This window comes from Aliihoeflea sp. PC F10.4, assembly GCF_054612275.1.
In genome coordinates this window covers 175327-232038 of record NZ_JBTSWH010000001.1, presented here as the reverse complement: position 1 = coordinate 232038, position 56712 = coordinate 175327, and the positions used below count along the sequence as shown (strand labels likewise).

At 60.4% G+C, this 56712-nt stretch carries 56 protein-coding genes (2 of these 56 cut by a window edge); 38 read left to right on the top strand and 18 right to left on the bottom strand.

Annotated elements, in window-relative coordinates; genetic code table 11:
* From ACX82Z_RS01055 to ACX82Z_RS01040, 4 genes are all read left to right on the top strand, one after another.
* On the top strand, window positions 1-72 hold the 3' end of the coding sequence (locus ACX82Z_RS01055) for a GntR family transcriptional regulator (protein ID WP_459586303.1). Its footprint begins 603 nt before the window's first position; 72 of the gene's 675 nt are visible here — the last part of the coding sequence; the start codon falls outside the window, past its left edge; its stop codon occupies window positions 70-72.
* Entirely contained in the window at window positions 69-791 is a 723-nt protein-coding gene (locus ACX82Z_RS01050; RefSeq protein ID WP_459586302.1) for a GntR family transcriptional regulator, read from the top strand. The genes ACX82Z_RS01055 and ACX82Z_RS01050 overlap by 4 nt, the downstream gene beginning before the upstream one ends.
* Before the next feature lie 90 nt (window positions 792-881).
* A complete protein-coding gene (locus tag ACX82Z_RS01045) occupies window positions 882-1730 on the top strand; it encodes a shikimate dehydrogenase family protein (RefSeq protein WP_459586301.1) in 849 nt (282 codons plus the stop codon).
* Window positions 1727-3619: a bifunctional sugar phosphate isomerase/epimerase/4-hydroxyphenylpyruvate dioxygenase family protein gene (locus ACX82Z_RS01040; protein ID WP_459586300.1), complete on the top strand. Its 1893-nt coding sequence runs from the start codon at window positions 1727-1729 to the stop codon at window positions 3617-3619. Before ACX82Z_RS01045 ends, ACX82Z_RS01040 begins: the two co-directional genes overlap by 4 nt.
* Here ACX82Z_RS01040 and ACX82Z_RS01035 read toward each other — a convergent pair.
* Complete coding sequence (locus ACX82Z_RS01035) at window positions 3616-4557, bottom strand: sugar-binding transcriptional regulator (protein WP_459591206.1); 942 nt, start codon at window positions 4555-4557, stop codon at window positions 3616-3618. The two genes, ACX82Z_RS01040 and ACX82Z_RS01035, sit on opposite strands and share 4 nt — an antisense overlap.
* 145 nt (window positions 4558-4702) lie before the next feature.
* Here ACX82Z_RS01035 and ACX82Z_RS01030 point away from each other — a divergent pair, with 145 nt between their 5' ends.
* From ACX82Z_RS01030 to ACX82Z_RS00960, 15 genes are all read left to right on the top strand, one after another.
* Window positions 4703-5428, top strand: coding sequence for an HAD family hydrolase (locus tag ACX82Z_RS01030; protein ID WP_459586299.1), 726 nt, complete (start codon window positions 4703-4705; stop codon window positions 5426-5428).
* A gap of 121 nt (window positions 5429-5549) precedes the next feature.
* Window positions 5550-7184 (top strand): ABC transporter substrate-binding protein, encoded by a 1635-nt coding sequence (locus tag ACX82Z_RS01025; protein WP_459586298.1) that lies wholly within the window; start codon window positions 5550-5552, stop codon window positions 7182-7184.
* Window positions 7185-7260: 76 nt separating this feature from the next.
* The gene (locus ACX82Z_RS01020) at window positions 7261-8262 is read left to right on the top strand and encodes an ABC transporter ATP-binding protein (RefSeq protein WP_459586297.1); all 1002 of its coding nucleotides are present in this window, start codon (window positions 7261-7263) and stop codon (window positions 8260-8262) included.
* On the top strand, window positions 8259-9245 hold the full coding sequence (locus ACX82Z_RS01015; RefSeq protein WP_459586296.1) for an ABC transporter ATP-binding protein: 987 nt from the start codon (window positions 8259-8261) through the stop codon (window positions 9243-9245). The genes ACX82Z_RS01020 and ACX82Z_RS01015 overlap by 4 nt, the downstream gene beginning before the upstream one ends.
* Before the next feature lie 9 nt (window positions 9246-9254).
* Window positions 9255-10181, top strand: a complete 927-nt coding sequence (locus ACX82Z_RS01010) for an ABC transporter permease (RefSeq protein WP_459586295.1) — start codon at window positions 9255-9257, stop codon at window positions 10179-10181.
* A gap of 10 nt (window positions 10182-10191) precedes the next feature.
* Window positions 10192-11070: an ABC transporter permease gene (locus ACX82Z_RS01005; RefSeq protein WP_459586294.1), complete on the top strand. Its 879-nt coding sequence runs from the start codon at window positions 10192-10194 to the stop codon at window positions 11068-11070.
* A gap of 16 nt (window positions 11071-11086) precedes the next feature.
* The gene (locus tag ACX82Z_RS01000) at window positions 11087-11836 is read left to right on the top strand and encodes a glycerophosphodiester phosphodiesterase family protein (RefSeq protein WP_459586293.1); all 750 of its coding nucleotides are present in this window, start codon (window positions 11087-11089) and stop codon (window positions 11834-11836) included.
* Between the two features lie 27 nt (window positions 11837-11863).
* Complete coding sequence (locus ACX82Z_RS00995) at window positions 11864-12772, top strand: TIM barrel protein (protein ID WP_459586292.1); 909 nt, start codon at window positions 11864-11866, stop codon at window positions 12770-12772.
* A gap of 173 nt (window positions 12773-12945) precedes the next feature.
* Window positions 12946-13872, top strand: coding sequence for a LysR family transcriptional regulator (locus ACX82Z_RS00990; RefSeq protein WP_459586291.1), 927 nt, complete (start codon window positions 12946-12948; stop codon window positions 13870-13872).
* Window positions 13873-13977: 105 nt separating this feature from the next.
* A complete protein-coding gene (locus ACX82Z_RS00985; RefSeq protein WP_459586290.1) occupies window positions 13978-14778 on the top strand; it encodes a carbon-nitrogen hydrolase family protein in 801 nt (266 codons plus the stop codon).
* Window positions 14779-14792: 14 nt separating this feature from the next.
* Complete coding sequence (locus ACX82Z_RS00980) at window positions 14793-15464, top strand: RraA family protein (RefSeq protein ID WP_459586289.1); 672 nt, start codon at window positions 14793-14795, stop codon at window positions 15462-15464.
* Between the two features lie 112 nt (window positions 15465-15576).
* Window positions 15577-16632: an ABC transporter substrate-binding protein gene (locus ACX82Z_RS00975; protein ID WP_459586288.1), complete on the top strand. Its 1056-nt coding sequence runs from the start codon at window positions 15577-15579 to the stop codon at window positions 16630-16632.
* 153 nt (window positions 16633-16785) lie between these two features.
* On the top strand, window positions 16786-17901 hold the full coding sequence (locus ACX82Z_RS00970) for an ABC transporter ATP-binding protein (protein WP_459586287.1): 1116 nt from the start codon (window positions 16786-16788) through the stop codon (window positions 17899-17901).
* A complete protein-coding gene (locus tag ACX82Z_RS00965) occupies window positions 17898-18779 on the top strand; it encodes an ABC transporter permease (RefSeq protein ID WP_459586286.1) in 882 nt (293 codons plus the stop codon). The genes ACX82Z_RS00970 and ACX82Z_RS00965 overlap by 4 nt, the downstream gene beginning before the upstream one ends.
* Window positions 18780-18782: 3 nt before the next feature.
* Window positions 18783-19577, top strand: coding sequence for an ABC transporter permease (locus ACX82Z_RS00960; RefSeq protein ID WP_459586285.1), 795 nt, complete (start codon window positions 18783-18785; stop codon window positions 19575-19577).
* Window positions 19578-19666: 89 nt separating this feature from the next.
* Here the strand turns inward: ACX82Z_RS00960 and iolB are convergent, their stop codons facing one another.
* From iolB to ACX82Z_RS00920, 8 genes are all read right to left on the bottom strand, one after another.
* Window positions 19667-20458 carry a 5-deoxy-glucuronate isomerase gene (gene iolB, locus ACX82Z_RS00955; protein ID WP_459586284.1) on the bottom strand — a complete coding sequence of 264 codons (792 nt, stop codon included), beginning with the start codon at window positions 20456-20458 and terminating at the stop codon, window positions 19667-19669.
* Window positions 20455-21366: a myo-inosose-2 dehydratase gene (gene iolE, locus ACX82Z_RS00950; RefSeq protein ID WP_459586283.1), complete on the bottom strand. Its 912-nt coding sequence runs from the start codon at window positions 21364-21366 to the stop codon at window positions 20455-20457. Before iolE ends, iolB begins: the two co-directional genes overlap by 4 nt.
* Window positions 21363-23189, bottom strand: coding sequence for a 3D-(3,5/4)-trihydroxycyclohexane-1,2-dione acylhydrolase (decyclizing) (gene iolD, locus ACX82Z_RS00945; RefSeq protein ID WP_459586282.1), 1827 nt, complete (start codon window positions 23187-23189; stop codon window positions 21363-21365). Before iolD ends, iolE begins: the two co-directional genes overlap by 4 nt.
* Window positions 23186-25099: a bifunctional 5-dehydro-2-deoxygluconokinase/5-dehydro-2-deoxyphosphogluconate aldolase gene (locus tag ACX82Z_RS00940; protein WP_459586281.1), complete on the bottom strand. Its 1914-nt coding sequence runs from the start codon at window positions 25097-25099 to the stop codon at window positions 23186-23188. The genes iolD and ACX82Z_RS00940 overlap by 4 nt, the downstream gene beginning before the upstream one ends.
* Window positions 25096-25854 carry an ATP-binding cassette domain-containing protein gene (locus ACX82Z_RS00935; protein WP_459591205.1) on the bottom strand — a complete coding sequence of 253 codons (759 nt, stop codon included), beginning with the start codon at window positions 25852-25854 and terminating at the stop codon, window positions 25096-25098. The genes ACX82Z_RS00940 and ACX82Z_RS00935 overlap by 4 nt, the downstream gene beginning before the upstream one ends.
* A gap of 35 nt (window positions 25855-25889) precedes the next feature.
* Window positions 25890-26996, bottom strand: coding sequence for an ABC transporter permease (locus ACX82Z_RS00930; RefSeq protein ID WP_459586280.1), 1107 nt, complete (start codon window positions 26994-26996; stop codon window positions 25890-25892).
* A gap of 77 nt (window positions 26997-27073) precedes the next feature.
* Window positions 27074-28027 (bottom strand): sugar ABC transporter substrate-binding protein, encoded by a 954-nt coding sequence (locus ACX82Z_RS00925; RefSeq protein WP_459586279.1) that lies wholly within the window; start codon window positions 28025-28027, stop codon window positions 27074-27076.
* Window positions 28028-28144: 117 nt separating this feature from the next.
* Complete coding sequence (locus ACX82Z_RS00920; protein ID WP_459586278.1) at window positions 28145-28981, bottom strand: MurR/RpiR family transcriptional regulator; 837 nt, start codon at window positions 28979-28981, stop codon at window positions 28145-28147.
* Between the two features lie 119 nt (window positions 28982-29100).
* Here ACX82Z_RS00920 and ACX82Z_RS00915 point away from each other — a divergent pair, with 119 nt between their 5' ends.
* Window positions 29101-30228, top strand: coding sequence for a Gfo/Idh/MocA family protein (locus tag ACX82Z_RS00915; RefSeq protein ID WP_459586277.1), 1128 nt, complete (start codon window positions 29101-29103; stop codon window positions 30226-30228).
* 32 nt (window positions 30229-30260) lie between these two features.
* The gene (gene iolG, locus ACX82Z_RS00910) at window positions 30261-31265 is read left to right on the top strand and encodes an inositol 2-dehydrogenase (protein ID WP_459586276.1); all 1005 of its coding nucleotides are present in this window, start codon (window positions 30261-30263) and stop codon (window positions 31263-31265) included.
* An 88-nt stretch (window positions 31266-31353) separates the two neighbouring features.
* On the opposite strand, the gene ACX82Z_RS00905 is transcribed toward iolG, so the two are convergent.
* Both ACX82Z_RS00905 and ACX82Z_RS00900 read right to left on the bottom strand, forming a co-directional pair.
* Window positions 31354-33000 carry an MFS transporter gene (locus tag ACX82Z_RS00905; RefSeq protein WP_459586275.1) on the bottom strand — a complete coding sequence of 549 codons (1647 nt, stop codon included), beginning with the start codon at window positions 32998-33000 and terminating at the stop codon, window positions 31354-31356.
* Between the two features lie 218 nt (window positions 33001-33218).
* Window positions 33219-34211, bottom strand: coding sequence for an ABC transporter substrate-binding protein (locus tag ACX82Z_RS00900; RefSeq protein WP_459591204.1), 993 nt, complete (start codon window positions 34209-34211; stop codon window positions 33219-33221).
* Between the two features lie 145 nt (window positions 34212-34356).
* Here ACX82Z_RS00900 and ACX82Z_RS00895 point away from each other — a divergent pair, with 145 nt between their 5' ends.
* The 6 genes from ACX82Z_RS00895 (at window position 34357) to ACX82Z_RS00870 (ending at window position 39644) form a co-directional block, all read left to right on the top strand.
* Complete coding sequence (locus tag ACX82Z_RS00895) at window positions 34357-35019, top strand: TetR family transcriptional regulator (RefSeq protein WP_459586274.1); 663 nt, start codon at window positions 34357-34359, stop codon at window positions 35017-35019.
* A gap of 144 nt (window positions 35020-35163) precedes the next feature.
* Window positions 35164-35907 (top strand): ABC transporter permease, encoded by a 744-nt coding sequence (locus ACX82Z_RS00890; RefSeq protein WP_459586273.1) that lies wholly within the window; start codon window positions 35164-35166, stop codon window positions 35905-35907.
* Window positions 35904-36971 carry an NAD-dependent epimerase/dehydratase family protein gene (locus ACX82Z_RS00885; RefSeq protein WP_459586272.1) on the top strand — a complete coding sequence of 356 codons (1068 nt, stop codon included), beginning with the start codon at window positions 35904-35906 and terminating at the stop codon, window positions 36969-36971. The genes ACX82Z_RS00890 and ACX82Z_RS00885 overlap by 4 nt, the downstream gene beginning before the upstream one ends.
* Entirely contained in the window at window positions 36958-37776 is an 819-nt protein-coding gene (locus tag ACX82Z_RS00880; protein WP_459586271.1) for a GNAT family N-acetyltransferase, read from the top strand. Before ACX82Z_RS00885 ends, ACX82Z_RS00880 begins: the two co-directional genes overlap by 14 nt.
* Before the next feature lie 9 nt (window positions 37777-37785).
* A complete protein-coding gene (locus ACX82Z_RS00875) occupies window positions 37786-38850 on the top strand; it encodes a dihydrodipicolinate synthase family protein (RefSeq protein WP_459586270.1) in 1065 nt (354 codons plus the stop codon).
* A complete protein-coding gene (locus ACX82Z_RS00870) occupies window positions 38847-39644 on the top strand; it encodes an ABC transporter ATP-binding protein (RefSeq protein ID WP_459586269.1) in 798 nt (265 codons plus the stop codon). The genes ACX82Z_RS00875 and ACX82Z_RS00870 overlap by 4 nt, the downstream gene beginning before the upstream one ends.
* Window positions 39645-39692: 48 nt before the next feature.
* Here the strand turns inward: ACX82Z_RS00870 and ACX82Z_RS00865 are convergent, their stop codons facing one another.
* Window positions 39693-40154 (bottom strand): TIGR02444 family protein, encoded by a 462-nt coding sequence (locus ACX82Z_RS00865; protein ID WP_459586268.1) that lies wholly within the window; start codon window positions 40152-40154, stop codon window positions 39693-39695.
* Window positions 40151-40963 carry a helix-turn-helix transcriptional regulator gene (locus ACX82Z_RS00860; RefSeq protein WP_459586267.1) on the bottom strand — a complete coding sequence of 271 codons (813 nt, stop codon included), beginning with the start codon at window positions 40961-40963 and terminating at the stop codon, window positions 40151-40153. Before ACX82Z_RS00860 ends, ACX82Z_RS00865 begins: the two co-directional genes overlap by 4 nt.
* A gap of 77 nt (window positions 40964-41040) precedes the next feature.
* Between ACX82Z_RS00860 and ACX82Z_RS00855 the strand changes: the two genes are divergently transcribed.
* Entirely contained in the window at window positions 41041-41595 is a 555-nt protein-coding gene (locus ACX82Z_RS00855; protein WP_459586266.1) for a VOC family protein, read from the top strand.
* Between the two features lie 80 nt (window positions 41596-41675).
* On the opposite strand, the gene ACX82Z_RS00850 is transcribed toward ACX82Z_RS00855, so the two are convergent.
* The 4 genes from ACX82Z_RS00850 to ACX82Z_RS00835 form a co-directional block, all read right to left on the bottom strand.
* The gene (locus tag ACX82Z_RS00850; RefSeq protein WP_459586265.1) at window positions 41676-42755 is read right to left on the bottom strand and encodes an alpha/beta hydrolase family protein; all 1080 of its coding nucleotides are present in this window, start codon (window positions 42753-42755) and stop codon (window positions 41676-41678) included.
* A gap of 107 nt (window positions 42756-42862) precedes the next feature.
* A complete protein-coding gene (locus tag ACX82Z_RS00845) occupies window positions 42863-43540 on the bottom strand; it encodes a dienelactone hydrolase family protein (protein ID WP_459586264.1) in 678 nt (225 codons plus the stop codon).
* A gap of 47 nt (window positions 43541-43587) precedes the next feature.
* The gene (locus ACX82Z_RS00840) at window positions 43588-44361 is read right to left on the bottom strand and encodes an IclR family transcriptional regulator (RefSeq protein ID WP_459586263.1); all 774 of its coding nucleotides are present in this window, start codon (window positions 44359-44361) and stop codon (window positions 43588-43590) included.
* 24 nt (window positions 44362-44385) lie between these two features.
* Window positions 44386-45582 carry an FAD-dependent monooxygenase gene (locus ACX82Z_RS00835; RefSeq protein ID WP_459586262.1) on the bottom strand — a complete coding sequence of 399 codons (1197 nt, stop codon included), beginning with the start codon at window positions 45580-45582 and terminating at the stop codon, window positions 44386-44388.
* Between the two features lie 187 nt (window positions 45583-45769).
* On the opposite strand from ACX82Z_RS00835, the gene ACX82Z_RS00830 reads away from it, so the two are divergent.
* The 10 genes from ACX82Z_RS00830 (at window position 45770) to ACX82Z_RS00785 (ending at window position 55742) form a co-directional block, all read left to right on the top strand.
* A complete protein-coding gene (locus ACX82Z_RS00830; protein WP_459586261.1) occupies window positions 45770-47305 on the top strand; it encodes a UbiD family decarboxylase in 1536 nt (511 codons plus the stop codon).
* A 9-nt stretch (window positions 47306-47314) separates the two neighbouring features.
* Window positions 47315-49678, top strand: a complete 2364-nt coding sequence (locus ACX82Z_RS00825) for a xanthine dehydrogenase family protein molybdopterin-binding subunit (RefSeq protein WP_459586260.1) — start codon at window positions 47315-47317, stop codon at window positions 49676-49678.
* Window positions 49675-50406, top strand: coding sequence for an enoyl-CoA hydratase/isomerase family protein (locus tag ACX82Z_RS00820; protein ID WP_459586259.1), 732 nt, complete (start codon window positions 49675-49677; stop codon window positions 50404-50406). Before ACX82Z_RS00825 ends, ACX82Z_RS00820 begins: the two co-directional genes overlap by 4 nt.
* A gap of 50 nt (window positions 50407-50456) precedes the next feature.
* Complete coding sequence (locus tag ACX82Z_RS00815; protein WP_459586258.1) at window positions 50457-50930, top strand: SRPBCC family protein; 474 nt, start codon at window positions 50457-50459, stop codon at window positions 50928-50930.
* Window positions 50931-50947: 17 nt separating this feature from the next.
* Complete coding sequence (locus ACX82Z_RS00810) at window positions 50948-51445, top strand: (2Fe-2S)-binding protein (protein ID WP_459586257.1); 498 nt, start codon at window positions 50948-50950, stop codon at window positions 51443-51445.
* Complete coding sequence (locus tag ACX82Z_RS00805) at window positions 51445-52263, top strand: FAD binding domain-containing protein (protein WP_459586256.1); 819 nt, start codon at window positions 51445-51447, stop codon at window positions 52261-52263. The genes ACX82Z_RS00810 and ACX82Z_RS00805 overlap by 1 nt, the downstream gene beginning before the upstream one ends.
* 87 nt (window positions 52264-52350) lie before the next feature.
* Window positions 52351-53382, top strand: a complete 1032-nt coding sequence (locus tag ACX82Z_RS00800) for an ABC transporter substrate-binding protein (protein WP_459586255.1) — start codon at window positions 52351-52353, stop codon at window positions 53380-53382.
* 86 nt (window positions 53383-53468) lie between these two features.
* Window positions 53469-54308 carry an ABC transporter ATP-binding protein gene (locus ACX82Z_RS00795; RefSeq protein ID WP_459586254.1) on the top strand — a complete coding sequence of 280 codons (840 nt, stop codon included), beginning with the start codon at window positions 53469-53471 and terminating at the stop codon, window positions 54306-54308.
* Window positions 54305-55114 carry an ABC transporter permease gene (locus tag ACX82Z_RS00790; RefSeq protein ID WP_459586253.1) on the top strand — a complete coding sequence of 270 codons (810 nt, stop codon included), beginning with the start codon at window positions 54305-54307 and terminating at the stop codon, window positions 55112-55114. The genes ACX82Z_RS00795 and ACX82Z_RS00790 overlap by 4 nt, the downstream gene beginning before the upstream one ends.
* Window positions 55115-55151: 37 nt before the next feature.
* Window positions 55152-55742, top strand: coding sequence for a UbiX family flavin prenyltransferase (locus ACX82Z_RS00785; protein ID WP_459586252.1), 591 nt, complete (start codon window positions 55152-55154; stop codon window positions 55740-55742).
* A 221-nt stretch (window positions 55743-55963) separates the two neighbouring features.
* On the opposite strand, the gene ACX82Z_RS00780 is transcribed toward ACX82Z_RS00785, so the two are convergent.
* On the bottom strand, window positions 55964-56712 hold the 3' portion of the coding sequence (locus ACX82Z_RS00780) for an amidohydrolase family protein (protein WP_459586251.1). Its footprint extends 241 nt past the window's final position; the window shows 749 of its 990 coding nt (coding positions 242-990); its start codon lies beyond the right edge, outside the window; it ends in the stop codon at window positions 55964-55966.

Here is a 56712-nt window from a genome sequence, read left to right as displayed (position 1 = left end):
GTCGCGCTCCTGCGCCAGCACATCTCGGCCTGCGTCGAGCACACGACACAAAACGGAATCCTCGTCGCATGAAGCAGCAAGCCCCTTCAACGCAAAAGGCCGCCAGACAGGCTCCCGTCCCAGAAAACGAAAGCGTCACGCAGCAGACGATCAGCGAGCAGGCCTATGAGCGCATCCGCTCCGACATCATTTTCGGACGGCTGCGCCCCACGCAGAAGCTGAAACTTGAAAAGCTCAAGGACACATATGGCGCAAGCGTCAGCACGCTGCGTGAAATCCTCAACCGCCTGTCGTCCGAAGGCCTCGTGGTCGCCGAAGGTCAGCGTGGTTTCGAGGTCGCGCCCGTTTCGGTCGGCAATCTCCGGGAAACGGCTGATCTGCGCCTCCTTCTGGAATCACACGCGATGGTGCAATCCTTCGAGGCTGGCGATGTCGAGTGGGAGGGCCGCGTCGTCGCCAGCCATTACAAGCTATCCACGCTGGAAAAACGGATGAGGGACGGCGACCTTTCGCAAACCGAGACATGGAAACGCTACGACTGGGAGTTTCATCAGGCGCTGATCTCGGCATGCGGCTCCAAGGTGCTGATGGATACGCATGCAGCCGTTTTCGACAAATATCTGCGCTATCAAATGATCGCGCTTTCGTTTCGCGGCGATATCGCAGCGCAGGAGCACGAAAAACTGCTCGATTGCGCGCTCGAGCGAAACGCAACCACCGCACGCGCAATTCTGGAAGCCCATGTCAGCGGCGGCGTCGAACACGCGCTGGCGACAGGCACCATCAAATAATAAACATTTTCATATGAGATAATCTGTTTTGCCATTTGAAATGGCATAAATCGGATGTATCTTTTCTTCATTTCGTTGGGAGGGAAAAAGATGATCAGGCTCGGGCTGATCGGGGACAATATCGCCCGATCGCAATCACCCCGACTGCACCGTCTGGCGGGCAGAATGTGCGGCCTCGAAATCAGCTACGAACCTCTGATACCGGCCGATCTCGGGCTGGATTTCGCGGATGTGTTCGAGAATTGCCGAACGGGCGGGTTTCAAGGCATCAATGTCACCTATCCCTATAAGGAAGTGGTGGTCGGGCGCCTGCGTATCGACGAGCCGCTCGCGAAGGCGCTCGGAGCTTGCAATACGGTTCTTTTCCAAGGTGGCGGTCCGCGCGGCTTCAATACAGACTGCACCGGCTTTGCCAGCGCCTTCGAAAACGCGTTCGGCAAGACATCGCCCGGTCGCGTGGCAATGGCCGGCGCAGGCGGTGTCGGCAAGGCGATCGCCTTCGCGCTCGGCAAGCTTGGCGCAACAAGTCTGGCGGTGTTCGATCCCGATCGCGCGAAGGCAGAAGCGCTCGCCGCGTCGTTGAAACCGCTTTTTCCGCAACTCTTCGTCACGCTTCCTCATACGCTCGCTGAAGCCGTCGAGAATGCCGACGGCGTCATCAATTCGACACCGCTCGGCATGGTCGGCCATCCCGGCAGCGCGTTTGCGGACTTGCCCATCGAGCGCTGTCGATGGGCATTCGATGCCGTCTATACGCCGGTCGAAACGCAATTCCTGAAAACGGCGCGGGCAGCTGGCGTCGAAATCCTGTCTGGCTACGAACTGTTCTTCTATCAGGGCGTCCATGCGTTCAGCCTTTTCACCGGATACGAGGTCGACGAGCGGGCGCTGCGCGCAGCACTGCTCGAGCCCGAAACCTTCGACCGCGTGGCATCATGAAAACGTCTATTGCGACAGTCTCAATCAGCGGCGATCTGCGCGAGAAGCTGGAGGCGATCTCGGCCGCGGGCTTCGACGGGGTGGAGATTTTCGAGAACGACTTCCTCGCCTATGACGCCTCGCCGGCCGAAGTCGGGCGCATGGTGCGCGACAACGGTTTGGACATAACGCTGTTCCAGCCCTTCCGCGACTTCGAAGGCTTGCCCGAGCCGCAACGCGCGCGCGCCTTCGACCGGGCCGAGCGCAAGTTCGACCTGATGGGCGAGCTTGGGGCCGACATGATGCTGATCTGCTCGTCGGTTTCGCCCGTCGCGCTTGGCGGTATCGATCGCGCGGCGAACGATCTGCGCGAACTGGGCGAGCGCGCCGCAAAGCGCGGCATCCGCGTCGGCTATGAAGCCTTAGCCTGGGGCCGCCATGTCAGCGACCATCGCGATGCCTGGGAGATCGTCCGCCGTGCCGATCATGCCAATATCGGCCTGATCCTCGATTCCTTCCATACGCTGGCGCGCGGTACCGACGTCGAGACGATCCGTTCGATCCCCGGCGACCGCATCTTCATCGTGCAACTTGCCGATGCGCCGAAGATCGACATGGACCTCCTCTACTGGAGCCGTCATTTCCGCAACATGCCCGGCGAAGGCGATCTGCCGGTCGTCGATTTCATGCGCGCCGTCGCCGCCACCGGCTATGACGGCCCGCTGTCACTGGAAATCTTCAACGACCAGTTCCGCGGCGGCTCGCCGCGCTCCATCGCCGCCGACGGCCACCGCTCGCTGGTCTACCTGATGGACCAGGTTCAGCGCACCGAGCCGCAGATCGCAATCGAGGTTCCGGAAATGCCCGACCGCATGGCGGTTAAAGGGGTCGAGTTCGTCGAATTTGCCGCAGGACCGGCCGAGACGAAAGAGCTTGGTGCGCTTTTGTCCACCATCGGCTTTTCGCAAAACGCACGGCACCGCTCCAAGGACGTGACGCTTTGGCGGCAGGGCGGCGTCAACATCATCGTCAACACCGACAAGGCTGGCTTCGCTCACTCCTCCTATCTCGTCCACGGCGTCTCGGCCTATGCCATCGCGCTGAAGGTCGAAAACGCGAAGGACGCGGTCGCACGCGCCCGCGCGCTCGGCGCGGAAGTCTTCGAACAGCGCCCCGGCCCCGGCGAACTCTCCATCCCCGCCATTCGCGGCGTCGGCGGCGGCGTGATCTATTTCCTCGACGACACGTCCGAACTCGCCGACATCTGGAACGTCGATTTCGAGCCGCTGGCTCCCGGCGCCGTTGACGCCGGCCTCGAAGGCATCGACCACGTCGCGCAGACCATGGCGCATGAGGAGATGCTGACCTGGCTTCTTTTCTACACGTCGATCTTCAAGGCGCACAAACTGCCGATGGTCGATGTCGTGGATCCCGCCGGACTGGTGCGCAGCCAGGTCGTCGAAACCGATGACGGCCAGTTGCGGCTTACCCTCAACGGCGCGGAAAACCGGCGCACGCTGGCCGGTCATTTCATCGCCGAAAGCTTCGGCTCATCGGTGCAGCATCTGGCCTTTGCCAGCCGCGACATCTTCGCAACGGCCCGGCGGCTGAAGGAGCTCGGCTTCGCCACGCTGCCGATCTCGCGCAACTATTATGACGATCTGGAGGCCCGCTTCGGCCTCGACCCGGACTTTGCCGACGCGCTTGGCGAGGCCAACATCCTCTACGACCGCGACGAGACCGGCGGCGAATATTTTCAGCTTTATAGCCGCACTTTCGGCGAAGGCTTTTTCTTCGAGATCGTCGAGCGGCGCGGTGGCTACACGGGCTACGGCGCGCCGAACGCACTCTTTCGCATTGCCGCGCAGAAAAAACTCATGCGCCCCGCCGGTATGCCGAAAGTCGGTTAGCCCCTTGCCCGCTTGCGCTCGCTCAACAGCCAGCGAGCGGTCTCGGCATCGGTGACGATCGCTGTCGCCAGTCCAGCGCTCAGTACCGCGCGCAAAATCGCCCTCTTGTGGGGTCCACCGGACGCGACGACGCGATGGGTGATCGCGCGATAGCGGTCAAGGTCGAGCGAGATTACCTGACGGTTGAGAGGATGGTCGACGGGTTCGCCGTTCGCATCGAGATAATAGCCGAGCAGATCGCCGACCGCTCCTGCGGAAACGAGCGTTCGCACATCCGTGTCAGCGGGCAGCCCATACCTGACCTGCAGCGAATGTCCGGTCACGTCGCCCACGCTGAGAAAGGACAGATCGACTGCGGCCGCCTCGTCCAGAAGCTCGCTGAAAACGGGCTGGGCGGCGATGAGATCGCGGGAAGCGGGGCTGTCGGCATAGATCGGGGCCGCGAAATAATGGCACTGCGCATCGAGCGCTTCGGCAAAACTGTGGACGATTTCGAACGTGTTGATCTCCGCACCACGCGTCAGCCCGCCCATCATGGAGCAGACCGTCATGCGCGGATGGGTCCGGCTGACGCGGTTCATGTGGCGCACGGTTTCACGCAAGGTCGAACCCCAGCCGAAACCGAGCGACGCTGGCCGAAGCGTGGCGACAAGCTTGTCCAGAAGGCCCGCCGCCACCCGGCCCATGGCGCTATACATCAGGTCAGGATTTTCAGGGGTCGGAGCGACGGCAACCTCCACCAGACCGTAGCGCTCGCGAAGCTGCGCCTCCAGTTCGACGTTCTCCGCAAGAGAAGATGAAAAGCTGACCCGCACGATGCCGCTGTCGAGCGCGTCCGCCAAAAGCTCGTTGACACGCCGGCGCGTCAGATTCATCCGCTCGCCGATCTGCGCCTGCGTCAGGCCCTCGACATGGTAGAGCCACGCCGCCTTGACCATCACTTCATGTAACTGCACGTCCCCTCCGCCCAAATGTCACACAGACGTAACATTTGTAACCTAAACCCCGCCCCGGGTCGGTTGCAAGCTGTCCCACAGATCGAAACGGAAGTCGACATTTCGACCGGGGAGCCAAAGTTTGGCAATGGCCGACAACTCACCAGAGCTGATCATATTCGACTGTGACGGCGTGCTGATCGACAGCGAGCCGGTGGCCAGCCGCGTATTGTGGCAAGCATTGACGCGCTCCGGCATATCGATCTCGCTCGAGGACGTGCATCACCGCTTCGTCGGCTATTCAGAGGCCGATGCGCGGCGGATCTGCATCGAGGAGCTCGGGGCAAACGAGCCTGACCGGATATTCGCCGAAGCGCGCGACGATCTTTATGCCGAATTTTCCAGTTCGCTCGCACCGATGGCAGGCATGAGCGAACTGGTTGAAAATCTCGACACGCTCAAATGCGTTGCGTCGAACAGCACCATGGAGCGGCTGGAACGTAGCCTCGGCCTGTTCGATCTTTGGGCCGCCTTCGCGCCGAGCATCTTCAGCGCGGACATGGTGGCGCGCGCCAAGCCCGCCCCGGACCTTTTCTATCTGTGCGCGGCAAAGCTGGGTGTCGCTCCGGACGCCTGCCTGGTCATAGATGACAATCCACACGGCATTACCGGGGCGCTCGCGGCGGGAATGACCGCTATCGGTTTTGTCGATCCGGCGGACATACGGCCCGGCCGCGCTGATGTGCTTTTGGCTGCCGGCGCGCATGGCGTGGCGAGGGGCGCAGGCGAACTTGCCGCCCTACTGAACAGAAATCCGGCGGGTGCGTTCGCGCGTCCGCTTGGCCGGTCCCGCGCGGAGCCGGCCATCGCGTAATCGTTTCCCGCAAAAGAGCGGGCAACGGTGGAATTCGACAGACCAGAGCAGGACGCAACGAACCGCCCGCACGCGGAACCCTTTCGCGCGCGCCGGGCATCCCATGGATCAGGAGATGAACATGTTGAAACTCAATCGACGCCACGCCCTTGGCCTTATGGGCGCGGCAACCGGCAGCCTTATCTTGCCGCGCATGTCGTTCGCGCAAGGGTCACGCCCTTCCATCACGATCGCCGTGCAAAAGATCACCAATAACAACACGCTCGATATCTGGGCCGAACAGTCGAATGTCGGCGAGCGCGTGTTTTTCCCCAATCTGTGGGAAGGACTGATCCTGCGCGACTGGATGGGCAATCAGGGACCGGTTCCGGGCCTTGCGACCGAATGGCGTCGCCTCGACGACAAGACGCTGGAACTGACGCTTCGCGAAGGCGTGAAGTTCCACAATGGCGACGAACTGACCGCCGAGGACGTGGCGTTCTCCTTTTCCGCAGAACGCGTCTTCGGTGACACGCAGCCTGCCGGTGGCGAAACCATCTTCGCCGAACAGCATCAGCCGGCGACGGCCCGCGAACTGCCGGCTGCCGTTCCGGGTGTTGGCCGCCGCCTTTGGCCGGCGCTTGCCGGCGTCGAGGTCGTCGACACGCGCACCGTGCGCTTTCACAATGCGACGCCCGACGTGACGCTTGAAGGTCGCCTCTACGCTTATGGCAGCCAGATCGCCAGCCGCCGCGCCTGGGACGAAGCCGAAAGCTATGCCGCATGGGCACGCAAGCCGGTCACGACCGGCCCTTACATGGTCGACGAATATCGTCCCGATGTTTCGCTGACGCTCGTCGCCTTCGACGAATATTGGGGTGGCCGCCCGCCGCTCGAGCGCATCACCTTCGTGGAAGTTCCCGAAGTCGCCTCGCGCGTCAACGGCCTGTTGTCCGGCCAGTACGACTTCGCATGCGACTTGCCGCCGGACCAGATCGCCGCCGTCAGCAATGCGTCCGGTTTCGAGGTGCAGGGCTCCACGATCCAGAACCATCGCGTATCGGTGTTCGACATGCACCACCCGGTGCTCGAAAATCCGCTGGTTCGCCGCGCTCTTACGCACTCGATCGATCGTCAGGCGATCGTGGAAGCATTGTGGGGCGGCCAGACCGTCGTTCCCGCCGGCCTGCAATTCGAATCCTTCAAGTCCGGCGATATGTTCATCGACGGCTGGACGGTTCCCGAATTCGATCTGGAACTTGCCCGCGACCTTCTGAGGCAAGCCGATTACAAGGGCGATCCGATCCCCTATCGCCTCCTTAACAATTACTACACGAACCAGACGCCGACGGGTCAGATCCTCGTCGAGATGTGGCGTCAGGCCGGTCTCAATGTCGAGATCGAGATGCAGGAAAACTGGGGGCAGATCATGGATGCGGGCTCGCAGCGCGGCATCCGTGACTGGTCGGCCTCCGCCAACATCAACGATCCTGTCACGCCGATGGTCGCGCAGTTCGGGCCGAACGGTCAGGTGCAGCAGGCACGTGAGTGGTCGAACGACGAGGTCAACAAACTCTCGGTGGTACTCGAAACGAGCACAGACGGTGCCGAGCGCAAGAAGGCCTTCGCCCGGATGCTCGAAGTCTGCGAACGCGAGGACCCGGTCTATCAGGTTCTGCACCAGAACGCCGTCTTCACCGGCATGAAATCCTCGCTGAACTGGAAGGCTGCGCCTGCCTTCGCGATGGATTTCCGCTCGGGCAACTGGAACTCCTGAGATGGTCCGAAGCGGCGGTGATTTTCACCGCCGCTTCTTTTCTTAACATTTCAATTTATCGGGAGAGGAAGGCGCTATGCGAGCCAATCTCGTGGAAATTCGCGGCCTGAAGGTCGCGTTCGACGGAACGCCGGTTCTTCATGGCATAGACCTCGACGTCGCGCCGGGCGAAGCCCTCGGCCTTGTCGGGGAATCGGGCTGCGGCAAGTCCGTCACCTGGCTTGCAGCACTGGGCCTGTTGCCGGGCAAGGCGACGGTGTCGGGTTCCGTCAAGATCGACGGGCAGGAAGTTCTCGGCCGCCCGCGCTCCGTTCTCGAACGCATTCGCGGCGGGCGCGTCGCGATGATCTTTCAGGACCCGTCGAGTTCGCTCAATCCGGTCCTGACGGTGGGCCGTCAGATCGTCGAGGCGCTGGCGCTCCATCGCGGGCTGGTGGGTCATGCAGCCAAGATCGAAGCCGTGCGTCTGCTTGACCTTGTCGGCATTCCCGATGCGCGCCGTCGCTTCGATCTTTTCCCGCACGAATTTTCCGGTGGCCAGTCCCAGCGCGTGATGATCGCGATGGCGATCGCCGGTCAACCCGATCTCCTTGTCGCCGACGAGCCGACGACCGCACTCGACGCCACGATCCAGGCGCAGATCCTCGACCTTCTGGCCGCACTTCGCGCAGAGACCAGCATGGCGACGGTTTTCATCAGCCATGATCTGGGTGCCGTCTCGCAGGTCTGCGAACGCGTCTGCGTCATGTATTCGGGACGCATCGTCGAAGCGGGACCGATCGACACGCTCTTCGACGAACCGCGCCATCCCTATACGCGCGGCCTGTTCGACGCCATTCCGCGCCTCGATGGCGCGCGCGAACGCCTGATACCCATTCCCGGCACCGTGCCGAACCCGAAAGATATGCCGTCCGGCTGTGCATTTTCGCCGCGCTGCGCGCGTTCGACCGATGCCTGCAACGAAAGCGTGCCGGTGCTGGTCGCGCAAGCGAAAGGACGAGCGCTCGCTTGCCGAAATCCCGTGCCAGAACGGCCGGCGAAACCCGTACGTGAAAAGTTTCTGGAGGCCGTGCTTTGAACAAGCCTCTCATCAAGGCCACGAATCTCGTCCGAACCTATGCGGTGCGTCGCGGACTCTTCGGCACGATAACGCCGGTACGTGCGGTCGACGGGGTTTCGCTTTCGGTCATGCCGGGCGAAACGCTGGGTATTGTCGGCGAATCCGGCTCCGGCAAATCCACGCTCGGCCGCATGCTCCTCGGCATCGATCCCGCGCAGGGCGGCAGCGTCTCTTTTGACGGCAAGCCCATGCCGCGTCTCGGCACCGCCGAATGGCGGGCGCTACGAGCGCGCATGCAACTCGTCTATCAAGACCCGCTCGCCGCGCTCGACAAGCGTCTGCCCATATCCGCGCAGATAGGCGAGCCGCTCGAAATCCACCGGCTTTTGCCCAAGAACGAGCGCCTTGGCCGCGTCGAGGAACTGATGGCTGCCGTCGGCCTGCGGCGCGATCAGGCGGATCGTTTTCCTCATGAACTTTCCGGCGGCCAGCGTCAGCGCGCGGTCATCGCAAGGGCGCTCGCCTCCCGGCCAGACCTACTCGTATGCGATGAACCGGTTGCCGCGCTCGACGTGTCGATCCAGGCGCAGGTGGTCAACATGCTGCGCGATCTGCAGGAAAGCCAGCGCATCGCTATGGTCTTCATCAGCCATGACCTCAAGGTGGTGCGAAACATCGCTGATCGCGTGGCCGTCATGTATCTGGGGCATATCGTCGAGGAAGCGTCGTCCGACGTCATCTTTGCCAGTCCGCGCCATCCCTATACGAAGGCGCTGGCCTCCAGTGTGCCGGTGCCCGGCAGAAAACTCGAAGGCCGCCTCATTTTGCAGGGCGAACCACCCAATCCGGCCAACCGTCCTGCCGGTTGCCCGTTTCATCCTCGCTGCCCGATCGCATCCGACATTTGCAAGACGGCACGGCCTGAACTGCAAACCATCGCGCCGCAGCGCAATGTCGCCTGCCACATGGTGACGCCGCAGACCGCGGCGATCGCCGCCTAGGAGCCAGTCATGATCGGATTTGCGCTTTCGAAATTGCTGCGTGCGGTCATCACGATCTTCGCGGTCATGACCTTCGCCTTCGTCGTTCTTCGACTGTCGGGCGATCCCGCACAGGTCATGCTCGGCCCGGACGTGCCGATCAGCGCGATCGAAGCTTTCCGCAGCCAGTGGGGCCTCGATCAACCTATATGGGTTCAGTATCTCGCCTATATCCAGTCGGTCCTGACGGGCGATTTCGGCGTTTCCATGCGCGACCGCGCACCCGCGATCGATCTCGTCCTGGAGCGCATCCCCGCAACGTTGCAACTGACCATTCCGGCTTTGTTCCTGAAGCTGGCGCTCGGCATTCCGGCCGGCGTCTACGCGGCACTCCATCGCCAGAGCGCGGCCGATCGCGGTGTCATCCTGCTTGCCGTCCTCGGTTTCACCATCCCGTCTTTCGTGCTCGGGTTGCTTCTGGTGCTGATCTTCTCGGTCACCTTCGGCTTGTTGCCGTCAGGCGGCTACGGCTCGTTTCAGCACTCGATCCTGCCGGCGATCACGATGAGCATCGGCGGCATCGGCATTCTGGCGCGCTTTTCCCGCAGCGCCATGATCGAGGTGATGGGCCAGCCCTATGTAAGAACCGCATCCGCCAAGGGCGTGAAATGGTCGGACGTCATCTGGCGTCATGCCCTGCCCAATGCGGCCGTTCCGATCGTGACCATCGTCGGCTTCATGGTCGGTTCGCTGATCGCCGGCGCCGTCGTCGTCGAAACGATTTTCTCGTGGCCCGGTATCGGACGGTTGCTCGTCGTCTCCGTCACAAATCGCGACCTGCCCGTCGTTCAGTGCATCCTTTTGATGATCGCCGCGACGATGGTCGTCTCCAACCTGATCGTCGACCTGCTCTATGGCTGGCTCGACCCGCGCCTGCGCATGCAGGCGGCGCATTGAGGAGCGCGTCATGACCGCACTCGACATCACCCCCGGAGGCGAACGCGGCTTTCTTGCCCGCAGGGTCAACGGGCTGCGCCGCGCCCTTCCTTTCAGCGTCGGCCTCGGCATCTTCTGGCTTGCCGCCATGGTGTTCGTTGCCGTCTTCGCCGACTGGCTGCGCCCCTACGGCATCACGGCGATGGACCTGTCCAGCCGTCTCGTCGGCCCCGGCGATCCGCAACATCTCCTCGGCACGGACGAACTTGGCCGCGACGTCCTCTCGCGGCTGATCCAGTCGATCCGCATTTCGCTCGTTATCGCCTTCGGCGCGACGATCCTGTCGGCCGTAGTCGGTACGACGCTCGGCTTCGCCGCGGCGAAGTTTCGCGGCGTTGTCGAACACCTTGTGCTGGCGCTGGCCGATTTTCAAGCGGCGCTGCCCTTCCTCATCATGGCGCTCGCCGTACTCGCCTTCTTCGGCTCGTCCATGTGGCTGCTGATCTGCCTGATGGGCTTTTACGGCTGGGAGCGCTATGCGCGCATCGCACGCGGCCTCGCCATCTCGGCCAGCGCGCAGGGCTATTCCTCGGCGGTCGTGCAATTGGGCGCAAAACCGAGCCGGGTCTATCTGAAGCACATCCTGCCCAACATCGCCTCCACGCTGATCGTGTCGATGACGCTGACCTTTCCGGAAATCATCCTGATGGAAAGCAGCCTCTCCTTCCTCGGCCTCGGCGTCCAGCCGCCCGAATCCAGCCTGGGCAACATGGTCGGTTTCGGGCGCGAATATCTGACGACCGCGCCGTGGATCATGCTCGCGCCGGCCTTCGTCATCATGCTCACCACGCTGTCCATCTCGCTCGTCGGCGACTGGCTGCGCGACAAGCTCGATCCCACCGTCCGCTGAACCACGGAGATTTCCCATGACCAACATCACCGGCCATCGCGGCGCACGCGACCTCTGGCCCGAAAACTCGCTGGGCGGCTTCCGCAACGTTCTGACGCTTGATGTGGATACGGTCGAATTCGACGTTCATCTGACGGATGCCGGCGAACTCCTCGTCATCCATGACGCAACGCTCGACCGGACGAGCGAGGGCACCGGTCCTGTCCGCGCCCTCACGCCGCAGGAACGCGCAACGCTGCGCCTGAAAGATTGCGACGAGACGATCCCGACGCTTGGCGACGTTCTGGAAACGCTGGCCCCGGCGACGAACAAGCGCCTGCACGTCGAGATCAAGTCCGACTCGGACGGGCGCGCCTATGACGGCATCGTCGAGCGGATCGTCGCCGAGATCGACCGGCTTGGGCTGCGTACGCGTTGTCATCTGACGTCGTTCGACGTCTCGGTGCTGGAAGAGTGCCGGCGCATCGCGCCCGATCTTCCCCGCCTCGTTTCCGTCAACGCGGCATGGGCGAACCGGCAGGGCGGCATCGAAGCGTTCCTGTCGCGGATCGACGGTCTCGTCGACATCGTCGCCGTCCATCACGAACTGATGGAGGCCCGCTGGGACGAGATCATCTCCGCCATTCCGGTCGAGCGCCTTTGCGTATGGACGCTCAACGATGCGGGGCTGATCCGCAACTGGCTCGATCGCGGGATCGGCCACCTGACCACCGACCGCCCCGACCTTGCACTTTCCCTGCGCGCAGAAAACCGCGCCGCCGCCTGATCTTTTCTTTTCAAAGGAGACATTCACATGAGCAACATCATCGGCACCGGCTTCAACGCCGGCTCGGTCGACGGCGAGTTCGACAGCCTCGAGACCGATCTTCGCCGCCTTGCCGACATCGGCGTCGACACGGTCGAGCTTGGCCTGACGAGCCTCGACCTCATCGCGGGTGGGCGGATCATTCCCGAGCGCGCCGAACGTCTCGTCGCGCTCACGAGCCAGTTCGATTTTCGCTACACGGTTCACGGTCTCGTGTCGTCGAACTTCATGGACCCCGCAACGTGTCGCTACCAGATCGATGCGGCAAAGGCGCTGGTCGAGCTTTGCGACCGCGTCGGCTCGCGCATCATCGTGCAGCATAGCGGTTGCCTGCGTCCCGACCAGGTCCACGAGCGCGCGGACGCCGATGCCCGCGAGCGCGAGGCGCTGATCGAACTGGCCGAATTCTGCAAGCCTTACGGCGTGAAGATCGCGCTCGAAAACATCTTCACCACCGAACCGGGGCAGTATCGCCAGACGCCGAGCGAAGTCGCCGCCACGGTCGAGGCGATGAACCATCCGAATCTCGTCGCGCTGATCGATTTCAGCCACGCCTATATCGAATCCACCTATCGCGGCCTCGATTTCCGCGCCGAGCTACGCGCGATGGCGAAGGTCGCAGGCCATCTCCACGTTCATGATTCCTTCGGGCGGCCGCAGGGCTTCTACCGGCCTTACCACCTTCAGGAAAACACCGCGCTCGGCATCGGCGACCTGCACATGCCGCTTGGCTGGGGCGATATCGACTGGAATGACATCTTCGCCGAACTCGAATTCCTGCCCGACACGGTGCTGATGATGGAGGTCAATCGCCGCTATCGCAGCGAGCAGCCCGAGAGTCTGGAACTAGCGAAGCAACTCATCGCCCGCAACGGGACGGCTGCAAAAGCCGCCTGATTGCCGAACGTCAGTGTGACTTTATCGCCTCGTGTCCGCGCGCACGGGGCGATTGATTTTTGCAATGATGTCTCGTCCCGACACGCCATGGTTTGATCATCAATTATCGGGATTCAGGCTCGTGCGCAAAGAAGGATATGGGAGACGAATGTACACCGGCTATAATCATACGTATGAACCTCAAATTTCTCGAAACCTTCCTGTGGGTCGCTCGCCTGAAGAACTTCTCGGCGGCTGCCGACAAGCTGAACATCACGCAAGCCGCCGTCTCCGCGCGGATCGCTAGCCTTGAGGATGAACTGGGCGTTCGTCTGTTCGAACGCGAGGGCCGGAGCGTCCAGCTTACGTCACATGGCATAAAGGCTCAGGAACGCGCGCAGGCGATCGTGTCCCTCGTGCGCAATTTCGTGGCGGAAGTGTCGAATCCGGAAAGCCAGCGAGGTACGCTGCGGCTTGGTGTGATCGACACGATCTCGCTGAGCTGGCTGGTCGAACTGATCGACATGGCACGCCTGCGCTACCCGAATGTGCGCTTCGAGCTTTATGTCGACACCAGCCTTGCCATCAACGATATGCTGCTGCGCAATGAACTTGACATCGGCCTTCTGATGGGTCCGGTCATCGGCCAGAACATCCTCAATCTTGAACTGTGTCGTTATCGCTGCTCATGGGTAGCTTCGCCGGTCTACGGGCTGGGTGGAAGACCGGTGACCATAAGGGAACTCGCAGCGCATCCGATCATCTCGTTTCCGGCTGGCTCCAAGCCACATGCCTGGCTGGCAAGGCTTCTTCTGGCGGCCGGTGCCGACACACCTTTGGTGTTCGAATCGAATTCCCTTGCAACGAAGGTGCGGCTGGCACGCGACGGCATCGGGGTAGCCGCCCTGCCCACAGTACTTATCGAGGAAGAGGCGGCGGCGAAGGGGCTCGAAATTCTCGACGTGACGCCGGATTTCCCGCCCCTTCTTGTCCATGCATCCTATGTGGACGATGGCCACTCCATTCTGCCCGGCAGCATCGCCATGATGGCTGTCGAGGTTGCGGCGAACTACGCAGACAAAAAGAAAAACTTTATGGAAAAGGCTGGCAACCCGACGTGATCTACAAATTTATTTTGTAGATTTGGAAAAAAATTTCGCGTTGGACAGACCGCATCGTCCTGCACCACCCTCCTGCCCATACGGAACCTCATGGGATGGAGAAACATGAAAATCGTCCAAATCCAGATGAACAGCCAAGGTGATAAGGCAGGCAACCTTGCCGACGCGGCCCGGCTTTTCGACGAGGCAGCCCAGGAAAAGCCGGATATCGTCGTTCTTCCGGAATATTGGGCCCTGCTCGGCAGCAGCCCCGATGAATTCCACGCCAGCGCCGAAACCTTCCCCGATGGTGACGCCTATGCGCTCATGAAGGCTAAGGCGGCCGAGCACGGCTACTACGTCCACGGCGGCTCCATCGTCGAGAAGGATGGAAATTCTTTCTACAATACCACCGTCGTATTCGACCGGTCCGGCGACGAGGTCGCCCGCTACCGCAAGATCCATCTTTTCGATGTCGACGTCCCCGGCGGAGCGCGCCACCGCGAAAGCGAGACGATCGCCCGCGGTGAGGATGTGGTGACCTATGAGGTCGACGGACGCAAGGTGGGATGTTCCATTTGCTACGACATCCGGTTCCCTGAACTGTTCCAGGCGCTGCGCGACAAGGGCGCGGAAGTCATTATGCTGCCCGCGGCCTTCACACTGATGACCGGCAAGGATCATTGGGAGCTTCTGGCCCGCGCGCGCGCGGTTGAAACGCAGACCTATTTCCTTGCGACCGGCCAGTTCGGAACACATGCCGACGGCAAGAAGGCCTGTTACGGCCACACGATGGCCGTCAACCCGTGGGGGCATGTGATCGCGCAGGCCGGCGACCAGGTCGGTCTTGCCGTTGCGCGGCTCGATTTTCCCTATCTGGAAACGGTCCGCCAAAACCTTCCCGTCGCCAACCACCACGTTCTTTGAAAGCCGTCAGCATCATGTTCGTCATCAATGATCTTCCCCCGCAGATTCCCTCAGAGACGATCGACCTTCTGGAAAAGGTCGAGACGGCGACGGTCGGCCATATTCTTCATTCCGGGTTCGTCGATTCGCGCCTGCGCGCGGTCCTGCCTGAAAAGCGGGTTGCCGGCACGGCAGTAACGCTGCGTATTCCCGGAGCGGATTCCACCCTTTTGCACCATGTCCTGTCACTGGTAAGGCCGGGCGATTTTCTGGTCATCGATCGCTGCGGAGATACGCGCCATGCCTGCTGGGGGGGTGTCGTTACCCATGCGGCCAAACTTGCGGGCATCAAAGGCGGGGTGATCGACGGGCCCGCAACCGATTTTTCGGAAGTGCGCAAGGTCGAGATGCCGCTCTGGTGCGCCGGGCCGTCGCCGATCACCACCAAGCTTCTCGGTCTCGAAGGTGCGTTCAACGTGCCGGTCAGCGTCGGCGGCCAGACCGTCGAGCCGGGCGATGCGATCCTTGCCGACGAATCCGGCGTCCTGGTTTTGAAACCGGCCGAGGCTCGTTCGATCGCCGAGCGCGCCATCGCCATGCAGGAGCGGGAGATCACGCTTCTGGAGCGCCTTCGAAATGGAGAAAAGCTTCCCGCAATCTCCGGCGCGACCGACAAGATTGCGGCGGTGAACGCCGCAGCAGGCTGACCGGCGCAGCAAATTTGACGGATTTGTAGCCCAGGCTTCGACAATAAAAATGCAAGGCGAGCCGGATGGCTCCGCCTTCGGGGGAACAAAAATCAACTATGGGAGAGTGCGCATGAAAACGAAAATATTGATGGGCGGCATCGCCGCCCTGGCCCTTCTACAGTCGCTCAACGCGGCACAGGCACAGTCAGGGCAAGTGACGATCGCATCCTATGACGGCATCTTCCAGACCGAATACATGGATACCGTCATCGCCGCGTTCGAAGAGGCGTATCCCGACATCACGGTAAACTACTATCCGATGGCGAATTCGGCGGCCACCCTCGGCACATTGCGTGCACAGCGCGCGGCCCCGCAGGTCGATGTCGTAATTTTCGATGTCTCGGTCGCCAAGGCAGCGACCGATGAGGGCCTGCTTGCCGAACTCGATCGTGACACCGTCACCAATCTCAACGATCTCTACGACACCGCTTTCACCGAGGGCGTGAACGCGGCTGCCGTCACTTTCGACAATCTGGTTCTCCTTTACAACACCAGTGCCATCGGCGAGGCGCCGACGAGTTGGGAAGCGCTCTGGGACCCCGCGCGCGAAGGACGCGTGATCATTCCAGCCGCGCCCGACATCCAAGGCGTCGCCTTGACGATCATCGCGAACCAGCTTGCCGGGGGAGAATCCTACCTGGATGGGCTCGATGCGGGCGTGGAAAAGATGGCCGAACTCGCTCCGCTCGTTCAGACCTGGGAACCGACGCCCGATCCCTACCAGCCGATCATGAATGCACAGGCCGATATCGGTATTGGCTGGAATGCGCGCGGACAGATTTTCTCGGATCAGTCGAACGGTTCGATGGGCGTCGTCATCCCTTCCGAGGGATCGGTGTACCAGATCAACGTGATCGGCACTGTCGAGGGCAGCGCCAACGAGGAAGCTGCCAAGACCTTCATGAACTTCGCGCTGTCGCCGGAGGCGCAAGCCCTCTTTACCGAGCGCATGTTCTACGCGCCCACCAACGAGAAGGCTGAGCCTTCCGCCGAAGCCCTCGATCGCACGGCCGCCACGCCCGAGCGCATGGAAACGATGATAAATATCAACTGGCTTGAGGTGGCACAGTTCCGCGAGGCGCTGACCGAGCGCTGGCGCCGCGAGATCATTCCGCGCAGCCGCTAGGACACAACAGCATATCGCGGGTTCGTGCCCGCGATATGCTCTTCCACATCCAGACGTGATAACCTGCCGGCACTCGTGCAGGAGGCAAGCCCGAAAGGCTGGACGGTTCGCCGCAGCGGACCGTCACCAAGTCACACAGGCAGGAGAATTTATATGCTCGCAACCAGTCCCGCCGTGACGCAATCACCCGGTGCAGAAGAAGGCGACTCGCATCTTCTGCTCGACCACCTTCAAAAAAGCTTCGGCGACTTTCAGGCGGTCGAGGATCTGAACGTTTCGGTCAGGCGCGGCGAACTGATTGCGCTTCTCGGACCATCCGGCTGCGGCAAGACGACAACCTTGCGTATGATCGCCGGCCTCGCATCGGCGACATCCGGGCGCATTCTGGTGGACGGGCGCGAAATCCAGTCGTTGCCCGCTCACGACCGCGACATGGGTCTTGTCTTCCAGAGCTACGCCCTTTTTCCGCACATGACGGTTGAGCGTAACGTGGCTTTCGGGCTCGAAATGCGCGGCGTCACCAAGGATCACCTCAAGACGCGCGTCGCCAGGGCGCTCGAACTCGTCCAGCTCGGCCATCTTGCCCAGCGCCGCCCGCGCGAACTGTCAGGCGGTCAGCAGCAGCGTGTAGCTCTGGCGCGCGCGCTCGTTATCGAGCCGAGCATCCTGCTTCTCGACGAGCCGCTATCCAACCTCGATGCCAAGCTGCGCGACCAGATGCGCGTGGAAATCCGCGACATCCAGCAGCGGCTCGGCATTACCAGTGTCTTTGTCACCCATGACCAGGTCGAGGCGCTGTCGATGTGCGACCGCATCGCCGTCATGAACAAGGGGCAGTTGGCACAGATCGGCACACCCCAGGATATCTACGAGCGGCCCGCAACGCCTTTCGTCGCCGAGTTCGTCGGACGCATCAACAAACTGCCTGGCCGGATGAAGGACAACTCCACCATCGCCGTCGCCGAGCGAACATTCAAAACGACGCGCAATATCGGTGAAAGCGGCGACGTCACGTTGATGATCCGTCCGCATCGCATTGAGATGGTGAAGCACGGAACACCTGTCGACGGGCGCAATGTGGCCGAAGGAACGATAGCGCGCGCAACCTATGTCGGCGATATCCTCGAATATTCCGTCAAGCTAAACGACGGCACGACGCTCGCGGTGGAAACCGCGACTGGAGGCCACAGCCGCACCTTCTCGCAAGGAGACGAAATCGAATTGCGCTGGTCCCCGGACGACACGATCGTGTTCGGTGCCCAAGCATGAACACCACTCAAGCCGCGCCGGCACGCGCTCCGTTCAGGCTGAGCGGACGCCAGCTCGTCCCGATCCTCATCCTTCCGATTTTGCTCGTGAACGCGATCTCGTTCCTTTGGCCGACCTTTAGCCTCCTGCGCATGAGCCTCAACGAACCCGTTGCGGGCGGTGCGATCCGCGAGACGCTGACGCTGCAGACCTACATCGATGTGATGACGGACGGCTTTTATCTGGAGCTCGTGTGGAACTCGATTTATCTGTGTTCGATCATCACGATCGTCACGCTGATCCTGTCTTATCCGATCGCGCTCTTCATCCATCGCGCAGACCCGAAATGGCGTAGCATCCTGACTTTGATGGTGATCTCGCCGCTGCTGGTCAGCGCCGTCGTGCGCACCTATGGATGGGTCATCATCCTGGGAGATCAGGGGCTCATCAACGCCTTCCTGATGAACTCGGGCCTGGTCGAGCGACCCGCCCGTCTTATCTTCAACAATTTCGGCGTCGTCGTCGGCCTTATCGAAATCCTGATGCCCTACATGATCCTGTCGCTGATGGCCGGTTTCGGGCGGCTTGATCCACGGCTGGAAGAAGCGGCGCAATCACTCGGCGCCAAGAGATTCACCACGCTCCGGCGGGTCACCATTCCGCTGACCGCACCGGGTATCGCGCTTGGCTGCCTTCTGGTTTTCGTCTTGTCGATCTCGTCCTTCGTCACGCCGAAGCTTCTTGGCGGCGGGCGGGTCTTCCTGCTCGCAACGGAAATCTACGACCAGTCGATCGTACTCTTGAACTGGCCGCTAGCCGCTTCGCTCTCGATGCTCGTTCTCGTCATCTTCGGCGCGGCGCTCGTCGTCTATTCGCGTATCGTCAAGGCATTGGACTGACCGATGGAACAAAAGAACTCGATCCCCTTCACCATCGTCGTGGCTTTGCTGTTCATTTTCCTGCTGGCACCGGTGCTTCTCGTCTTCCCGATGAGCTTTTCGGGCGACAGCTTCATGTCGTTCCCGCCATCGTCGTGGAGCCTTCGCTGGTATGAGGCGCTGCCGCAGAACCGCGTCCTGATCAATGCGTTGTGGACGAGCCTTGGCCTCGCATCGGTGGTCACGATCCTGTCGCTGATCATCGCGATTCCAGCAGCCTACGCTATCGCGCGGATGCAATTTTTCGGCCGTGAAGCACTATTCGCGCTTTTCACGGCACCGCTCCTGCTTCCATCCATCGTGCTTGGCCTTGCAATCCTGATCGTCTTCGTGGGAGTCGGGTTGATTTCGACTTTTCCCGGGCTCGTTCTTGCCCATCTCGTCGTCACCTTGCCGTATGCGCTGCGTGTTCTCGCCACCGCTCTGTCGACGCTGCCGCATGATGTGGAAGAGGCCGCCGCCAGCCTCGGCGCAGCGCCCCTTACAGTGTTTCGCCGCGTGACGCTCCCGCTGATGACGCCCGGTATCGTGGCGTCCGCCGCACTCGCCTTCCTCGTTTCGTTCGACGAGGTTGTGATATCGCTCTTTGTGGTCGGTCCACGCATTACCACGCTGCCGGTCGAGCTCTATCGCTATGTGGATACGCGCGCCGATCCGCTCGTTGCCGCCGCTTCCGTATTTCTCATTTTGGGAACGGTCGCCGTAGTCCTGATCGTCGAGCGCACGATGGGTCTCAACAAGGCCGTCGGGAAAAACTGAGGATTGCGGCCACAACTACGCTGATAATCTGCCGAGCCCAATTAAAGCGGACGCGCCTTTCCCGGTCCTTCAGGCCAACGCCGGGCGGGCTATAGCAACCATTCATGATCAGGGTCGGCGATAAAGCGCCACTTGCGCAGGGGGCCGGCCATCACGTTGAGATAATACATCTCGTAGCCGTGCGGAGCACCGCAGGGATGATGACCGCGAGGTACGAGCACCAGATCGTGGTTCTTCACCGTCATCGTCTCGTCGAGCGCGCCATCCTCAGTGTAGACGCGTTGCACGCCAAAGCCCTGCACGGGGTTCAGCCGGTGATAGTATGTCTCCTCCAGATAGGTGATCTCGGGAAACCGGTCTTCGTCGTGGCGGTGGCTCGGATAGCTCGACCAGTGTCCAGCAGGCGTGAAGACCTCCGTCACGAGCAGACTGTCGGCAACGTCGTTATCCTCCATCGCGATGTTATTGATATACCGTGTATTGGAGCCCTCGCCGCGCGGGGTGAGCACTATGCCATCTGGGCCAAGCCGTCGCGCTTCCTGCCCGCCCTTGCCCGGCGCGAGGCAGACAGCAAGTGTACAATCGGTTTCGGCCACCGCCTGCCACTCCCTGCCGTTCGGCGCGTACAGACAGTGCGGCGGCGTCTTTTCGAAAACGTCCATGCGTTCGCCGAGAACGCCCCAATCCTGACCGGCCGCCTGAACCCGAGCCTTTCCCTCGACCATGACGATGATCGCCTCGTTCGACCCCAACGAGCCACCGGCTTCATCCCCGGCTTTCAGACGATGAAGCTGGAAGCCGACATAGGTCCAGCCCGCTCCCTGCGCGGTGATGTCGTGAACGAGGCCAGTCTCGCCGAGGGGCTTGCGAAGGAGGTTCATGCCGCATTCCTTCCGCGATCGAGTCCGGCGTCGCGCGCCATCGTCCTAAGCGCCTTCAACCCCATTGCCTGGTAATGTTTCGGTTCGCGAACGGACGGGTCCTGCTCGGCCTCGATGACGAGCCAGCCCTCGTAGCGGTGCTCGGCCGCGGTTTTTAGGACCGGCGCGAAATCGACGCCGCCCTCCGGATCACCCGGAACGGTGAACACACCGCGCCGTACGCCTTCGAGAAAGGAAAGCTTCTCCTCGCGAACCCGCCGCATAATGTCTGGGCGCACGTTCTTGGCATGGATATGCGAGACGCGGTCCATGTGACGACGCGCAAGTTCGGCCGGGTCGCCCCCGCCGAAGAAGCAATGCCCGGTATCGAGGAGGAGGCGCGTCGCGGGGCCGGTTTCGGCCATGAGGCGATCGATCTCGGCCGGACTTTCGACCACCGTTCCTATGTGATGATGGTAGACGAGCGTGATGTCCTGCGCGGCGGCATATGCGGCCAATGCCTCGATACCCGCACCGAAGGCCTGCCATTCTTCGTCGCGCAGCACCAGCTTGTCGTTCACTGCTTTTGTATCGTCGCCATGGATCGCATTCGACGTTTCGCAGACGATGATCACCTTCGAGCCGACCGCCTTCAGGAGATCAAGGAAGGGCTGCATCGCCGACTTTTCGGCCTCGATGTCATTGATGAGGAGGTTGCTCGAATGCCAGCCCGAAACATAGCGAAGCCCGCGAGATCCAAGCTCCTTTGCGATGCCCTGCGGCGTGTCGGGCAGCTTGTGCCCCTTCTCGATGCCGTCGAAGCCGATAGCAGCCGCCTCGTCGAGGCATTGTTCCAACGAAATGTGGGCGCCAAGCGAGCGGTCGTCGTCATTGGTCCAGGCGATCGGGTTGGTGCCGTAGAGGATCATCCGCGTTCCTTCAGCTTGTTCTCGTAAGCGACGCGCGCGTCCCGCACTTCCGCGCGCCCGGAGGTTTCAGGTACCGCGACGTCCCACCAGTGGCCGCCATGCGGGGTCGATAGATAGGGATCGGTCTCGATGACGACGACGTAGGGACCGGTCATTTCCGCCCGGCTCGCCAGCGCCGCCTCAAGTTCGGCGATGCTGCCTACCTTGACGGCTTCAGCGCCCATTGCGCGCGCATGGGCGACGAAATCGATTGCCGGTGCGTTGGCAAGGTTCGAGGAGGCGTAGAGATTGTTGAACTCGGCACCGCCCGTGCCCAACTGCAGCCGGTTGATGCAGCCAAAGCCGCGATTGTCGGTGACGACGATGGTGATGGCGATGCCCATCATGGCGGCTGTCGCCATCTCCGAATTGGCCATCATGTAGGAGCCGTCGCCGACCATACAGACGACGTCGCGCTCCGGCTGGGCGAGCTTGATGCCGAGTGCCCCGGCGATCTCGTACCCCATGCACGAATAGCCGTATTCCATGTGATAGGCACCGGGGCGCGGGGCCTTCCAAAGCTTGTGCAGTTCGCCCGGCATGGTGCCGGCCGCGCACATCACCACAGTGTCCGCGTGGCTGGCACGCTGCACGGCGCCGATCACCTGCTGGTCGGTCGGCAGTGCATTTTCGCTGTCCTCGGGCGCGGCGGTGAGCGGGTCGACAGCGGCAAACCATGCGGCTTTCAGGCCGACCTTAGGGGGCGGCGCACGGTGGTCGCCCAGCGCGACCGTGAGCGCGTCGAGCGCGCTAAGAGCGTCGGCGCAGAGCGGCTCGGCACCGTGCTTCATCGCGTCATAGGCAGCGACATTGACCGAGACGAGGCGCCGCGCGGGGTTCGCGAACAAGTCCCACGATCCGGTTGTGAAATCCTGGAAGCGCGTGCCGACACCGATGACGAGATCGGCCTGCGCGCTCACTTCGTTGGCCGAAGACGCGCCGGTGACGCCGACCGGGCCGAAGTTCCATTCGTCATCCCATGAAAGAGCCGACTTGCCGGCTTGGCTCTCGACGACGGGAATGCCGAAGCGCGCGGCGAAGACCGCCAGCGCCTCGCACGCCCCCGAATAATGCACGCCGCCACCGGCCACGATGACGGGCGACTTCGCTGCGCGGATGAGCCGCGCCACCGCCTCGACTTCGCGCGGATCGGGTGCCGGCCGTCGCCTGTGCCAGACGCGTGGCGCAAAGAAGCTCTCCGACCAGTCATATGCCTCAGCTTGTACATCCTGGCAAAAAGCAAGGGTGACTGGGCCGCATTCGGCCGGGTCCATCATCACGCGCATGGCGCGTGGCAAGGCGGTTAGAAGCTGTTCGGGTCGGGTGATGCGGTCGAAATAGCGGCTGACGGGTTTGAAGGCATCGTTCGCCGAGACGGTGCCATCGGCAAAATCCTCGATCTGCTGCAGCACCGGGTCGGGACCGCGCCCGGCGAAGACATCGCCCGCCACGAGAAGCACGGGCAACCGGTTCACATGGGCAAGCGCGGCGGCCGTGACCATGTTGGTCGCGCCCGGCCCAATGGAGGATGTGACCATCATCGCACGGCGGCGGGAAAGTTGCTTGGCATAGGCAATGGCGGCATGCGCCATCGTCTGCTCGTTCTGGCCGCGAAGGGTGGGGAGCGCATCGCGCGCGCCTTCCAGCGCCTCGCCGATACCCGCGACATTGCCGTGGCCGAAGATCGCCCAGCATCCGGCGATGAAGGGCTCGCCTTCCTCTGTCATCTGGTTGGCGAGGAAGCGCACCATGGCCTGCGCGGCCGTCAGGTGGATCGTCGTCATGCCGCGGCATCCTCTCTCGCTTGCGGCCGCGCCTCGTCCCAAAGGGCGCAGAGCGCGGCGAAATTCTCGGCCATAAGCTGCACGGCGGTATCGTCGTCCATGCGCCCGGCCAGCCAGTCGCGCGCAGGCTCACCGAAGATCGTGCGGCCGACGGCGAAACCCTTTACCAGCGGATGACGTGCGGCCTCGCGGAAGCTTGCCGCAAGCGCGTCCCGGCTCGCGTCAAGCCCAAGGACGACGACTCCCCGGCAATGCGGGTCGTTTTCCTCGATCGCGGCGCAGGCCTGTTCCCAGGCGTGCGCGCTCGTCAAAGGCTCCAGCTTCCACCAGTCGGGGAAAATGCCGATCTCGTAGAAGCGGCGAATAAGCCGTGCCGTCGTCTCGTCATCGACCGCCGCGACCCTGGAGGGGATGATCTCTACGAGGAACTCCAGCCGGTTGCGGCGCGCGGCGGTGAAGAGCCTGAAGAGCGTCTCCTCCTGTGCCTTGCGCATCTCCTGCTCGTCGTTCGGGTGGCAAAAGCACAAGACCTTGACGACCTGTTGCAGCGGCCACTCGCTCAATCCTCCGCCATCGGGTCCGAGTTCGGCCTCGAGTTGCAGCGGGCGCGAACCGGGCAGTTCGACGGGGCGGCCAACCCAAAGGCCGGTGCCGCTTGCCGCATGCAGCGCGCGGCGGCCAAGGCGATCGTCGCACAGAAGACCGTAACCGGGCCGCCCGTCCGCCACCTGCATCGTGGCGCGCAGGCACAGTTCCTTGAAATGGCCGATCTTCGAAGGGCTCGCGCCCTCCATTTCCTCCAGTTGCATGCGGTGGTCGAACGCGAAGACGCGCATCGCGGGCCATTGCCCATGCCGATTTGTCGACCAGTGAAGCTGCTCGAGTTCGGCGTCATTGCGAAGGTCCGGCCGCACAACGCCGCGCTTCAGGAAGAATTCCAGTTCCGCAAGGCTCGGATAGGCCGGCGTACAGCCGTGGCGCGAGACCGCGAAAGCGCCGCAGGCATTGGCATATTCGAGCGCGCGGGGCCATGCCTCGTCGTCGAGCCAGCCTTTCAGGAGGCCGGACATGAAGCCGTCGCCTGCGCCGAGCACGTTAAAGACCTCGATCGGGAAACCGGGACCGGTCTCGCCCTCGTCGAGGGACGCGGGGATTTCACCAGTGAAGGCCACGGCACCCGACGCACCGCGTTTGCATATAAGTGTCGCGGAGGTCTTCTCGCGCACCTTGCGCAGCGCCTCCAACGTATCGGTCGAACCACCTGCGATGTGGAACTCCTCCTCGGTGCCCACAATCAGGTCAAAGAGCGGCAGGTGAGCCTGCAATCGCGCCGTGACGGCCGCACTCTCGATGAAGCGGTTTTCCCCGTCGCCATGCCCCGACAGGCCCCACAGGTTCGGCCGGTAGTCGATATCGAGCGCGGTGCGCGCGCCGTGGAGGCGGGCAAGGCGCAAGGCCTTTAGGACTGCCGCTTCGGTGCGCGGGTTCGACAGATGCGTTCCAGTGACGACCACCGCGCGAGCCTCGGCGATAAAGCTCTCCTCGATATCGTCCTCGCACAGCGCCATGTCGGCGCAGTTCTCGCGATAGAAAATGAGCGGAAAGGCATCCTCGTCGCGAATGCCGAGAATAACGAGAGCGGTCAGGCGTTCAGGATCGGTCCTCACGCCGCGCGTGTCGACGCCCGCCTTCGCCAGTTCCTCGCGCAGAAAGCGGCCCATATGCTCGTCGCCGACGCGGGTGATGAGCGCCGATTTCAGGCCGAGGCGTGCGGTGCCCGTCGCCATGTTGGTGGGCGAGCCGCCGACATATTTCTGGAAGGAGCCCATGTCCTCCAGCCGGCCGCCGACCTGCGACCCGTAAAGGTCGACCGACGAGCGGCCGATGGTGATGACGTCGAGCGGCTTCACACCGTGCCTCCGAGCGAGCCTTCGAGTTCAGCCATTTCCTGGCCGCCGGCCATCAGATCCTGCAACTCCTCGGCTTTGATCTGGCCGCGCGCGGCGGTTCCGAGCGTCTTGCCGCGATTAAGAACGGTGAACCGGTCGCCGACGGCGAGCGCGTGGCGCACGTTATGCGTGATGAAGACCACACCTATTCCGGACTTTCGGACCTTATCGATGGTGGACAGGACATTGGCGGTCTGGCGCACGCCCAGCGCGGAAGTCGGCTCGTCGAGAATGAGCACCTTGGCGCCGAAATGAACCGCGCGAGCGATAGCCACCGTCTGTCGCTCGCCCCCGGACAACGTACCGACGGCCTGCTCGGGTTCGCGCAGGCTGATGCCCATTTGCCTCATCTTTTCCATGGTGACGCGATTGGCCTCCTTGAAGTCGATGAACTTGAAGGGGCCGACGCGGCGCACCGGTTCACGGCCCATCCAGAAATTGCGCGTCACACTCATCAACGGAATCATCGCCAGATCCTGGTAGACGGTGGCGATGCCGGCTGCCATCGCATCGCGGGGATTAGCGAAGACGACCGGCTCACCGCTGACTTTCATCTCGCCGCGCGTCGGCTTGTGGACGCCGGCCATCGTCTTGATGAAAGTCGATTTGCCGGCACCATTGTCGCCGAGAAGGCAGTGACACTCGCCTCGCCGGACATCGAAGGACACCTCGTTCAGTGCGATCACCGGGCCGAAATGTTTGGCGATGTCCTTCATTTCGATCAGAGGGGCTGTCTCGATCGGCGACGACATCAGCGTTCCCCCGTGATCATGCGACGGATATAGGTGTTGAAGATCACCGCCAGGATCAGGATCGTGCCGAGAAAGACGCGGAACAGCGAGCTTTCGGCCTGGGCGAAGAACAGGCCCTGCTGGACGACGCCGAAGATGAGCGCGCCAAGAGCGGCACCGACGATCGTGCCATATCCGCCGGTCAAAAGCGCGCCGCCGATGACGACGCAGATGATCGCCTCGAACTCCTTCAAAAGCCCGCGATCGGCAGCCGCCGAGCCGAACTCCATCACCTGACAGGTGGCGAAGACCGTGGCGCAAAAGGCGGTGAACATGAACATCAGGATCTTCACCCGGTTCACCGGCACGCCGACATAACGCGCCGCCTGTGCATCGCCGCCGCTCGCATAAATCCAGTTGCCGAACCGCGTGCGGGTTAGAAGGATATGTGCGAATATGATGAGTGCGAGCGCCCACATGATGACCATCGGAATGCCGTCGACGATTGGCTGACCGGTGCGCGCCCCGCGCGTGTAGGTCGCAATCCAGTTATTCTCGGCCATCCAGACGAACAGGCCGCCGAAGAGCTTGCCGCCGAAAAGCCAGGCGAGCCAGTCGCCTTCCGCGAGCGGCGCCACGCCCCCGATGATGGTCTGGCGGGTTGTCAGGATCGACAGCCAGATCGTCAGCCCGCGCAATATGTAGAGAAAGGCGAGAGTAACGATGAAACTCGGCAGGCCGGTGCGGATGACGAGAAAACCGTTGAGTGCGCCGATTGCGATCGCGACCGCGAAAGCGGCCAGAATAGCAGCCCATACCGGCCAGCCCCACTGAACCGAGAGGATGGCGATTACGATCCCCGAAAAGCCGATCATCGATCCGACCGAGAGGTCGAACTCGCCCGCGATCATCAAGAGGCAGGCACCGACCGCGATGATTGCGAACTGGGCCGAAACGACCGTCCAGTTCATCGTTCCCTGAAGGTTGAACATGCCCGAATCGCGAGCGATCGCGAAGAAGAAAACGAAGACCAGTATGGCTCCGCAAACTGCTCCCAGTTCCGGCCGGATCATCGCCGAGCGCAGGCGCGATCTGGTTTGGATGCGTTCGTCGGTTGCTGCGCTCATCGCGCCGCCCTCCCTCAATCATGGAACGTCCGAAAGCCGCTGGCAGATGGCGGGGCTGTTGCCCCGCCCGCTGGTGGCTAGCGATATTCGCCGGCGAGCGCCTCGACCTGGTCGAGATTGTCGACCGTGATGAAGCCGGGACCGGAATTGACGTCGTTCGATGGGATGACGCCGTAGCGGCTGTAATTGGTCAAAAACACAACGGGCAAATAGCCCTGCAGGAAAGGTTGCTGGTCGATTGCGAAGTCGATCACGTCGTCGCGGATCGCCTGCGCGATCGCGGGCGACAGGTCGAAGGTGGCAAAGACGATATCATCCCCACCAAGCCCCTGCTCTGCTACAGCGCGAATAGTCGGCTCGGCCGAGTTGGGTCCAAGCGTCAAGATCGCGTCCGTGTCGGGGTTCGCCGTCAAATAGGCTGACACCGCGTTTTGCACCTGAGCGGGATCGAGCCCGGAATCGATCATCTGGTTGCCGAGTTCGACGCCGAGACCTTCGGCAAATCCCTGGCAACGTTCTACCGAGGCGGGATTCGTGATGTAATGGTTCACGCAAAGGAAGGATGTCGCGCCGCCTTCCTTGGCCCGTATTCCGGCAAGGCGGCCCGCCTCGTGCTCGGGCTGGCCGACATGCATCAATGCACCGAGTTCAGCCGATTGTTCGGCCGTTCCGGAATTGATCGTTATCACCGGAATGCCCTGATCGACAGCGGCGCGGATCGGTCCGGAAAGCACATCGAAATCGGCAATGGTCACGATGATGCCGTTCGGCTGCGCGGCCGTCGACTGTTCCACGATACGGGCCATGTCAGCCAGATCGCCAGTCGGCGGGTTACGATAATCGACCGTCACGTCCAGCTCGTCGGCGGCAAGCGCGATGGAGTTGCGGATGGTGTTCCACCACGAGTCGGAATCGGGTGCGTGGCTGATCAGGACGAACTGCTCGCCGCCCGTCTCCTGTGCCGAGGCGGAAAGCGGTTGACCGGTGACAGCAAAGCCCAGCGCGGTCGCGCCCAGAAGAAGCGTTTTCATGAAATCCTCCCACGGATCGTTTCACCGGCTCTCCCTTGGCACCGGAATGAATGGAATATTCCGTCCATTTTCTGAAAAGCGCAAGCCTCTATTCCAAATTTGTTTCCGAAAGCCGCTTCAGGTTCGCTTTTGGGCCAGCGCGTGCGCACGGCGCGTTCCGGTCGCCACCGCAAGTGCAGTGGCAAGCGAGAGGGTCGCGGCAAGTGGACGAAAGGCACCGACATCGACTTCGTTGACTGTCAGGATCGTGCAGTCGAGCCGCCTCAGCGGGCTCGTCAAAGTGTCAGTGATAGCGACGACCGGGAGACCACGCCGCCGCGCCTCCTCGGCAAGTTCGATCGTTGCCGGGGTGTAGGGAGCGAATGTGACGGCCAGCAGGGCGTCGCCCGACCGCAGCGCATGGTGGGTGTCGATCTGCCCTACCGAGCCATGCATCATGGACGGAATTTCCATCTTCTCGAGCATATAGGCCATGTAACTGGCGACGGGGAAGGCGCGGCGAAACCCCGCAATATGAAGTGTCCCGCAGCGCGCCATGGTTTCGACGGCCGTCTCGAGTGCCGCAGCATCGATCTTCTCGGCAAGATTGGCCAGCGAGTGGCGGCCGGCCTCGACGAACTCGGCGAGGAGCCCGGCAGGCGAGTCCTGACCTTGCGCGCGCAGCGTCTCGATACGTGTCGGATAATCAGGCCGGCGCGGCGCGTAAATATCGCGAAACAGCCGCTGCATTTCCGAAAAGCCCGAGAACCCGAAAACCTGGCAGAAACGCACAAGTGCCGAGGGGGGGACCTCGGCCACCTGAGCAAGTTCCGCCACAGTCGATACCGCGATGCGTTCGGGAGCGCGCGCGACAAGATCGGCACATTGGCGCAGGCGCTTCGGCAGGCCTTCACTCTCGGCCGCAAGACGCTCTTGGAAAATCATCATCCGGTGCGCGGCACTTTGATCCGACATCGCTTCTCCTTCGACCAGTGACTTGACAGCACAAACCCCAATAGATCAATTAATGGAACAAATATTCCATTTCGACAAGCCGCAAGGAGGATTGCGGCGGCGAATGGATGGGAGAGAACATGCAAGACATCGGCGTCGGCCTTATAGGCACGGGCTTCATGGGCAAGGCGCACGCGCTCGCCTGGTCGAACGCCAACCGGGTGATGGGTGGCCTGCCGCCCGTGCGTCTCGAACTGCTTTGCGATACGCCGCTGCAAAAGGCCGGGGAGATGGCGGCTCAGTTCGGCTTCGCACGATCGACCGACGACTGGCAGAGGCTCATCGCCGATTCGAACGTCGATGTGGTGTCGATTACAACCCCGAATGCACTTCACCGGCCGATGGCCGAAGCGGCGTTGGCCGCCGGGAAGCACGTCTGGTGCGAAAAGCCGATGGGCGTGACGCTCGCCGATGCCGAAGCGATGGCGGCGGCTGTCGGCGACAGGACCACGCTCGTCGGGTACAATTACCTTCGCAATCCGGCTTTCCAGCATGCCCGACACCTTATTGCGCAAGGTCGCATCGGGCGGCTCTTCCATCTGCGCGGCTGGGTTGACGAAGACTATCAGGCCGACGGCTCGCTGCCCTGGACATGGCGCTGCCGCTCAGCCGAGGCAGGCCTGGGAGCGCTGGGCGATATTGGCGTGCACCTCATCTCGCTCATGCAGGCGCTTGCAGGGCCGATCGTTTCAGTCGTCGCGGAAACCGCGGCCGCCTACCCCACCCGACCGATGCCCGGTGGCGGAGACGGTCCGGTCGAAAACGAGGATTTGGCCTCGGCGCTGGTTCGCTTCGAGACGGGTTTCCACGGCACGATGACGATCTCGCGTGCCGCCTGGGGCCGCAAAGGTTCACTTGGCTTCGAGGCGCACGGAACCAACGGCATGCTCGTTTTCGATCAAGAGCGGCTGAACGAACTTCAGCTTTACGTTAACGAGGGCGAGACGGCAGAGGCAGGCTTTCGTACGATCCTGACGTCGGGGGAACATCCACCTTATGGCGCATTCTGCCCGGCGCCTGGCCACTCTCTCGGCTTCAATGATCTGAAGACAATCGAAGCGGCAGACCTGCTGACCGCTCTTGCCGGCGGAGCGAAAGCCGGCCCCGATTTTGCCGAAGCACTCGCTATCGAGCGCGTCGCCCATGCCATCGCCCGCTCGGCTGAGCAGGATGGGCGCCGGATTCAGGTTTCTAACATTTGCGGCTGAGCCGCGGTCAAAACCCCTTGAAAGGTCACAACATGCCGCTTTCCATCGCTGTTCTGGGTGCCGGGCGCATTGGCAAGGTTCACGCCATCGCCATTGCCGCTACGCCGGGCGTGCAGCTCGTTGCCGTTGCCGACGCTCATGCGCCTTCGGCGCAGGAACTGGCAGACACCCATGGTTGCCGCGTGGCAACTATCGAAGACATCGCGGCCTCCAGCGACGTTGACGCCGTGGCAATCTGCACGCCGACCGACACGCATGCCGAGCTGATCGAGCTTTTTGCGAAGGCCGGAAAACCGATTTTCTGCGAAAAGCCGATCGACCTTTCCCTTGATCGTGTGAAGCGCTGCCTTGCGGTCGTCGAGGAAACGGGCACACCCTTGATGATCGGCTTCAATCGTCGCTTCGACCCGCATTTCGCCGCGCTCAAGCGAACCATCGAAGAGGGGCGGATCGGCGATATAGAGCAGGTGATCGTGACAAGTCGCGACCCCGGTCTGCCGCATCTCGACTATCTTCCGCGCTCAGGTGGTCTCTTCCGAGACATGACGATCCATGATTTCGACATGGTGCGCTTTCTCTTGGGTGAAGCGATCGAAAGCGTCTTCGCCACCACCTCCGTTCTGGTCGATCCAAAGGTGGGCGAACTCGGCGACGTGGATACGGCGAGCGTGATGCTGCGAACGCCAAGCGGACGGCAGGCGGTCATCGTGAATTCCCGTCGCGCGACCTATGGCTACGACCAGCGTATCGAGGTTCACGGTTCGACCGGCATGGTCACGGCCGAGAACCAGCACGAGGCCGCCGTAACACTCGCGACCGGTGCGGGCTACACGCGCCCACCCCTCCAGAATTTCTTCATGACGCGCTATGCAGCAGCCTACCGCGCAGAAATTGCCGCTTTTCTGAAGGCACTTGAAACCGGCGAGGCCATGACCCCTTCAGGAATGGACGGGCTGATGGCACTGAAACTTGCCGATGCCGCAGACGTTTCGGCGCGGGAGGCCCGTGTCGTGCGGCTGGCAAATGGCTTGACCTGACGCAGACATTGCTTGTCCCATGAGCAGCTTTCTCGAATCCGCGTGACGCACACTATGAAAGGCTTGGCTTACCAATCAGCGCGCGAATTTATTGCTGCTGATGCAGGTCGAGCAGCCCTTTCAATTGAGCGTCTGACTGCCGCCGCGTCACGGGCCGCTCGATCATGCGCCAGACGCGAGGAGGCGTGTCGCTCTTGTGCAGGCTACGTATGGTATCGCCGATGATTGCGTCGGCCTGGGTCAGGCGCTGATTGTATCTTACATATTCGATCCATGTCGGCAGATGATAGGTCTCGACCCAGCGCTCGGGATGCTCCATGTCGCGCATGAGGCTCCATCGTCGCGCGCCGTCGCGTTTTCGGATGCGGCGGCGTTCGGCCATGAGCTCGGTGAAGTCCGATACGTCGGCATTGTCGATTTCGTACTCGATCATGATCTTCACCGGGCCGCTGCGTGGCTGGATGTCGAGTTCGAGCTTCGGCTGCCGCCACCTTGTCAGTGGATCGAGATTGAGCGTCTCGAGCGCCGGCAGCGCAAGATGCCCGACGAAACCAAGAGCGCCCGCCACAGCCATGGCGAGGGCTGCGCCGAGCAGAGCCGTCGACGGGTCGTAGACGTCGGCTACGACGCCCCATATCCAGCCGCCCAGCGCCATACCCCCGAATATGGCTGTCTGGTAAAGCGACAATGCGCGCCCGACCACCCAGCGCGGTGTGGATAACTGGACCGTGATGTTGAACGAGGACAGGACGATCACCCACGCGGCGCCCGTGATCAAAAGAGCGATGCAGGTCAAAATCGCATATGTGCTCAGCGCCATCGTCAGCGCCCCGAAGGCAAACGCGGCCATGCAAATGCGTACGGTAAATTCGGACGTAAAGCGCTCGCGAACGATGCCGCTGGCGACCGCGCCGAGCACAGCCCCGATGCCGAATGCACCGAAGAGGACGCCGTAAAGGAGAGCACCGCCTTGAAGGATGTCGCGCGCGACGAGCGGCAGCAGCGCGAGGATGGCAATCACGGCGAACCCGACGACGAGGCTGCGCAGCAATACCTTTTCGAGATTTGGCGACATGGCGATGTAGCGAAGGCCCGCCTGTATCGCCAGGCCGAGCGACTCGCGCGGCAGCGTCTTTTCGGCTCGTTCGGGTTTCCATCGCAGCAGAACGAAAATGAGGCCGACATAGCTTGCCGCATTGATCGCGAAAGCGGCCGCCGCTCCTAAGCTGGCGACGATGACGCCGCCGATCGCCGGTCCGACGCTGCGCGTCAGGTTGAAACTCATGCTGTTCAGCGCGACGGCGGCAGGCACATCCTGTCTTGGCACCATGTCACCGACCGATGCCTGCCATGACGGATTGTTGAGCGCCGTGCCGCTGCCGATGAGAAACGTGAAGGCGATAAGCAGCCAAGGCGTCAAAAGCCCGGCATAGGCGGTGATCGCCAACAGCGCGGACACCGTGAGCATGAAGCACTGCGCCGTCAGCATCACGTTTCGCCGGTTGTAATTGTCCGCGATCGCGCCTGAAACAAGCGAGAACAGCATGATCGGCAGCGCTGTCGACGCCTGAACCAATGTGACCATGCTCGCCGACGACGAAATGATTGTCATCAACCACGCCGCGCCGACCGTCTGAATGAGCGCACCGAAATTGGACGCGAGACTGGCGAACCAGACCGACCTGAAAACGGGATGACCGAGCGGAATGAGCGGAGGCAGGCGTTTGGTATTCAAGACGACGTCCGAAATGGAAAGGTCCAACCACCGCAAATCGCTTCGATGCGCTCTCCGGTTCGGCTACGAACCTTGCGCCGGTTTTATCGTCAGTTCAACGAGCAATGTCGCCCCAGCTTCCATCTACCCTGAAGATGATCGTGCCGGTTCAGGGTGCTCGCGCTGACGTCGTCCAGACAACAAGATTGAATACCCTTCCACTGTGTCAGGTTCACCCCTCAATTGGCCGGCATCTTTATCGAATCGTCGAGATATTGATTGGTGTAGGCATCTTTCACGTCGAAGGGCTGCTCGAGGTCAAAATAGGTGGCGACCATCTCGTAATCGGCCGCCACCCGCTCGGGGTCGAAGGCGCCCAGTGCCACAGTTGTCGTGGTTTCGTCGGTCATCAGTTCCTTGATGCGGTTCCATTGATCGGTCTGGTTGGAATGATCAAGACCGGAGACCTCGCTCATCAGCGCCTCAAGGCATGGATCGACATCATCCACACATGCTGCGAAGGCGCGCTGCGTGACAGCGGCAAAATCAGCGATGAGTTGCTGGTTGTCAGCAAGGAAAGCGCTGTTGACGATGATGGAGTTGCCATACGGATTAACGCCGATATCGCGCCAAGCGACGAAACCAAGATCGTCCCCAAATTCGCGAACCTTCAGGTCATGTTCGTTATAAAAATCGCTGGTGATATCGATCGCGCCACTCTTGAGCGAGGTAAGTTTCGCCTGAGGCGACACGTTCACGAAACTCACCGAATCCGCGTCGATACCTACGGTCTCCGCAAAAAGCGGCCACATCACCCGCGACGCATCCGCCGGCGGATTTCCGATCGAGTGGCCCGGAAAATCTTCCGCAGTTTCGATGCCGCTGCTCTTGAGCCAATAAAAGCCCTGCGGAGAATTGGCGTAAACTGTCATGATGGCGGTCGCGTCAGCACCCTGCCCCTTGGACAGAAGCACCGTCGCCATGTCCGCGATACCGATTTGCGAGAAGCCGGCGCCGACGCGTTGCGCCGCCGCGCCGGACCCACGCCCTGCCTCGATTGTGAGATTTATGCCGGCTTCCTCGTACCAACCCTGTGATTTGGCATAGTAATATGGGGAATGATCCGCAGTCGGCACCCAGTTCAGCACCATGTTGACATCGGCAGCCTGGGCGCCGGTCGAAACAATCAAGGCTGCCGATATGGCTGAAAGCATCGTTGTCTTGCGAAGCATCATGGGGTCTCCAGCGTTTTAAGCGGTTTCGTATCAGGCGATGTTCGTCCCACATTCGGAAAAGCCGAGTGGCAAACTATAGGCACGGATGTTACGTTAGATCAACAATCAGTCAACCGTTTGGTTACAACGGAGAACAACAAGCATGGACGCTCACCCGGCAGTTGGCCGACGCAAAAGCAAACCGGAAACGCAACGCCGTGACCCGGCGGCGACGAGCCGCTCATTGCTGAGAGCAGCAGTTTCCGAGTTCAGCGAATTCGGTTTTGAAGGGGGGCGTGTCGACCGCATCGCGAGACAAGCCGGCGTCAACAAGCAGCTCGTCTACCATTATTTCGGCAGCAAAGAGGAACTCTACAGGGCAGCCCTTGAAGAGGTGTACCGGGAGATCAGAGAACGCGAGCAGGAACTGCATCTGTCCGACCTCGGGCCGAAGGAAGCTATGGAAACCCTGGTTGGTTTCTCGTTCGATTATCTTGCCGACCACCCCGAGTTCATCGCGTTGATCAATGACGAGAATCGCATGGACGCGCGGCACTTGAAAGCATCCGACAAGGTTACGGAGATGCATTCACCGATCGTGCGACTTGTCGAGGAGACGCTCGGGCGTGGCGTCAAGGCTGGCATTTTCAATGACCGTTTCGGGCCGGTGAACCTCTACCTCTCGATCGCAGCACTGTCCTTTTTCTACTACGCCAATCGCAGCACATTATCGGTGATCTTCGACCGCGACATGGGGTCTCCTTCACAGGTCGGGCGGCGCCGTCAACACGTGATCGATCTCGTCTTGTCAGCATTGAGGCCGTGACAATAAGATCAATCAACTGGTTGGTTGACCGCTCTGAAATTGCATACTAGCCTGCTCCAAAACAAGGGAACGGGCATGGTTTCAGCAGCAGAAGTTACGCCACGGGATGAGGCAGCGCGTCTGGAGCGGCGACTGGTAAATCGAATGCGCTTGGTTGCTGTAGGCGCGCATGTGGCTGCGTTTGCCCTTTGGGAAATCCTGGTCCGGGTTCTCGAGGTGCCGCGCTTCATCTTGCCTGCTCCGAGCCAGATTCTAGCGACCTTGGGTTCGGCCCGCTACGACTGGGTCGGCAATAGCTGGGTGACAGGCATCGAGATCGTTGGCGGATACCTGCTGGCAACCGTTCTTGGCGTTGCGACCGCGCTTCTGTTTTCATGGTCGCGTGTGTTGGTAATGGCCGTCTTTCCGCTTCTGGTGACGCTGAACATGATCCCCAAGGTGGCGCTCGGCCCCCTTGTCATCGTCTGGTTCAGCTACGGCATTTCGACCAATATCCTGATCACCTTCTCGCTTTGCTACTTTCCTATTTTGCTGACGACGGTTCGGGGTCTGCGCGAGGTGGAGCCCGATCTTCTGGACCTGGTTAAGTCGCTCAAGGGATCGCGCTGGCAGATGTTCCTCTACATCCAGCTTCCCGGTGCGCTGCCATACATATTTTCCGGAATGAAAGTTGCCGCGATCCTGGCGGTTGCAGGCGCAGTGGTCGGCGAATTCATCGCTTCCGATCGGGGACTTGGATATCTGATGATACAGGTTCAGGCCTCGCTCGACACCCCGGCCATGTTCATGGCTGTCACCTTGATCACGCTTATCGGCATCGCGCTTTACCTGTCTGTGATGCTGCTCGAAAACCTGATCGTTCCCAAGGATGCGAGGATGCCATCGTGAATATCGAACCTAACATGCGCGGCATTGAATTGCTCGATCCCGCGCATCTGCCCGATGGCTTCGACAGCCCACAGGAACTCGATGCGTTTCTGGCTCGTCCTTCAAAGGTACTTGTCCAAGATATGGCGTCGCTCGAAGGCGACATCATGATCCTTGGCGCCAGTGGAAAGATGGGACCGAGCCTTGCCCGGTTGGCCCGTAACGCCGCGCCCGGTAAAAAAATCATCGCGGTGGCAAGATACGGCGATCCTGACGCCCGAAGCGAACTTGATCACGCAGGCGTGGAGACTATCGCCTGCGACATGTTGGACGCAAACTCTCTCTCAACCCTGCCAAAGGTCGAAAACGTCATCTTCATGGCCGGACGCAAATTTGGCTCGGGAGGCAATCAGCCACTCACCTGGGCGACCAATGTCCATATGTCCGCATCGGTGGCACAGACGTTCACCGGCTCGCGCATCGTCGCGTTCTCGACGGGTTGCGTCTACGCTTTTTCGTCAACCGACGGCATGGGGTCCGACGAGACTTCACCGCTCGACCCGCCCGGTGAATATGCGCAATCCTGCATAGGGCGCGAGCGTATGTTCGAGTATTTTTCTCAGGTACACGAAACGCCGGGGCGGCTCTATCGCCTGAACTACGCGATCGACCTTCGATACGGGGTGCTGCACGACATCGCGGTGAAGGTGCGCGACGGTCGGCCCATCGACGTGTCCATGGGGCATGTCAACGTCATCTGGCAGGGAGACGCCAATGCTATTGCCCTGCGTTGCCTGACACAGGCAAGCGTGCCGACAAGCCCGATCAATGTGACCGGGCCAGAGGTCATCCCCGTCCGCTGGCTGGCCGAGACATTTGCCGAACGTCTCGGTCGGGAGGCTGTCATCACCGGTCAGGAATCGCCGAAGGCATGGCTGTCAAATGCTCGCCTTTCGAACGGCCTGTTCGGCTACCCGATGGTGTCCCTCGACAAGATGATCGGCTGGACGAGCGACTGGGTCGCGCGCCAGATGCCCTCTCACAATAAGCCCACGCATTTCGAGGCGCGCGATGGTTCCTACTAAGATGGAGACACCTCATCCGTTGTCAGCCGCGCATATCGGTGAGGCGATGGAACTGGTCGCCGAGGCCGGCTGGAACCAGCTACCCGCCGACTGGCTGCAATTCATCCAACGCGGAGAAGTGCTCGGTATTTTCGACGGTGCGACTCTTGTCGCAACCGCTGCCATCATGCCCTACGACAACGATTTTGCCTGGATAGGCATGGTTCTGACCCGCAAGGCATGGCGCGGGCGCGGAATGGGCACTGGCCTGCTCAAGGCATGCATCGCCCGGCTAGAGGCAGCTGGCCGCACGGCATGGCTGGACGCCACCCCGGCGGGAGAGCCCATTTATCGGGCGCTCGGCTTTCAGCCGGTCGACACCTTTCAACGCTGGCAAGGTGTTGGTGGTTCGTCCGCTTCCTCTGACACCGGACCTGAAAGCATGACCGCGATTGCCACCGCCAATGTCGCGTTCGGCGCGGATCGCACGGCGTTTCTCCTCAGCCTGAAAGCTCGCTGCCCCGCCGCTTACCGAGCGACTGATACCGGCGTTTCATTCGGGCGCGATGGCCGGATCGCGACCCAGATAGGCCCGGTGATCGGCTCCAGCGAGGATGCGATCATCGAACTCGTCGATCACGCGATCGCCGCGCTTGACGGTCCCGTCTTTCTTGATGTGGCCGATCGCTATGAACAACTTGCCGAATATCTGCGCACCCGTGGTTTTACGACACAACGTCCATTCTTGCGGATGAGGCGCGGGCCGCACGAAATGCCGGGCGAGGCCGCGCGCATGGCCGTAATCGCCGGACCTGAATTCGGATAGGAACAGCAAATGGGCCTGCACCACACGCAACTGCCAAGTGACATCAGCGCTATCCTGCGCCGAGGATCGGTGATCCCTGCACATCCGCTTGCTCTCGATGCACGGCGCAAATTCGACGCCAGGCGCCAGCGTGCGCTTACACGATACTATGTCGATTCCGGTTCCGGTGGTCTCGCCGTCGGCGTCCACACCACCCAGTTCGCAATCCGTGATACCGGGCTTTACGAACCGGTACTGAAAGCGGCCGCCACCGACGCGGCAGAATGGACGGATCGCCCGCTCGTTATGATCGCCGGCGTGGCGGGCAAGACCGGACAGTCGATCGCCGAGGCCCGCATTGCGCGCGATCTTGGCTATCATGCTGTGCTCGTCAGCATGAGCGCCATGCGCGGTAGCTCAGGCGAAGAGTTGATCGAGCACTGCCGCGCGATAGCCGACGAAATGCCGATCATCGGCTTTTACATGCAAAGCGCCGTTGGGGGTATCGACCTCGACGCCGCGTTCTGGCAGCGCTTTGCGTCGATCGACAACGCGATTGCCATAAAGGTTGCCCCGTTCGATCGTTATCGTACCCTCGACGTGATGCGCGGCGTCGTTGCGGCAGAAGCTGAAGAGCGCATCACGCTATATACCGGCAATGACGATCACATCGTCGCCGACCTTCTCACACCCTTCGACATTCCAAGAAACGGCGACATACTACGGATACGCTTTCGCGGCGGCCTTCTCGGACACTGGTCGGTATGGACGAGCAAGGCGGCAGAACTTCTCGAGCGTATCCATGCGGTCAGCGATGCTCGCGACCCCGTTACAGCCGATCTTCTGGCACTCGATGCGCGCGTGACCGATTGCAACGCGGCTTTCTTCGATGTCGCCAATAAGTTTCACGGCTGTATTGCTGGTTGCCACGAGGTTCTGCGAAGGCAGGGGCTCTTGGAAGGTATCTGGTGTCTCGATCCTCAAGAGGGACTGTCCCCCGGCCAGGCCGAAGAGATTGACCGCATCTATGCTGCCCATTCAGACCTTGCCGACGATGCTTTTGTCGCGGCCAACCGCGAGAGGTGGCTTTCATGAGTGGTGTTGCAGAACAACCCGTCCGCAATGACGTCGCACCTCTCATCCGTTTGCAGAACGTCCGCAAGGTCTACCGAACCGGGGGCGCTGAGTCGCTTGCCGTTTCGGACGTCACGATCGACATTCACGAAGGCGACTTGCTTTCCATCGTTGGCCCGTCCGGTTGTGGGAAGACGACGGTTTTGAAAATCCTTGCGGGCCTTCACAATGCTGATGGCGGTTCGGTTCGCATCGGCGATGGTCACAATTCGTTTGCCGAGGGGCGGGATGTGGGCATGGTGTTCCAGCAACCGCTGCTATTGAAATGGCGCACGATCGCCGAGAACGTGATCCTGCCCGCACAGATACTCGGACTTCCAGTCAAAGCTGCACGCGAGCGCGCCCGTGACCTGCTTGAAATGGTCGGTCTTGGGCACGCGGGCGAAAAATATCCGTTCGAACTGTCCGGTGGCATGCAACAGCGCGCCGCAATCGCCCGCTCGCTCGTTCACGATCCCAAACTGGTCCTGATGGACGAGCCATTCGGTGCGCTCGACGCCATCACGCGTGAGAAGATGAACCTTGAAATGCTGCGCATCTGGCAGGAAAGCCGCAAGACTTTCGTTTTCGTCACGCACGGCATCCAGGAAGCGATATTTCTGGGCTCGCATTGCGCGGTGCTGACCGCTGGGCCAGCGCGCATGGCTGACCATTTCAGGATCGAACTGCCCTATCCACGCAAGCTCCATATGAAGACCAGCGATATGTTCGGCGCCTACGTTAAAAGGGTCTATCGGCAACTGGGGATGGAGTGAACTTGGATGCGAAATTCATTCTGCAGGCCAGCTAAGCCCTGAACAGCCTCAGTTCGCGGCCCTTGTGGGTCCATCCCCCATCAAATAGTAATTATTAATTTGATTGAAAATTGAATTAATATCATCTTTAGATATTAATATAAATAAATTATTATCTACAGGATTAGATAACTCAAGCGCGTCAATTTCTATCCGCTCGCAGTCCAATTCAATGGCCTTGACATTGTCGCGCAAAGTTTCTGTCCTTTCGCGCGATGCGAAAGCAGAGGTTAGTTTCAAATACCGTCGTACAGCTCGCAGTGGACGCACGACATTATCGCGCCATTCCTGTGTGTACTTGTCAGCCCTCTCAATGTCAGCGTCGCTGAATTTGCCTTCGTTATGGCTGGCAAGCCAAACCATATAGATCAGGACATTGACATCCACACCAGCCCTGTCCTGTAACTCTAAACAAAGCGGCGCAACGCCGTCTCTCGCATAAAACTCCAGTGCAAAATCCCACAGCCTCATGGCACCTCACCTCTCGAGGTTGAACGCGTGCCTGCCAGTCGAGCATCGTAGAGCCTTTGAAGTTCACGCCGGTTGGTAACGCCGAGCTTTTGGTAGGCGCGTTTGCGATATGTAACCACGCTGGCAAAACTTATGCCGGATCGCGCGCAGATGTCGTGCTGTGTCCACCCTGCGATCATCGCAGAAGCGACTTCGACTTCGCGGCGGCTGAGAATAGGATCGCAACTTTGGAGACACGCTGCGATTTGGGCCGGCGATAGACGTGCCGATGCAAAGCTATCGTCCATTATGGTGACATGCTTTGCCAGCGTCGCGATTAAAATAGGGGCCAGTTGTTCGAGCCGCTCGCGTTCGAGCGCATCGAAACCACCGCGAGGGCGGGCCCGATATGCGCTGGCGAATAGCCGGGGCTCAGCTGCATGATAGAAACTTAGCCGCTCGACGACTTCGGCTCTTTCATAGCAGTCTCTCCTGTATTCGGCATCGCTGATGGAGGCTGGTGACTGGCGCAAAACACGAATCGATCCGCCTTCGGATTTCTCGGCGAATACCTGCCGACTGATCCGGTCTCGCCTCCAGAAACGAAGCAAATACGCCCACGATGCCTCCTCGGCAAAACCGGGCGACATCTCATAGTCTCCGCACGCGAAAAGATAGCGTAAACTGCCATCTGGCTGAACTGCGAATGCTGAACACAGATCGACAGCGGCGACAGTGTTCAGCAAGCGATTAAAGGACGAAGAAAAGCCATCGTTACCCGTTTGTGAAACGAGCGAAGCTATAGCTTCCACATATCCGGCGTCGTTCACCGCGCAATCCTCTCAAGATCTGGCAACGTCCCCCTAGAGGGGCGACAGAAGTTGCCCGGCGTGTGGGCTAATTTCGAATGGTTTTGCGCAACCATCGGAGGAAAAACATGACCACCGCACCGAGGATAAAGGGCCTTTATCATTTTTCTTACCCGTGCCGGGACGGCGAAGAGACCAGGCGTTTCTACGAAGAATTTCTCGGTCTGCCGCTGGTCAATTGCATGCAGGCGGATCGGGTGCCCAGCACCGGAGAGGAAAAACCATACGCGCATTTTTTCTTTGAAATGGGGGATGGTTCGTACATGGCTTTTTTCGATCTGGGCGAGAACGTCATGCCGCTGCCATCGCCGAACACGCCTGACTGGGTCCAGCATTTCGCCATGGAGGTGGATACGGTCGAGGAAGTTATCCAGATGAAGGACAGGCTGAACAAGGCGGGCGTGAAGACGACGGACATCGTCGATCACGATTTCATCAACTCCATCTACTTTTTCGACCCGAACGGGCTGAGGCTGGAGGTGACGGCGCGCACCGAAGCGCCCGGCTACCTTGAAAAGGCGGCGTCCGAAGCGCATCAGGAAATGGATAACTGGATGAAGAGAAAGGCGGAACTTTCCGCCAATCGCCGGTAAAAAAACCGAGGCAAACGATGCGCGCGGTGCCGGATCGTCAAGCGGCGATCCGGCATTTACCGCACTGATTGCGGTGCTGTTCACACCAGCAATCCCTGGCGATGGCTCCAGTCCATGACCCGATCGGTGCAGACTTTCAGAAGCTCCGGTTGGCCGAGATAGTAATGGGTCGCGCGGGGAATCGTCAGATATTCCTTTTCCGGTGTGCCGAGCAGCCGTGCAACCGTTGGATTATGCGTCGCGGGGACAGCCTCGTCCGCATTATTCTCGATCTGCAGTACAGGCGTGCGCTGGATCAACGGTGCGTTGATGGTCGCCCTGGCATTCGACAGGTCATAGCTCCATTGGCTTAGCCACGAACGCAAGGTGGTGAAGCGAGCAAGTCCAACTGGACCAACATTCACCGTGCGCGGATCACCCATATAGCTTGTACCCACGGGACGGTCGTTGGGATCGATCGCAGGATCGAACCACCTTACGTCGCACATGGTCCGATGGACGACGAAGGCCCGTTCCTTCTCGAACGAATTGCGGCTGCGTAACGTGTCCAGAATATCCTGGCACCAGGCGGTGATCTTGCGATTGCGAGCAATCTGAGCATCGCGGAAGCGCGCTACGAATGCAGTGTCGTACGGCGGCTGAAACGGGCATTCGGGCGAATAGATATCCAGATCGGGATCGCGGTTTTCCGGATCCAATTCGTCCTGTACTGACGGGTCGAGCCATTCGGTCAGTGTTTCGGCTCTGGAGAGGTGCGCCGCGATGAAAACCACGCCGTCGGCTGGTATCAGTCCGGCGGAAACCAGATCGACCTCGTCGCCGGCCGGCGTGTGCGTAATGGTCGGACTTTCGGCCTGTGCCTGATAGAAGAGCGAAAGGGAACCGCCACCCGACCAGCCGACGAGGACAATCTTGCGGTACCCAAGCTCGTCGCGCGCGTAGGCGATCCATTTTCCAAGATCGATGACAACCTTTTCCATGATCAGCGCGCTGTCGTTTTTCGGGTAGCGGCTTGCTGCGCACAGCACATGCAACCCGATATCCGCAAGAGCGATCGGCATCGGCAGGAGTTGCAACGTGGAGGTTGGATGCATGAACACGTAAAGTGTTTCGGAGGTACTTTCGTCTGCACGAAGAAGTTGGCCTTCGAGATTGATCATGCCCGAATTACCGGCAAAGCCGTAGCTTTCAGTGAAACTTGCGGTGTCGGGAAAGGATACGATGAGCGCAGTGCGCTTCCAGTTCTCACGACCTGCCGCAATCATGTTCAGTGCACCCCGTTGCGATCAAGCCAGTCCAGCGTTCGCGACCATGCAAGTGCGGCACTTTTCGGCTCGAAGCTGGCGCGTTCGTCACAGTTGAAGCCGTGTCCGGAGGGATAGACGTGAATTTCGGATTCGGGTCGCTTTCGCCTGATCGTCTCGACATCGACAATCGGGATCGTATGGTCCATCTCGCCAAAATGCATCAATACCGGGCAACCCGGCACCTCGGCAGCTCGTAGGGCGATCTGACCACCATAGTAGACGATCGCCGAGGAAATTCCGGACATGCGCGTGGCACACAGAAAGGCGAGCGAGCCGCCGAGACAAAAACCGAGCGCCGACACCTTGCCGGTTTGCCCGGCGATCGCCGCTCGTGCAGCCTCCGCGTCCAACAAGGCGGCATCCCAGTCGAACCGAGCCAACAACGGCCGGGCCGCGGTTATCTCATCGGCCGAATAGCCGGATTCGAAATCAGGAGACAGACGATCGAACAGTTGGGGCGCGATAGCGACATAGCCTTCCGCGGCCAGACGGTCCGTGACCGCGCGGATATGAGAATTCACGCCGAAGATTTCCTGGAACACCAGAACGCCGCCGCGCGGCGAACTGTCGGGTTCAGCAAGGTAGGCCGACAGTTCGTGTCCATCTGATGCGCTCGCTACGATTGTTCGTGACTTCACATAAACCTCCCTTTGCGGCTACCCGGCAAATCGGTGTGGGCGAATTGTCATGGCTGATATGCCAGCTGCCGCGAAATCTGATCGGCGACGGCGCGCACGCGCGACGCCGTCTGCCCGTTCGCGTGCAGTTCCCTGTCACTGCTCATACCCAAAAGGGTAACCGCAGCGGTGATGTCGCCGGAAAAATCGAAGATCGGGGCAGAGATCGAGGCTGCGCCCATGTTAAGCTGATTGTCGGAAAAGGCGACGCCACCCTGCCTTATAGCATCGAGCCCGCGCTCTATCGGTATACGCAGATCGTCCTCGACGTTTTCGCCGCGCAGAATCTGATCGATCGCAGTCCGGGGTTTGTGGGCAAGGAAAACCTGCCCAGTCGCCGACTTATAAAGGGGAAGCACGTAGCCGACCCGCATGGAAAACGGCATTTCAATCGTGCTTTCCACCTTCGATATGATCACCGGCCCTCTGTTACCCCACACGGACAGAAACACGAGGAGGCCGGTCTCGGCTTGCAACTCGTCCATCCCCTGACGCGCAACCTGCACCACGTCGAGCTGCCGCAGGGCGGCGGCGCCTAACTGAAGCGCATACGGCCCAAGCCCATAACGCATGGACACCGGATCCTGCTCAATCAAGCCGATTTGCGTAAAACTCACCATGTAAAGATGGGCTTTGCTGGCCGGCATTTCGGCCTGCTCTGCGATCACACTGAGCGGGAGTTTTCCGTTGGCGCGTTCGAGCACGCGGATCAGCCGGAAACCGACATCGATCGATTGAATTCGCCGTTGGTTACGGGCGGGAACGGAACCGGTATCGTTCATTTTAAACTCGTGGCCGGATGGGTTTCAGGCGGGAACCAGCGGGACGGAAGTTGCATCATAGGTGAAAAGCCATTCGTAGCGCTCCTTGATCTTCGGTTCAGACCATTCAACGTCGACATAGGCTTCGGCAAGAGTGCTGTCGCGTAGCGCCGCGTTGTGGAATCGCCCAAGGTTGGCTTCCGCACCCCGTACGATGCGTGACGTGCGGTCGTTTCGAGCCGATTCGTATCCCGCGAATGCGCGTGCATAAGCGTCCGGATATTCAGCAATCGCCCTAGCAAGAACCAGACCGTCCTCAATCGCCATAACGGCGCCCTGAGCAAGAAATGGTAATGTCGGATGACAGGCGTCGCCTAAAAGCGTTACCCGCCCGCGACTCCATTCCGTCATCGGAGGTCGAAGCATCAGAGCCCATTTGTAAGGCGTGTCGATATTGCGGATCAGTGTTTGGACATCTTCATGCCAGCCGGCGAAGTCAGCGGCGCACTCTTCCCTGGTTCCCGCGATCGACCATGATTCGACCTGCCAGTCCGAGCGTTCGACAACCGACACGTAGTTCATCAGTTCGCCACGGCGCAACGGGTAGTGAATGGTGTGGCCGCCGGGACCGATCCAGTTTGTGCCAACCGGCTTCAAGAGGTGGGACGGCAATCGCTCAGCGGGTATGACGCCGCGCCAGGCAACGAGGCCGGTAAAAACGGGATCGTCGCGACCGAACAAAATTTCGCGTATCCGGGAATGAACGCCGTCCGCCCCGATCACGATATCGGTTGAAATGCTGTTTCCATTCTCGAAATCGACGGTCACGCTTTTGTCGGACTGATCGATGGCGACACAACGCTGCCCAAGCCTGATGGCGTCAGGGGCGATTCGCCGAATGCCCATAGCCAGCGCCTGATGCAGATCGTTCCGATGAATTGTGACATAGGGAAACCCGTAACGTTCGATCGACTGTTTGCCCAGATCGAACAGCTTCCACGTCTTGCCGGAGTTCCAAAGACGGATTTCCTTGCCTTGCGCCTCGGACGCGACAGCCATGATGTCGTCTTCCAATCCGAGTTCGAACAGGACACGCGTACCATTGGCGCTGATCTGGACGCCGGCTCCCACCTCCCGCAGTTCGGGCGCCTGCTCGAATACCTCCACTTCGAAGCCTTCGCGCAACAGAGCCAATGCGGCCGTCAGTCCGCCAATTCCCCCACCTATGATGGCAATCTGCATATGAACCCTCCGTACTCCGCACTGTCGACCGCGGACTTTTATAACCCAACGTTTGACAGAGTATAATTGATTTTGTCAAAAACCAACAATTCCTTGTATCTGGACGTTAGCTCCTTCGTTGGTTGACAACTTAATTCATCATCGTACAATTCATTTCTATTAAATCAAAATGATATTGGGAGGATCGATGTCGTTTGATCAGCGGGTTGCCCAAAGCCGCTTCGCTCTGCAAGATTTCCTTGCCGAGTTGCAGTCTCGTGGCGAACTGGAAGTCCATGACGACCGCGTAGCGCTTGCAGATGTCGCCGGACATCTCGACGGCAACTCGAAAGCGGTGCTTTTCAACGACGTGTGCGATGAAGGAATTCCGCTTGTTGGCGGTGTCGCAGGAACACGCGAACGCCTTGCAATCGCCTTTGGTACGACAGTCCAGAACCTCTTGCCCGAAGTGTTGCGCAGACTACGCCAAGCACCGCAGTCACATGATGTTTCCGGCGACGATGCTCCGGTTCAGGAGGTTGTTTTGACGGGCGACGACGCTGACTTCAGCCGGTTGCCCGTCCATCTTCAGCATGACGCCGACGGCTCGCTCTACATTTCTTCGGCAATGGACATTGTGCGCGATCCCCGCAGCGGGACGACTAATGTGGGAATTCGCCGCCTGATGCTGCGCGGCCGGCGCGAAGCCGGCGTGGATTTGGTTGCACCAAGCGATCTGCGTGCGATTTACGAGCACGAGGCGCGTCAGGGGCGAACGTTGCCGATCGCGTTCGTTGTCGGCTCGCATCCAGTCGACCATGTCGCCGCAACGATGCGGATTCCCATTGACGAAGTGGGGCTGATCGCAACCTTGCGCAGTGAATCGCTGCCGCTGGTAAAATGCGTGACGAACGACCTGATGGTGCCGGCCGACGCGGAATTCGTTCTCGAGGGCTATTTGTCCGCCGAGGGCCACGTCGAGCCGGAAGGGCCGTATGGCGAATTCCTGGGCTATTATGGCGGTGTGAAGATGAACCCCGTCTTCCATCTCACCGCGATCACGCATCGCGCGAAACCGGTTTTCCAGACTTCCACCATCGCCGGACGCGATCTGGCCATGACCGACGCGTCACAACTGATTGCGCTGCGTACGGAGGTGACGGTCTGGCGCGCGCTCGAAAGCGCAATCCGCGAGCCGCTCGGTGTCTATACGACGACGTCATCGGGTGGCATGTTCAACGTGCGCATCTCAATGCGCCAGCGCGTACCGGGTGAGGCTCGCAATGCAATCGCGGCGGCGATGGGCTCGCTTGCCAACGTCAAGCACGTTTTCGTTTTCGATCCCGACATCGATATCTTTTCCGATCAGCATGCCGACTGGGCACTCGCCACGCGGTTTCAGGCCGACCGGGACCTTGTCGTCGTCTCCGGCTTCCGCGCCCTGCCCCTCGACCCCTCCCTTGCTGGCGCGCACATCGGCGCGAAAGCCGGTTTCGATTGCACCATGCCGCTGAAGGTAGCCGCAACATTGGAAGCACGTGTGCCGACACCGCCGCTTCTCAAAGGCGAGCGCTTCGATACGATCGAGGCTGCACTTGCCAACGGGCCGAAATCTTTCAGCGCTTTGATGGCCGCCATCGGAACCCGCGACGGTCGCGAAATACTGGATGTGTTCGATCGGTTGCGTGCCGAAGGGCGCCTGGGTCGTTCGTCTGATGGCCAATGGACGCTTGGCAAAGGCTAGGATCGACGCATGCAAGGAAATCGCGTGCCAGCCGATATGCAGGATGGCCCTTTCATCGGACGGTCGATGCCGCGTTTCGAAGACGAACGGCTCATCACAGGAAACGGACGCTACACGGACGATTTCCGGCTGGACAATGAATGCCATGCCGCGTTCGTCCGCTCGCCTCATGCTTCGGCGCGCATCGCCGCCATCGATGTTTCGCAAGCGCTGTCGCGGCCAGGCGTTCTGGCTGTTCTGACCGGCCAAGACTATATCGATGCTGGCGCAGGACCGATTGATCATTTCGCCGATCCCGCAGATGCGCGCGATCACACGAAACGTGCTTTTCGCGGACCCGACGGGCATGTATCAATCGACATTCCTCACCTGCCGATGCCGCTCGAACGGGTGCGTTACGTCGGGGAGCCTGTCGCAATGGTCGTCGCCGATACCGCGCTGCAGGCCCAGGACGCCCTGGAGGACGTGTTCGTCGATTACGAGGAATTGCCATTCGTCGTCGATGCGCGCCAAGCGCTTGATGAAGATGCGCCGCTCGTCGATCCAGATATCGCAGGCAATCTGGTGGTCAGCGCCTCGTTCGGAGAACGTGAGCGAACCGAAGTGGCGTTGGCGGCGTCACACCTTGTCATAGAAAAGACCTTCATAAACCAGCGTATCGCAAACGCCCAGATGGAGCCACGTTCTGCCATCGTATCTTTCGACGCAGCCTCCGGCTACCGGATGATCGCCGGCAGTCAGGGCGCGGTTCGCCAACGCGATACCATGGCACAGGCGCTCGGCATCGACAGGAAACAGATCGAGGTGATCTGTCCGGACGTTGGAGGCGGGTTCGGACCACGCACGAACCTGTCGCCGGAACAGCCCGTCCTTGCGATCGCGGCCAAACGGCTCGGTCGGCCCGTCCGCTGGACAAGTTCGCGCACCGAAGCCTTCATGTCTGATTATCAGGGGCGGGACATCGTTCACGCCGCCCGGATGGGTTTTGATTCTGCCGGGCGCATCACAGCCTACAGCGTCGAGATGACCGGGAATGTGGGTGCATACACGGTGTCGTTTGTGCCGATGTCCAACAGCTACCGTGTCATGACCGGCGTGTACGATGTTCCCACAGCGCATGTCGCCATCCGCGGCGCCTTGACGAATACTGTGCCGACCGGTCCGTATCGGGGTGCAGGCCGTCCGGAAGCGCACCACGCGATCGAGCGCCTCATTGACATCGCCGCGCACCGTCTCGGCATGGACCGGATCGAAATCCGGCGGCGCAATCTCGTCGGTCGAGAGCGTCTGCCCTACACGTCCCCTATGGGGCTGTCATACGACAGCGGAGACTTCGCCGCCAATATGGCTCTCGCCTTGGAGCGCGCGGACTGGAACAGTTTCGACATAAGGCGAGAGGCGGCCGCAAAGTGCGGCAAACTACGCGGTATCGGCATTGCAAATTATGTGGAATCGCCGGTCGGCATTCCTCATGAGCGCATTGACATGATCATTCGAGGCAACGATCGCCGGATCGATGTCGTGACCGGCACCCAGTCGACAGGGCAAGGCCATGAGACGAGTTTCGCCCAGGTGGTGGCCGATCTTCTGAGTGTGCATCCAACGGACGTTCGGTTGATTTCCGGCGATACGACAAGGGTACGATCCGGCGGCGGCTCGCATTCGGATCGTTCAATGCGCCTTGGCGGCACGCTTCTCGTGGAGAACGCCGGCAAACTCGTGGAGTCTACGAAGGAAGTGATCGCGCGCCACTGCGGGATTCTGCCCGACGATGTGGCGATGAGCGACGGCTTGCTGCGCGTCGCCGCGACGAACACCAGTTTCGATATATTCCAGGCCGCCTCGATCATCGAAGCGCAAGGAGGCGAACTGTCTTCGTCGGCCAGCTTCACGGGGCGGATGCCTGCCTATCCGACCGGTTGTGCGATCTGCGAAGTCGAGGTCGATAGGCAGACATGGGTACCGCGGATCGTTCGCTACACCTCGATCGACGACGCCGGGCAGCCGATCAATCCGTTGATACTCGACGGTCAGGTCCATGGCGGCATCGTGCAAGGCACGGGTCAGGCGTTGTCCGAGACGGTCGTCTACGACGGTGATACCGGACAGCTGCTTTCGGCCAGCTTCCTCGATTACGGAATGCCGCATTCCGATCAGTATCCGAGCTTCGACGTTGAACTTGTCGAAGACCCGACTTCCGGCAATCCCCTGCGCGTAAAAGGTGGCGGGGAGAGCGGTATCACGCCGTCGCTCGCCGTTACCATCAACGCCATCGTCCATGCGCTCGCTGAATATGGCGTCGAGCATCTCGACATGCCGGCGACGCAATCGACGATCTGGGAGGCCGTCAAGAACGGAGAGGAGCAACGATGAGCGAGGGACGCATTTTGACGACGCTGCGCGATGGCGGATGTCTTGAGATCACGATCGACCGGCCGAATCATCACAACATCCTGACGGCTACGATGACTGACGAGCTTTCCGTAATTCTGCGCGCGGTCCCCGATGAAGCCCGGTCCATCCTTTTTCGGGGATCCGGCGTCGATTTTTGCGGCGGCCGCGTGTCGCCGATGCCCGACCCCGCGTCACGGCCGAGCGCTGACAGGATTCGCCGTGAGGTCGCTGAACCGGTTCTGGAGTTCTACGATCTTCTGCGTCTGGTGCCGGTACCAGTGATCGCTGCGGTCAGGGGGCGCGCCTATGGCGTCGGATGCGCTCTCGCCGCGCTTGCCGATGTTGTCATCGCAGACGAGACCGCCCGCTTTTGCGTGCCTGAACTCGACCGGGACATTCCGCCGCTTCTAGTGATGACAGCATGCGCCGAACGACTGACGCGTGCCGGACTTGCGCGGATGGTCTTTTCGCGCGAGCCCCTTGGCGGCGTGGACGCCATGACAATCGGTCTGGTTTCGCAAACTTGCCGCGCTGCAGAGTTGGAAAATGTCGCGGACAAGCTGATCGATGCGCTCTCGGCGAATTCGCCTCACGTTCTGGCGACGATCAAGCGCTTTTTGAACACCTCGCCGGAACTTCCAGCGTCAGCGCGGCGCATTCTGGCCGCCGACAGCATCGCCACGGCGGTCCAGGCTCGCTTCACCTAGCTTGACCACCGGCATCATGGACATCTCGTATCGGAGGAACAAAGCACGCTATGGATATTAATGAAGAAACCCTGATCGGCGCGTCGCGTCCGCTGGTCTGGGACATGCTCAACGATCCGGCGGTTCTAAAGGCGTGCATACCCGGTTGCCAGTCACTGGAACGAACTTCTGAAGGCGGCTTTGCCGCGACGGTCAAACTGAAGGTCGGTCCTGTCTCGGCAACCATGAAGGGTACCGTGCAGCTTAAAAATATCGTCGCGCCTAAAAGCTACACGATTGCCGGCGAAGGTCAGGGAGGAATAGCCGGCTTCGCGCGAGGCAGTTGCGACGTCACCCTCGACGATAGTGTTGACGGTACGGTTCTTTCCTACGCCGCACATGCCGAAGTCGGCGGCAAGCTCGCCCAGCTCGGCTCGCGGCTCGTCCTGTCAACGGCCCGAAAGCTTGCCGGCCAGTTCTTCGCCAGCTTTGCCGCATTGGCGAAAAAACGGACAGCCACGCTGGAAGTCGGCACCACGCCCTGAGATCAAAGGGACAACGAATGGCACGCGTTTCATTGACGGTGAACCAGAACCCAGTGACGGCCGAGGTCGAGGACCGAACCCTGCTCGTCAATCTCCTGCGCGACGAATTGCGACTGACCGGAACTCATGTGGGCTGTGACACCTCGCAATGCGGAGCATGTACCATCCATCTCGACGGGCAGGCCGTGAAGTCGTGTACCATTTTTGCATTGGCCACCGAAGGTTCTCAGGTCCTCACTATCGAGGGACTGGGGCAGCCCGGCAGCCTGCATCCCATGCAGGAAAGTTTTCGAACGCATCACGGGCTGCAATGCGGTTTTTGCACGCCGGGCATGATCATGTCCGCTGTCGATCTCGTCAATCGTCATGAAGGCGTTCTGGACGAAGCGGCCGTCCGCCACGGTCTCGAAGGAAACATCTGCCGATGCACGGGGTATCACAACATCGTGCGAGCCATTCTAGCTGCCGCAAAGCAAATGCGTCCATCGGTCGGTCCGGCGAAAGAGGCCGTGTGATGTTCATGCTGAACTACCGTCGCCCGTCAACATTGGCCGAAGCATCCACGCTTTTCCAGTCCGCCGCCGACGGCAGCTATCTTGCCGGTGGTCACACATTGATCCCAGTCTTGAAAGCCCGTCTGGCGGCACCTGACCTACTTATCGACTTGCGCTCGATTTCCGATTTGCAGGGCGTATGCGTCGGACCGAACAGCGTGGTGATCGGTGCGACCACCACACATGCGCAGGTTGCCGCTTGCCCTGAATTGCGCCGTGCCATTCCAGCTCTCGCCGGTCTTGCCGGCACGATCGGCGATCGGCAGGTACGCAATGTCGGAACGATAGGTGGCTCGGTCGTCAACAATGATCCATCAGCCGATTATCCGGCTGCCGTATTGGGTCTGGGTGCAACAGTCCGGACGGATCGCCGCTCTATTCCGGCAGATGATTTTTTCGTCGGTCTCTATGAAACGGCGTGCGAACCAGGGGAGATCGTTACCGCGATCGAATTTCCCATTCCACAGGCTGCGGGATACGCAAAGCTTCGCAACCAGGCATCGCGATATGCAATCGCCGGCGTTTTCGTCTCAAGGGACCGCTCTGGCAAAGTCCGCATCGCCGTAACGGGCGCCGGCGCAGACGGCGTGTTTCGTATCCCAGACATGGAAAACGCCCTTGGCGCGCAATTCGACATCGACAGCATCAAGAACGACGTTGTCGCCGAGAACCAGATGATGACCGAACAGAGTGTTCCAACCTCGTACCGGGCACACCTAGTCAGCGTTCTTTGCCGTGCTGCGATTAGCGGAGTGGGACGCGCGCAAACACTGTCTTAGTCGGGATCAGACAGCATTTACACCATGTTCAATTCTGCTATGTTGGACAGAATTGAACATTATATAATCCCTGGGAGGAGATTTTTGATGAGCAAGTGGTTTGCAACGATTGCGTTGGCCTTCGTGGCCACTCCGGTCGCCGCACAGGAAACCGTAAAGGTCGGCGCGGTGGATTCATTGACAAACGCGCCGCTCTATATTGCTGAGGAGAAGGGGTATTACGAAGAGGAAGGCCTGAACGTCGAGATGCTCGCCACCGAAACGTCTGGCGACGTCGCATTGCTTCTTGCCACCAATCAGATTCAGATCACCGGCGGTGGTGTAGGTCCAACCTTCTTCAATTCGATCTCGCAAAATATGCCGATATCGATGCTCATATCCCGCAATGTCAGCCCGTTCGATCATTACGTGGTCGCCCGTCCGGAAGTCGCTGAAGAGATCAAGGAACCGGCAGACCTCAAAGGGCGGAAGATCGCTCTCAACGCGACGGGCTCCATCGTCGTTTACGAGATGGCGCGGGTGCTTGAGAGTGCCGGGCTTTCGCTTGACGACATCGAGATAAGCTATCTGCCCTTCTCGCAGATGCCGCCAGCTTTGACGACCGGCGCAGTGGATGCAGTCGTGATGATTTCGCCGCAGTTCGACTCGACCCATGCCTCCGGCATTGGGGTGAAGACGATCAGTGTAGATCAGTACATGGAACCCCAACCCGTCGTCATCAGCTTCCTGCAGATGAACACGGATTGGGCTGCCTCGAATGAAGAGGCGGCGCGTGCATTTACAAGGGCGACGCTGCGTGCGACGCGCGATTACTGCGACGCGTATCACGGGGCCAAGAACCGAGCCGAGATCGTCGAAATCCTGTCGCGCCGATCCGGCATCGACGATATCGATTTCATCGACAACGTTCTGGAATGGCAGCAGCTCGATCCTGCCGGTCGCGTCTACGAGACGAGCATCATGGATGTTCAGGCATTCTTCGCCGATCGCGGTCAGGTCGAAAATCCTGCTACCTGGGAGCAGATGGAACCGCCTGCCTGGGTAGCGGAGGAAGCCGAGGCGCTCGGTGCGTATACGCCACCAGCCGGCAGCGATAAGGCCGGTTGCACACTCGATTGACCGCTGAAAGCCGGCCGTGGCCAGCTTTTGAGCTACGGAAGCGATACAGGCGAGCAAATCGCACGATCATTCGAGGACGGACCGACATGCCCATGACGAATGCTGCGGAGAGATTCGATCCCGCGCCCGAACCGGACACGCAACGGCTTGCTGCGTCGATCGAGATCGAATCCCTCTGGCGGATATATGGCGAAGGCGAAAATGGCGTCGTCGCACTCGAAGATATCAATCTGTCCGTCGCGTCCGGCGAGTTTCTCTGCATAGTCGGCCCGTCGGGCTGCGGAAAATCGACGCTCCTGCGTATTCTGGCCGGTCTCGACGAACAGACGAGTGGCTCCATTACCGTGGAAAAGGGTGACTGGAAGATCGGCAATGCTATGGTTTTTCAGGAAAGCGGCCTGTTTCCCTGGATGACAGTCGAAGACAATGTCGGTTTCGGCCTGGAAACGCGCGGCGTCCCGAAAGTTGAGCGATCGACACGTGTTGCCGAAGCGCTCAGCCTCGTCGGTCTTTCGCGCTTTGCCAAGCATTACCCGCATCAGCTTTCCGGAGGAATGCGCCAGCGTGGCGGCATTGCCCGAGCGTTCGTGACTGACCCAGCTATGCTTTTGATGGACGAGCCGTTCGCCGCTCTGGATGCCCAGAACCGCCATATTCTTCAGGAGGAGTTGCGGCGCATCTGGGAGGTGACCGGCAAGACCGTAGTTTACATCACCCATTCCATCGACGAGGCACTGTTTCTGGGCAGCCGGATCGTCGTGATGACGGCGCAACCGGGGAAGATCAAGCAGATCATCGATGTTCCTTTCCCGCAGCCACGAGACCTTCTTACCCTATCGTCCGAACATGGTTTCGGTGAGATGAAGACAGCAATCTGGCGAACGCTAGAGGAAGAGGTCAACAGGGCCCGGGAGGCCGATCAATGACCATGGCACCGACAGATGCAGGCATAGTTTCATCCAAGAATGCGCCAGTTCTTTCGAAAAAGGCGCGCGAGCGGTTCCTGCAGTTTTTGTCGCCGATCGGCTTGCTGATCGTGTGGCAGATCATGGTGATGAGCGGCATCTGGGATGCACGCTTTGTGCCAATGCCCAGCAGCATTTTTGCGCGCTTCTACGAGATGATCCTGAACGGTCAACTCTGGCATCACGTCTCGATAACGCTTTATCGCGTGTCACTTGGCTTTACGCTGGGTGTGGTGCCAGCGATCGTTTTCGGACTTTTGATAGCCATGTTCCGGCCCGTCCGACTGTTTTTCGAGCCGTTGGTCGCTGCCGTTTATCCGATCCCAAAAGTGGCGTTGATGCCGGTGTTTCTCCTGGCATTCGGTTTCGGGGATTCCTCAAAAATAGCGATGGTCGCCTTCAGCGCATTTTTCCCGGTCATCATCAACACGGCCAGCGGCGCCTCGAACATCGACAAGATTTACATCGACGTCGCCCGGAATTGCCAGGCTTCCTCGTGGATGATGTTTTCCCGCGTGATCTTCTTCGGTGCCTTGCCGATGATCATGACGGGTATCCGGATCGCGGTTGCCACCTCGTTCATCGTGCTAGTCGCGGCGGAGTTCGTTGCGTCGGATTCAGGCATCGGCAATCTTATATGGACCTCATGGGAAGTCCTTCAGGTGGATCGCATGTTCGTGGGTATCGTGACGATCGGCATTATCGGCTTGGTGACGTCGGCCCTGTTGCGAGAAGTCGAGCGACTTGTGCTGCCGTGGAAGCCATAATCCGGAATAGTGAAAGCTTATCGAGCAGGGAAACGCCTTGATAAATCGAAGGGTCATCGTCGGGATAACCGGTGCATCGGGAGTAATCTATGGCATACGAACGCTTGAAGCCCTAAAGGCCGTCGGCGATATCGAGAGCCATCTTGTCCTCAGTCCATCTGCGGCTCGCACGTTGGTAGAAGAAACCAGCTATACCCCGGATGATGTACGTAGCCTTGCCAGCGTCGTACACTCGCATGGAAATATCGGGGCCTCGATCGCATCGGGCTCGTTTCGTACGGCAGGTATGGTTGTAGCCCCCTGTTCGATCAAGACGTTGAGCGCAGTCGCCAATTGCTATGCCGAAGATCTGATCTCACGGGCGGCAGATGTCTGCCTCAAAGAGCGTCGGCCTCTCATACTTATGATACGCGAAACGCCGCTGCACATCCGGCACGCGCAACTAATGGAACAGGCAATGCTAGCCGGTGCTATCATCGCGCCGCCGGTTCCAGCTTTTTATCATCGGCCTCAAACGATCGACGACATCATCGACCAGACCGTCGGACGTACACTTGATTTGCTTGGCATCGATACGCATCAGGTGGTGCGATGGTCCGGGAGTGCGCTGCGGCATCTAACGAGGTAGAATGGCCATTTGCTTCTCGGCAGTAATCGCTCGATAAGGCGCTGTTGGAGTATGCGTGTAGGCCTTTATCTGCCCTGCTTCGCCACAGGAACTTTATCGGATTGCCCCGACGCTGAGAAGTATGCCGTCCAAAATCAGCCATTACAATTCCAGGTAATTGCCTAAGACTATTCAGCCGCCTTTCGATAAGCCAGAGCTGCGGTAGGGTCAGTCCCAACGCTCTATGGAAGCTTCAATATTCGAACAGCGTTATCATGAAAGATCTTCGTCTTCGTCGCGAGATCCATCTCTATCTCGTCCAGCAATTTCAGACATATGGCCGGATCCCAGCAAGGGTAGTCCGTGCCGTACATGACATTGTCGGCGCCGAAATACTCGATTGCAAATTTCATTCCCGCCGAATGGGGAGACACTGTATCCGTGAACATTCGGCGAAGATAATGGCTGACCGGCTTCTCAAGACCTGCCGTCTTAGAGTTCTTGTCCATTCGGCCGGACTGATAGGGAAGAGCGCCGCCCGTATGCGACATCACGAGCTTGAGATCCGGATGACGCTCCATCACTCCTGACAAGATTAACCGTGATGCAGCGACACTGACCTCGATGACCCGGCCAAGGCTAAGATGCAGCGCGTTATTATAGCCTTGCAGAATATCAGCGAAAACCGCATCGGTCGGATGCAGGAACATCGGAAGCCCCAATTCCGCGACCCGGCTGTAGAATGGCTCCAGCCGGGCCTCGTCGATCTGCCCTTCCCTTCCGATACTGCCAGGCAAATTAACGCCCATCAGTCCCAAGCGGTCTACGGCATCATCGAGCACCTCGAGCGCCACCTGCGTGTCGACCAGCGGGATTGCGGCGCTGGCCCAGACACGACCGGGATAACGTCTCTGCGCTCCGGCCATCTCCTCATTCCATGCCAAGGCGATATCGCGTCCCTCTTCAAGCGGCAATTCGGAAAAGCAGACAG

What these genes read in the sequence shown, in the direction of transcription:
- ACX82Z_RS01040 (WP_459586300.1), top strand. Translation starts at nt 1,727, where the DNA reads ATGAAAACGTCTATTGCGACAGTCTCAATCAGCGGCGATCTGCGCGAG.
- ACX82Z_RS00925 (WP_459586279.1), bottom strand. Translation starts at nt 28,027, where the DNA reads ATGAAAACGCTTCTTCTGGGCGCGACCGCGCTGGGCTTTGCTGTCACC.
- ACX82Z_RS00815 (WP_459586258.1), top strand. Translation starts at nt 50,457, where the DNA reads ATGGATATTAATGAAGAAACCCTGATCGGCGCGTCGCGTCCGCTGGTC.
- ACX82Z_RS00880 (WP_459586271.1), top strand. Translation starts at nt 36,958, where the DNA reads ATGGTTCCTACTAAGATGGAGACACCTCATCCGTTGTCAGCCGCGCAT.
- ACX82Z_RS00900 (WP_459591204.1), bottom strand. Translation starts at nt 34,211, where the DNA reads ATGCTTCGCAAGACAACGATGCTTTCAGCCATATCGGCAGCCTTGATT.
- ACX82Z_RS00810 (WP_459586257.1), top strand. Translation starts at nt 50,948, where the DNA reads ATGGCACGCGTTTCATTGACGGTGAACCAGAACCCAGTGACGGCCGAG.
- iolG (WP_459586276.1), top strand. Translation starts at nt 30,261, where the DNA reads ATGCCGCTTTCCATCGCTGTTCTGGGTGCCGGGCGCATTGGCAAGGTT.
- ACX82Z_RS00790 (WP_459586253.1), top strand. Translation starts at nt 54,305, where the DNA reads ATGACCATGGCACCGACAGATGCAGGCATAGTTTCATCCAAGAATGCG.
- ACX82Z_RS00830 (WP_459586261.1), top strand. Translation starts at nt 45,770, where the DNA reads ATGTCGTTTGATCAGCGGGTTGCCCAAAGCCGCTTCGCTCTGCAAGAT.
- ACX82Z_RS00965 (WP_459586286.1), top strand. Translation starts at nt 17,898, where the DNA reads ATGAACACCACTCAAGCCGCGCCGGCACGCGCTCCGTTCAGGCTGAGC.
- ACX82Z_RS01030 (WP_459586299.1), top strand. Translation starts at nt 4,703, where the DNA reads ATGGCCGACAACTCACCAGAGCTGATCATATTCGACTGTGACGGCGTG.
- ACX82Z_RS00850 (WP_459586265.1), bottom strand. Translation starts at nt 42,755, where the DNA reads ATGATCAATCTCGAAGGCCAACTTCTTCGTGCAGACGAAAGTACCTCC.
- ACX82Z_RS00820 (WP_459586259.1), top strand. Translation starts at nt 49,675, where the DNA reads ATGAGCGAGGGACGCATTTTGACGACGCTGCGCGATGGCGGATGTCTT.
- ACX82Z_RS00935 (WP_459591205.1), bottom strand. Translation starts at nt 25,854, where the DNA reads ATGAAGGACATCGCCAAACATTTCGGCCCGGTGATCGCACTGAACGAG.
- ACX82Z_RS01000 (WP_459586293.1), top strand. Translation starts at nt 11,087, where the DNA reads ATGACCAACATCACCGGCCATCGCGGCGCACGCGACCTCTGGCCCGAA.
- ACX82Z_RS00920 (WP_459586278.1), bottom strand. Translation starts at nt 28,981, where the DNA reads ATGTCGGATCAAAGTGCCGCGCACCGGATGATGATTTTCCAAGAGCGT.
- ACX82Z_RS00960 (WP_459586285.1), top strand. Translation starts at nt 18,783, where the DNA reads ATGGAACAAAAGAACTCGATCCCCTTCACCATCGTCGTGGCTTTGCTG.
- ACX82Z_RS00990 (WP_459586291.1), top strand. Translation starts at nt 12,946, where the DNA reads ATGAACCTCAAATTTCTCGAAACCTTCCTGTGGGTCGCTCGCCTGAAG.
- ACX82Z_RS00795 (WP_459586254.1), top strand. Translation starts at nt 53,469, where the DNA reads ATGCCCATGACGAATGCTGCGGAGAGATTCGATCCCGCGCCCGAACCG.
- ACX82Z_RS01005 (WP_459586294.1), top strand. Translation starts at nt 10,192, where the DNA reads ATGACCGCACTCGACATCACCCCCGGAGGCGAACGCGGCTTTCTTGCC.
- ACX82Z_RS00870 (WP_459586269.1), top strand. Translation starts at nt 38,847, where the DNA reads ATGAGTGGTGTTGCAGAACAACCCGTCCGCAATGACGTCGCACCTCTC.
- ACX82Z_RS00840 (WP_459586263.1), bottom strand. Translation starts at nt 44,361, where the DNA reads ATGAACGATACCGGTTCCGTTCCCGCCCGTAACCAACGGCGAATTCAA.
- ACX82Z_RS01035 (WP_459591206.1), bottom strand. Translation starts at nt 4,557, where the DNA reads ATGGTCAAGGCGGCGTGGCTCTACCATGTCGAGGGCCTGACGCAGGCG.
- ACX82Z_RS01025 (WP_459586298.1), top strand. Translation starts at nt 5,550, where the DNA reads ATGTTGAAACTCAATCGACGCCACGCCCTTGGCCTTATGGGCGCGGCA.
- ACX82Z_RS00835 (WP_459586262.1), bottom strand. Translation starts at nt 45,582, where the DNA reads ATGCAGATTGCCATCATAGGTGGGGGAATTGGCGGACTGACGGCCGCA.
- ACX82Z_RS01020 (WP_459586297.1), top strand. Translation starts at nt 7,261, where the DNA reads ATGCGAGCCAATCTCGTGGAAATTCGCGGCCTGAAGGTCGCGTTCGAC.
- ACX82Z_RS00865 (WP_459586268.1), bottom strand. Translation starts at nt 40,154, where the DNA reads ATGAGGCTGTGGGATTTTGCACTGGAGTTTTATGCGAGAGACGGCGTT.
- ACX82Z_RS00985 (WP_459586290.1), top strand. Translation starts at nt 13,978, where the DNA reads ATGAAAATCGTCCAAATCCAGATGAACAGCCAAGGTGATAAGGCAGGC.
- ACX82Z_RS00875 (WP_459586270.1), top strand. Translation starts at nt 37,786, where the DNA reads ATGGGCCTGCACCACACGCAACTGCCAAGTGACATCAGCGCTATCCTG.
- ACX82Z_RS00930 (WP_459586280.1), bottom strand. Translation starts at nt 26,996, where the DNA reads ATGAGCGCAGCAACCGACGAACGCATCCAAACCAGATCGCGCCTGCGC.
- ACX82Z_RS00975 (WP_459586288.1), top strand. Translation starts at nt 15,577, where the DNA reads ATGAAAACGAAAATATTGATGGGCGGCATCGCCGCCCTGGCCCTTCTA.
- ACX82Z_RS00915 (WP_459586277.1), top strand. Translation starts at nt 29,101, where the DNA reads ATGCAAGACATCGGCGTCGGCCTTATAGGCACGGGCTTCATGGGCAAG.
- iolE (WP_459586283.1), bottom strand. Translation starts at nt 21,366, where the DNA reads ATGATCCTCTACGGCACCAACCCGATCGCCTGGACCAATGACGACGAC.
- ACX82Z_RS01045 (WP_459586301.1), top strand. Translation starts at nt 882, where the DNA reads ATGATCAGGCTCGGGCTGATCGGGGACAATATCGCCCGATCGCAATCA.
- ACX82Z_RS00800 (WP_459586255.1), top strand. Translation starts at nt 52,351, where the DNA reads ATGAGCAAGTGGTTTGCAACGATTGCGTTGGCCTTCGTGGCCACTCCG.
- ACX82Z_RS00805 (WP_459586256.1), top strand. Translation starts at nt 51,445, where the DNA reads ATGTTCATGCTGAACTACCGTCGCCCGTCAACATTGGCCGAAGCATCC.
- iolD (WP_459586282.1), bottom strand. Translation starts at nt 23,189, where the DNA reads ATGACGACGATCCACCTGACGGCCGCGCAGGCCATGGTGCGCTTCCTC.
- ACX82Z_RS01050 (WP_459586302.1), top strand. Translation starts at nt 69, where the DNA reads ATGAAGCAGCAAGCCCCTTCAACGCAAAAGGCCGCCAGACAGGCTCCC.
- ACX82Z_RS00855 (WP_459586266.1), top strand. Translation starts at nt 41,041, where the DNA reads ATGGTTTTGCGCAACCATCGGAGGAAAAACATGACCACCGCACCGAGG.
- ACX82Z_RS00970 (WP_459586287.1), top strand. Translation starts at nt 16,786, where the DNA reads ATGCTCGCAACCAGTCCCGCCGTGACGCAATCACCCGGTGCAGAAGAA.
- ACX82Z_RS00825 (WP_459586260.1), top strand. Translation starts at nt 47,315, where the DNA reads ATGCAAGGAAATCGCGTGCCAGCCGATATGCAGGATGGCCCTTTCATC.
- ACX82Z_RS01010 (WP_459586295.1), top strand. Translation starts at nt 9,255, where the DNA reads ATGATCGGATTTGCGCTTTCGAAATTGCTGCGTGCGGTCATCACGATC.
- ACX82Z_RS00895 (WP_459586274.1), top strand. Translation starts at nt 34,357, where the DNA reads ATGGACGCTCACCCGGCAGTTGGCCGACGCAAAAGCAAACCGGAAACG.
- ACX82Z_RS00995 (WP_459586292.1), top strand. Translation starts at nt 11,864, where the DNA reads ATGAGCAACATCATCGGCACCGGCTTCAACGCCGGCTCGGTCGACGGC.
- ACX82Z_RS00890 (WP_459586273.1), top strand. Translation starts at nt 35,164, where the DNA reads ATGCGCTTGGTTGCTGTAGGCGCGCATGTGGCTGCGTTTGCCCTTTGG.
- ACX82Z_RS00980 (WP_459586289.1), top strand. Translation starts at nt 14,793, where the DNA reads ATGTTCGTCATCAATGATCTTCCCCCGCAGATTCCCTCAGAGACGATC.
- iolB (WP_459586284.1), bottom strand. Translation starts at nt 20,458, where the DNA reads ATGAACCTCCTTCGCAAGCCCCTCGGCGAGACTGGCCTCGTTCACGAC.